Origin of the sequence: Paenisporosarcina sp. HGH0030 (assembly GCF_000411295.1) — a bacterium.
Taxonomy (GTDB): Bacteria; Bacillota; Bacilli; order Bacillales_A; family Planococcaceae; genus Paenisporosarcina.
In genome coordinates this window covers 1,093,316-1,148,216 of record NZ_KE150421.1, presented here as the reverse complement: position 1 = coordinate 1,148,216, position 54,901 = coordinate 1,093,316, and the positions used below count along the sequence as shown (strand labels likewise).

At 38.8% G+C, this 54,901-nt stretch carries 76 protein-coding genes and 1 pseudogene (2 of these 77 cut by a window edge); 71 read left to right on the top strand and 6 right to left on the bottom strand.

All coding sequences use genetic code 11. The features are described from left to right. The 12 genes from HMPREF1210_RS05755 to HMPREF1210_RS05705 all read left to right on the top strand — a co-directional run. Positions 1-550, top strand: the 3' portion of a protein-coding gene (locus tag HMPREF1210_RS05755; RefSeq protein WP_016427683.1) for an MBL fold metallo-hydrolase. 149 nt of this gene lie to the left of the window's left edge; only the last 550 of its 699 coding nucleotides appear in the window; its start codon lies beyond the left edge, outside the window; the stop codon is at positions 548-550. 16 nt (positions 551-566) lie between these two features. Further along, a complete protein-coding gene (locus tag HMPREF1210_RS05750) occupies positions 567-1,481 on the top strand; it encodes a DnaD domain-containing protein (protein WP_016427682.1) in 915 nt (304 codons plus the stop codon). Positions 1,482-1,508: 27 nt separating this feature from the next. Next, the gene (locus HMPREF1210_RS17985) at positions 1,509-1,682 is read left to right on the top strand and encodes a hypothetical protein (RefSeq protein WP_016427681.1); all 174 of its coding nucleotides are present in this window, start codon (positions 1,509-1,511) and stop codon (positions 1,680-1,682) included. Positions 1,683-1,692: 10 nt separating this feature from the next. After that, positions 1,693-2,055: a hypothetical protein gene (locus HMPREF1210_RS05745; RefSeq protein ID WP_016427680.1), complete on the top strand. Its 363-nt coding sequence runs from the start codon at positions 1,693-1,695 to the stop codon at positions 2,053-2,055. Further along, positions 2,055-2,465: a YopX family protein gene (locus HMPREF1210_RS17265; RefSeq protein ID WP_016427679.1), complete on the top strand. Its 411-nt coding sequence runs from the start codon at positions 2,055-2,057 to the stop codon at positions 2,463-2,465. The genes HMPREF1210_RS05745 and HMPREF1210_RS17265 overlap by 1 nt, the downstream gene beginning before the upstream one ends. A gap of 359 nt (positions 2,466-2,824) precedes the next feature. After that, entirely contained in the window at positions 2,825-3,220 is a 396-nt protein-coding gene (locus HMPREF1210_RS05725; RefSeq protein WP_016427676.1) for a hypothetical protein, read from the top strand. A 53-nt stretch (positions 3,221-3,273) separates the two neighbouring features. Next, positions 3,274-3,984 carry a hypothetical protein gene (locus tag HMPREF1210_RS05720; protein ID WP_016427675.1) on the top strand — a complete coding sequence of 237 codons (711 nt, stop codon included), beginning with the start codon at positions 3,274-3,276 and terminating at the stop codon, positions 3,982-3,984. 80 nt (positions 3,985-4,064) lie between these two features. After that, on the top strand, positions 4,065-4,460 hold the full coding sequence (locus tag HMPREF1210_RS05715) for a RusA family crossover junction endodeoxyribonuclease (RefSeq protein ID WP_036659750.1): 396 nt from the start codon (positions 4,065-4,067) through the stop codon (positions 4,458-4,460). Positions 4,461-4,486: 26 nt separating this feature from the next. Beyond that, positions 4,487-4,741 carry a hypothetical protein gene (locus HMPREF1210_RS05710; protein WP_016427673.1) on the top strand — a complete coding sequence of 85 codons (255 nt, stop codon included), beginning with the start codon at positions 4,487-4,489 and terminating at the stop codon, positions 4,739-4,741. A gap of 207 nt (positions 4,742-4,948) precedes the next feature. After that, positions 4,949-5,110, top strand: coding sequence for a hypothetical protein (locus HMPREF1210_RS17980; RefSeq protein ID WP_016427672.1), 162 nt, complete (start codon positions 4,949-4,951; stop codon positions 5,108-5,110). A gap of 23 nt (positions 5,111-5,133) precedes the next feature. After that, positions 5,134-5,271 carry a hypothetical protein gene (locus HMPREF1210_RS17975; protein ID WP_155974205.1) on the top strand — a complete coding sequence of 46 codons (138 nt, stop codon included), beginning with the start codon at positions 5,134-5,136 and terminating at the stop codon, positions 5,269-5,271. An 88-nt stretch (positions 5,272-5,359) separates the two neighbouring features. After that, positions 5,360-6,097 carry a GIY-YIG nuclease family protein gene (locus HMPREF1210_RS05705; protein WP_016427671.1) on the top strand — a complete coding sequence of 246 codons (738 nt, stop codon included), beginning with the start codon at positions 5,360-5,362 and terminating at the stop codon, positions 6,095-6,097. Positions 6,098-6,183: 86 nt separating this feature from the next. Here the strand turns inward: HMPREF1210_RS05705 and HMPREF1210_RS05700 are convergent, their stop codons facing one another. Further along, positions 6,184-6,693, bottom strand: coding sequence for a DUF3231 family protein (locus tag HMPREF1210_RS05700; RefSeq protein WP_016427670.1), 510 nt, complete (start codon positions 6,691-6,693; stop codon positions 6,184-6,186). A gap of 281 nt (positions 6,694-6,974) precedes the next feature. Further along, positions 6,975-7,124, bottom strand: coding sequence for a hypothetical protein (locus HMPREF1210_RS17970; RefSeq protein WP_016427669.1), 150 nt, complete (start codon positions 7,122-7,124; stop codon positions 6,975-6,977). Positions 7,125-7,618: 494 nt separating this feature from the next. On the opposite strand from HMPREF1210_RS17970, the gene HMPREF1210_RS05690 reads away from it, so the two are divergent. The 4 genes from HMPREF1210_RS05690 to HMPREF1210_RS17965 all read left to right on the top strand — a co-directional run bounded on the left by HMPREF1210_RS05690 (position 7,619) and on the right by HMPREF1210_RS17965 (position 9,342). Beyond that, positions 7,619-7,816: an XtrA/YqaO family protein gene (locus tag HMPREF1210_RS05690; protein WP_016427667.1), complete on the top strand. Its 198-nt coding sequence runs from the start codon at positions 7,619-7,621 to the stop codon at positions 7,814-7,816. Continuing rightward, the gene (locus HMPREF1210_RS05685) at positions 7,813-8,496 is read left to right on the top strand and encodes a hypothetical protein (RefSeq protein ID WP_016427666.1); all 684 of its coding nucleotides are present in this window, start codon (positions 7,813-7,815) and stop codon (positions 8,494-8,496) included. The genes HMPREF1210_RS05690 and HMPREF1210_RS05685 overlap by 4 nt, the downstream gene beginning before the upstream one ends. Before the next feature lie 83 nt (positions 8,497-8,579). Beyond that, positions 8,580-9,008, top strand: coding sequence for a sigma-70 family RNA polymerase sigma factor (locus tag HMPREF1210_RS05680; RefSeq protein WP_016427665.1), 429 nt, complete (start codon positions 8,580-8,582; stop codon positions 9,006-9,008). 178 nt (positions 9,009-9,186) lie between these two features. Next, entirely contained in the window at positions 9,187-9,342 is a 156-nt protein-coding gene (locus HMPREF1210_RS17965) for a BC1881 family protein (RefSeq protein ID WP_016427664.1), read from the top strand. Here HMPREF1210_RS17965 and HMPREF1210_RS05670 read toward each other — a convergent pair. After that, the gene (locus HMPREF1210_RS05670; RefSeq protein ID WP_016427663.1) at positions 9,339-9,545 is read right to left on the bottom strand and encodes a KTSC domain-containing protein; all 207 of its coding nucleotides are present in this window, start codon (positions 9,543-9,545) and stop codon (positions 9,339-9,341) included. The two genes, HMPREF1210_RS17965 and HMPREF1210_RS05670, sit on opposite strands and share 4 nt — an antisense overlap. 121 nt (positions 9,546-9,666) lie before the next feature. Between HMPREF1210_RS05670 and HMPREF1210_RS17960 the strand changes: the two genes are divergently transcribed. The 37 genes and pseudogenes from HMPREF1210_RS17960 to HMPREF1210_RS05490 all read left to right on the top strand — a co-directional run bounded on the left by HMPREF1210_RS17960 (position 9,667) and on the right by HMPREF1210_RS05490 (position 35,725). Next, positions 9,667-9,837 (top strand): hypothetical protein, encoded by a 171-nt coding sequence (locus HMPREF1210_RS17960; protein WP_016427662.1) that lies wholly within the window; start codon positions 9,667-9,669, stop codon positions 9,835-9,837. 81 nt (positions 9,838-9,918) lie between these two features. Continuing rightward, positions 9,919-10,710 (top strand): phage terminase small subunit, encoded by a 792-nt coding sequence (terS, locus tag HMPREF1210_RS05665; RefSeq protein ID WP_016427661.1) that lies wholly within the window; start codon positions 9,919-9,921, stop codon positions 10,708-10,710. Beyond that, positions 10,691-11,962 carry a PBSX family phage terminase large subunit gene (locus HMPREF1210_RS05660; RefSeq protein ID WP_016427660.1) on the top strand — a complete coding sequence of 424 codons (1,272 nt, stop codon included), beginning with the start codon at positions 10,691-10,693 and terminating at the stop codon, positions 11,960-11,962. The genes terS and HMPREF1210_RS05660 overlap by 20 nt, the downstream gene beginning before the upstream one ends. Before the next feature lie 9 nt (positions 11,963-11,971). Beyond that, entirely contained in the window at positions 11,972-13,414 is a 1,443-nt protein-coding gene (locus HMPREF1210_RS05655; protein ID WP_016427659.1) for a phage portal protein, read from the top strand. Continuing rightward, the gene (locus HMPREF1210_RS05650; RefSeq protein WP_016427658.1) at positions 13,407-14,414 is read left to right on the top strand and encodes a minor capsid protein; all 1,008 of its coding nucleotides are present in this window, start codon (positions 13,407-13,409) and stop codon (positions 14,412-14,414) included. The genes HMPREF1210_RS05655 and HMPREF1210_RS05650 overlap by 8 nt, the downstream gene beginning before the upstream one ends. Before the next feature lie 227 nt (positions 14,415-14,641). After that, positions 14,642-14,824: a hypothetical protein gene (locus tag HMPREF1210_RS05645; RefSeq protein ID WP_016427657.1), complete on the top strand. Its 183-nt coding sequence runs from the start codon at positions 14,642-14,644 to the stop codon at positions 14,822-14,824. Between the two features lie 361 nt (positions 14,825-15,185). Then, entirely contained in the window at positions 15,186-15,782 is a 597-nt protein-coding gene (locus tag HMPREF1210_RS05640; protein WP_016427656.1) for a phage scaffolding protein, read from the top strand. Between the two features lie 16 nt (positions 15,783-15,798). Next, entirely contained in the window at positions 15,799-16,107 is a 309-nt protein-coding gene (locus HMPREF1210_RS05635) for a hypothetical protein (RefSeq protein WP_016427655.1), read from the top strand. A 31-nt stretch (positions 16,108-16,138) separates the two neighbouring features. Beyond that, entirely contained in the window at positions 16,139-17,161 is a 1,023-nt protein-coding gene (locus HMPREF1210_RS05630; protein WP_016427654.1) for a major capsid protein, read from the top strand. Positions 17,162-17,179: 18 nt separating this feature from the next. Next, the gene (locus HMPREF1210_RS05625) at positions 17,180-17,434 is read left to right on the top strand and encodes a hypothetical protein (RefSeq protein WP_016427653.1); all 255 of its coding nucleotides are present in this window, start codon (positions 17,180-17,182) and stop codon (positions 17,432-17,434) included. 12 nt (positions 17,435-17,446) lie between these two features. After that, positions 17,447-17,797: a hypothetical protein gene (locus HMPREF1210_RS05620; protein WP_016427652.1), complete on the top strand. Its 351-nt coding sequence runs from the start codon at positions 17,447-17,449 to the stop codon at positions 17,795-17,797. Between the two features lies 1 nt (position 17,798). Then, positions 17,799-18,155 (top strand): hypothetical protein, encoded by a 357-nt coding sequence (locus HMPREF1210_RS05615; protein ID WP_016427651.1) that lies wholly within the window; start codon positions 17,799-17,801, stop codon positions 18,153-18,155. Then, on the top strand, positions 18,155-18,553 hold the full coding sequence (locus HMPREF1210_RS05610) for an HK97 gp10 family phage protein (RefSeq protein ID WP_016427650.1): 399 nt from the start codon (positions 18,155-18,157) through the stop codon (positions 18,551-18,553). Before HMPREF1210_RS05615 ends, HMPREF1210_RS05610 begins: the two co-directional genes overlap by 1 nt. Beyond that, complete coding sequence (locus HMPREF1210_RS05605; RefSeq protein ID WP_231391052.1) at positions 18,546-18,953, top strand: DUF6838 family protein; 408 nt, start codon at positions 18,546-18,548, stop codon at positions 18,951-18,953. Before HMPREF1210_RS05610 ends, HMPREF1210_RS05605 begins: the two co-directional genes overlap by 8 nt. Beyond that, positions 18,940-19,158, top strand: coding sequence for a hypothetical protein (locus HMPREF1210_RS05600; RefSeq protein ID WP_016427648.1), 219 nt, complete (start codon positions 18,940-18,942; stop codon positions 19,156-19,158). The genes HMPREF1210_RS05605 and HMPREF1210_RS05600 overlap by 14 nt, the downstream gene beginning before the upstream one ends. A 2-nt stretch (positions 19,159-19,160) precedes the next feature. After that, a complete protein-coding gene (locus HMPREF1210_RS05595; RefSeq protein WP_016427647.1) occupies positions 19,161-20,456 on the top strand; it encodes a phage tail sheath subtilisin-like domain-containing protein in 1,296 nt (431 codons plus the stop codon). 16 nt (positions 20,457-20,472) lie between these two features. After that, entirely contained in the window at positions 20,473-20,937 is a 465-nt protein-coding gene (locus tag HMPREF1210_RS05590) for a phage tail tube protein (protein ID WP_016427646.1), read from the top strand. Positions 20,938-20,953: 16 nt separating this feature from the next. Then, positions 20,954-21,355 (top strand): hypothetical protein, encoded by a 402-nt coding sequence (locus tag HMPREF1210_RS05585; RefSeq protein WP_016427645.1) that lies wholly within the window; start codon positions 20,954-20,956, stop codon positions 21,353-21,355. A 248-nt stretch (positions 21,356-21,603) separates the two neighbouring features. Beyond that, positions 21,604-22,110, top strand: a complete 507-nt coding sequence (locus tag HMPREF1210_RS05580) for a hypothetical protein (RefSeq protein WP_016427644.1) — start codon at positions 21,604-21,606, stop codon at positions 22,108-22,110. 70 nt (positions 22,111-22,180) lie between these two features. Beyond that, complete coding sequence (locus HMPREF1210_RS05575) at positions 22,181-24,337, top strand: tape measure protein (protein ID WP_016427643.1); 2,157 nt, start codon at positions 22,181-22,183, stop codon at positions 24,335-24,337. Beyond that, positions 24,337-25,005: a LysM peptidoglycan-binding domain-containing protein gene (locus HMPREF1210_RS05570; RefSeq protein ID WP_016427642.1), complete on the top strand. Its 669-nt coding sequence runs from the start codon at positions 24,337-24,339 to the stop codon at positions 25,003-25,005. Before HMPREF1210_RS05575 ends, HMPREF1210_RS05570 begins: the two co-directional genes overlap by 1 nt. Positions 25,006-25,015: 10 nt before the next feature. Continuing rightward, the gene (locus HMPREF1210_RS05565) at positions 25,016-25,975 is read left to right on the top strand and encodes a hypothetical protein (RefSeq protein ID WP_016427641.1); all 960 of its coding nucleotides are present in this window, start codon (positions 25,016-25,018) and stop codon (positions 25,973-25,975) included. Further along, positions 25,975-26,295 carry a DUF2577 domain-containing protein gene (locus HMPREF1210_RS05560; RefSeq protein WP_016427640.1) on the top strand — a complete coding sequence of 107 codons (321 nt, stop codon included), beginning with the start codon at positions 25,975-25,977 and terminating at the stop codon, positions 26,293-26,295. Before HMPREF1210_RS05565 ends, HMPREF1210_RS05560 begins: the two co-directional genes overlap by 1 nt. Continuing rightward, complete coding sequence (locus tag HMPREF1210_RS05555) at positions 26,295-26,708, top strand: DUF2634 domain-containing protein (RefSeq protein WP_016427639.1); 414 nt, start codon at positions 26,295-26,297, stop codon at positions 26,706-26,708. Before HMPREF1210_RS05560 ends, HMPREF1210_RS05555 begins: the two co-directional genes overlap by 1 nt. Beyond that, on the top strand, positions 26,701-27,756 hold the full coding sequence (locus HMPREF1210_RS05550; RefSeq protein ID WP_016427638.1) for a baseplate J/gp47 family protein: 1,056 nt from the start codon (positions 26,701-26,703) through the stop codon (positions 27,754-27,756). The genes HMPREF1210_RS05555 and HMPREF1210_RS05550 overlap by 8 nt, the downstream gene beginning before the upstream one ends. Beyond that, complete coding sequence (locus HMPREF1210_RS05545; protein WP_016427637.1) at positions 27,753-28,307, top strand: putative phage tail protein; 555 nt, start codon at positions 27,753-27,755, stop codon at positions 28,305-28,307. Before HMPREF1210_RS05550 ends, HMPREF1210_RS05545 begins: the two co-directional genes overlap by 4 nt. Then, the gene (locus HMPREF1210_RS05540; RefSeq protein ID WP_016427636.1) at positions 28,308-28,808 is read left to right on the top strand and encodes a phage tail protein; all 501 of its coding nucleotides are present in this window, start codon (positions 28,308-28,310) and stop codon (positions 28,806-28,808) included. 11 nt (positions 28,809-28,819) lie between these two features. Beyond that, the gene (locus tag HMPREF1210_RS05535) at positions 28,820-31,189 is read left to right on the top strand and encodes a sialidase family protein (RefSeq protein WP_016427635.1); all 2,370 of its coding nucleotides are present in this window, start codon (positions 28,820-28,822) and stop codon (positions 31,187-31,189) included. Between the two features lie 11 nt (positions 31,190-31,200). Then, on the top strand, positions 31,201-31,608 hold the full coding sequence (locus HMPREF1210_RS05530) for a hypothetical protein (protein ID WP_016427634.1): 408 nt from the start codon (positions 31,201-31,203) through the stop codon (positions 31,606-31,608). A 4-nt stretch (positions 31,609-31,612) separates the two neighbouring features. Next, positions 31,613-31,867: a hypothetical protein gene (locus tag HMPREF1210_RS05525; protein WP_016427633.1), complete on the top strand. Its 255-nt coding sequence runs from the start codon at positions 31,613-31,615 to the stop codon at positions 31,865-31,867. A 146-nt stretch (positions 31,868-32,013) separates the two neighbouring features. Beyond that, on the top strand, positions 32,014-32,583 hold the full coding sequence (locus HMPREF1210_RS05520) for a hypothetical protein (protein WP_016427632.1): 570 nt from the start codon (positions 32,014-32,016) through the stop codon (positions 32,581-32,583). Positions 32,584-32,651: 68 nt separating this feature from the next. Next, on the top strand, positions 32,652-33,140 hold the full coding sequence (locus tag HMPREF1210_RS05515) for a holin family protein (RefSeq protein WP_016427631.1): 489 nt from the start codon (positions 32,652-32,654) through the stop codon (positions 33,138-33,140). 1 nt (position 33,141) lies between these two features. Continuing rightward, a pseudogene (locus HMPREF1210_RS17565) lies at positions 33,142-33,675 on the top strand (N-acetylmuramoyl-L-alanine amidase family protein); the annotation flags it as partial. Between the two features lie 394 nt (positions 33,676-34,069). Beyond that, the gene (locus HMPREF1210_RS05505) at positions 34,070-34,549 is read left to right on the top strand and encodes a hypothetical protein (protein WP_016427629.1); all 480 of its coding nucleotides are present in this window, start codon (positions 34,070-34,072) and stop codon (positions 34,547-34,549) included. Beyond that, positions 34,546-34,914, top strand: a complete 369-nt coding sequence (locus tag HMPREF1210_RS05500) for a hypothetical protein (RefSeq protein WP_016427628.1) — start codon at positions 34,546-34,548, stop codon at positions 34,912-34,914. Before HMPREF1210_RS05505 ends, HMPREF1210_RS05500 begins: the two co-directional genes overlap by 4 nt. Positions 34,915-35,028: 114 nt before the next feature. Beyond that, the gene (locus tag HMPREF1210_RS05495; protein ID WP_147640288.1) at positions 35,029-35,328 is read left to right on the top strand and encodes a hypothetical protein; all 300 of its coding nucleotides are present in this window, start codon (positions 35,029-35,031) and stop codon (positions 35,326-35,328) included. A 142-nt stretch (positions 35,329-35,470) separates the two neighbouring features. After that, positions 35,471-35,725 carry a hypothetical protein gene (locus HMPREF1210_RS05490; RefSeq protein ID WP_231391051.1) on the top strand — a complete coding sequence of 85 codons (255 nt, stop codon included), beginning with the start codon at positions 35,471-35,473 and terminating at the stop codon, positions 35,723-35,725. A 272-nt stretch (positions 35,726-35,997) separates the two neighbouring features. Here HMPREF1210_RS05490 and HMPREF1210_RS17955 read toward each other — a convergent pair whose 3' ends face one another. From HMPREF1210_RS17955 to HMPREF1210_RS05475, 3 genes are read right to left on the bottom strand one after another with little or no spacing between them, the layout of a single operon-like run. Next, positions 35,998-36,156, bottom strand: a complete 159-nt coding sequence (locus HMPREF1210_RS17955) for a hypothetical protein (protein WP_016427624.1) — start codon at positions 36,154-36,156, stop codon at positions 35,998-36,000. A 2-nt stretch (positions 36,157-36,158) separates the two neighbouring features. Next, a complete protein-coding gene (locus tag HMPREF1210_RS05480) occupies positions 36,159-36,563 on the bottom strand; it encodes a hypothetical protein (protein ID WP_016427623.1) in 405 nt (134 codons plus the stop codon). Further along, positions 36,563-37,072 (bottom strand): hypothetical protein, encoded by a 510-nt coding sequence (locus tag HMPREF1210_RS05475; protein WP_016427622.1) that lies wholly within the window; start codon positions 37,070-37,072, stop codon positions 36,563-36,565. Before HMPREF1210_RS05475 ends, HMPREF1210_RS05480 begins: the two co-directional genes overlap by 1 nt. Positions 37,073-37,269: 197 nt before the next feature. On the opposite strand from HMPREF1210_RS05475, the gene HMPREF1210_RS05470 reads away from it, so the two are divergent. From HMPREF1210_RS05470 to HMPREF1210_RS05385, 18 genes are all read left to right on the top strand, one after another. Beyond that, the gene (locus tag HMPREF1210_RS05470) at positions 37,270-38,133 is read left to right on the top strand and encodes a ParM/StbA family protein (RefSeq protein ID WP_016427621.1); all 864 of its coding nucleotides are present in this window, start codon (positions 37,270-37,272) and stop codon (positions 38,131-38,133) included. Then, positions 38,130-38,402, top strand: coding sequence for a hypothetical protein (locus HMPREF1210_RS05465; RefSeq protein ID WP_016427620.1), 273 nt, complete (start codon positions 38,130-38,132; stop codon positions 38,400-38,402). Before HMPREF1210_RS05470 ends, HMPREF1210_RS05465 begins: the two co-directional genes overlap by 4 nt. Continuing rightward, entirely contained in the window at positions 38,399-38,755 is a 357-nt protein-coding gene (locus HMPREF1210_RS05460) for a hypothetical protein (protein WP_016427619.1), read from the top strand. Before HMPREF1210_RS05465 ends, HMPREF1210_RS05460 begins: the two co-directional genes overlap by 4 nt. A gap of 286 nt (positions 38,756-39,041) precedes the next feature. Next, positions 39,042-41,117, top strand: coding sequence for a type I DNA topoisomerase (gene topA, locus HMPREF1210_RS05455; RefSeq protein WP_016427618.1), 2,076 nt, complete (start codon positions 39,042-39,044; stop codon positions 41,115-41,117). Positions 41,118-41,262: 145 nt separating this feature from the next. Further along, positions 41,263-42,570: an FADH(2)-oxidizing methylenetetrahydrofolate--tRNA-(uracil(54)-C(5))-methyltransferase TrmFO gene (gene trmFO / locus HMPREF1210_RS05450; protein ID WP_016427617.1), complete on the top strand. Its 1,308-nt coding sequence runs from the start codon at positions 41,263-41,265 to the stop codon at positions 42,568-42,570. A gap of 166 nt (positions 42,571-42,736) precedes the next feature. After that, entirely contained in the window at positions 42,737-43,630 is an 894-nt protein-coding gene (xerC, locus tag HMPREF1210_RS05445) for a tyrosine recombinase XerC (protein ID WP_016427616.1), read from the top strand. 31 nt (positions 43,631-43,661) lie between these two features. After that, complete coding sequence (gene hslV, locus HMPREF1210_RS05440) at positions 43,662-44,210, top strand: ATP-dependent protease subunit HslV (protein ID WP_016427615.1); 549 nt, start codon at positions 43,662-43,664, stop codon at positions 44,208-44,210. Next, entirely contained in the window at positions 44,207-45,601 is a 1,395-nt protein-coding gene (hslU, locus tag HMPREF1210_RS05435) for an HslU--HslV peptidase ATPase subunit (protein ID WP_016427614.1), read from the top strand. Before hslV ends, hslU begins: the two co-directional genes overlap by 4 nt. 84 nt (positions 45,602-45,685) lie before the next feature. Beyond that, a complete protein-coding gene (gene codY / locus HMPREF1210_RS05430) occupies positions 45,686-46,465 on the top strand; it encodes a GTP-sensing pleiotropic transcriptional regulator CodY (protein WP_016427613.1) in 780 nt (259 codons plus the stop codon). Between the two features lie 391 nt (positions 46,466-46,856). Then, on the top strand, positions 46,857-47,570 hold the full coding sequence (gene rpsB / locus HMPREF1210_RS05425; RefSeq protein WP_016427612.1) for a 30S ribosomal protein S2: 714 nt from the start codon (positions 46,857-46,859) through the stop codon (positions 47,568-47,570). A gap of 96 nt (positions 47,571-47,666) precedes the next feature. Beyond that, complete coding sequence (tsf, locus tag HMPREF1210_RS05420; RefSeq protein ID WP_016427611.1) at positions 47,667-48,551, top strand: translation elongation factor Ts; 885 nt, start codon at positions 47,667-47,669, stop codon at positions 48,549-48,551. A gap of 83 nt (positions 48,552-48,634) precedes the next feature. Continuing rightward, complete coding sequence (gene pyrH, locus HMPREF1210_RS05415; RefSeq protein WP_016427610.1) at positions 48,635-49,360, top strand: UMP kinase; 726 nt, start codon at positions 48,635-48,637, stop codon at positions 49,358-49,360. Then, positions 49,360-49,917, top strand: a complete 558-nt coding sequence (frr, locus tag HMPREF1210_RS05410) for a ribosome recycling factor (protein ID WP_016427609.1) — start codon at positions 49,360-49,362, stop codon at positions 49,915-49,917. Before pyrH ends, frr begins: the two co-directional genes overlap by 1 nt. A 138-nt stretch (positions 49,918-50,055) precedes the next feature. Beyond that, positions 50,056-50,850 (top strand): isoprenyl transferase, encoded by a 795-nt coding sequence (locus HMPREF1210_RS05405; protein ID WP_016427608.1) that lies wholly within the window; start codon positions 50,056-50,058, stop codon positions 50,848-50,850. Beyond that, positions 50,847-51,641: a phosphatidate cytidylyltransferase gene (locus HMPREF1210_RS05400; protein WP_016427607.1), complete on the top strand. Its 795-nt coding sequence runs from the start codon at positions 50,847-50,849 to the stop codon at positions 51,639-51,641. The genes HMPREF1210_RS05405 and HMPREF1210_RS05400 overlap by 4 nt, the downstream gene beginning before the upstream one ends. 15 nt (positions 51,642-51,656) lie before the next feature. Next, entirely contained in the window at positions 51,657-52,805 is a 1,149-nt protein-coding gene (gene dxr / locus HMPREF1210_RS05395) for a 1-deoxy-D-xylulose-5-phosphate reductoisomerase (RefSeq protein ID WP_016427606.1), read from the top strand. Positions 52,806-52,850: 45 nt separating this feature from the next. Further along, complete coding sequence (gene rseP / locus HMPREF1210_RS05390) at positions 52,851-54,110, top strand: RIP metalloprotease RseP (protein ID WP_016427605.1); 1,260 nt, start codon at positions 52,851-52,853, stop codon at positions 54,108-54,110. A gap of 37 nt (positions 54,111-54,147) precedes the next feature. After that, positions 54,148-54,901, top strand: partial view of a proline--tRNA ligase gene (locus HMPREF1210_RS05385; protein ID WP_016427604.1) — the 5' end (the start) only. Its footprint extends 959 nt past the window's final position; 754 of the gene's 1,713 nt are visible here — the first part of the coding sequence; it begins with the start codon at positions 54,148-54,150; its stop codon lies off the right edge, out of view.

The window sequence follows — 54,901 nt, the reverse complement described above, 5'->3', positions numbered from 1 at the left end:
TTTAGTTACTCATGAGCACAAAGATCACTGTTCCGGAATGAGTGAAGTGTTAAAGGCTGGCATTGATTGCTACATGTCACCCGGTACAAAAAGTGCCATCGGAATCACTCATCATCGGATTCACGGTGTAGAGGTAAAGACGCAATTCAAAATCGGCACATGGACCATATTGCCTTTTGATGTGCAGCATGACGTGTCAGAGCCATTCGGCTTTCTTCTTGCAAATACTGCAGGAGACAAGCTACTGTTCGCCACTGACACTTATTACATCAAATACAGATTCCAGGGGCTTACCCATCTCATGCTTGAATGCAATTACTGCACAGATCTTCTTAATAGAAATGTCGCAAACGGACTGCATAAGTCAATGAAGAAGCGAGTGATGAAATCGCATTTCAGTCTGGAAAACGTCATTGATTTCTTAAAAGCAAATGACCTTACCAAACTCCAGGAAATTTGGTTGTTGCATCTGTCAGATTCGAATAGCAATGAGCAACTAATTCGTAATGAAGTCGCAAAAGTCACCGGGAAAATGATTCACATTCCGTGAGAAAGGATTTTGCAAAGTGAGCAAATACAGAAGTGTCCAGGTTAGCTATTGGCAAGATGCTTTTGTTCTGGATCTAACACCCGAAGAGAAGTACTTCTATATCTACTTGATGACCAACAGCAAAGCAAATCAAATCGGAATATACGAGCTGCCAAAAAGGATTATCGAAACGGAAACTGGTTATAACCGTGAAACGGTGGAGAAGTTGCTAAATCGATTTACGGACTATGAAAAAATCATTTACAACGAACCTACAAAAGAAGTAATGCTGCTCAACTGGAGCAAGCACAATTGGAATAACAGTCCGAAGGTAGTCAAACGAGTTGAAGATGAATTGAAGGGAGTCAAGTTTTCCCCTTTTATTGAAAAGTACCGTGAAAGCATTGAAAACACTGAGTTTAATAAAGTATCTATACAGTATCCAAGCAGTATGGATATAAGAGAAAAGAGAAAAGAGAAAAGAGAAAAGGAAAAAGAAAAAGAAAATGAAAAGAAAAACGCATCAACTGGATCCTTCGAAATTCCAATTTCTCCTTTTCGCTTTTACGAACAAAATGGATTTGGAGCATTGACTCCTTATGTAGGTGAAAAAGTAAATGGTTGGATTGATGACTTATCAGAAGAGCTCATTATTCATGCTATGAAAATAGCAATTGAAAATGGTGTTCTGAAGTGGAATTACGTGGAATCCATCTTAAGAGATTGGACGAATCGAAAGATTTCTTCAATCGAGGAAGTAGAAGCGATTAGGTTACAACGGAAACAACAATCATTTCACCATCGCAAACCACTAAAGGAAGAGAAAGTTCCAGAGTGGCTTGATGAACAGAAGAAAGAACGTGCTGGAGAAATTGTTGTAGAAAATACTGTTTCACCAGAAATGGAAGAGCAAAGAAGGCTTCTCCTTGAAAAACTTGGTGTTAAAGAATAACCATAAACCTGAAAAGAAGGTGTTTGAATGAAACCACAAGTTGCTCCAATGTCGCCAGAAGGCATGCGCCAAGCATTTATCCGTGAATTAAAGTCCATGGGCATCGAAGAAGGTCGTAACGGCGAGTCTTTAGACAGTCTGGACTATCATTCGGTATTAAATCTAGTAACCATCGAACGCATTAAACGAGATTACGAGTAGGAGGATCCGTATGAATCGATATAGCGAAAATTACAAGAATACAGGTTCTAAAAGCGTAGCTGAAATCGAACGTAACGCTCACATCATCAACACATTCTCTGTTGCGGCTGTTGGAAGCGACAAGGGGTTTCGCCACCAGTACGCATTTATCGTCTCAAAATCACGCGGTGCAGGCGTGAGACTAACGGTGCGAAAGCAATGCTCAAATGGAAATGAAATTGCTCGTTCTTTAATAGTCGCCAAACAAAACTTAGATACTTTAAGACAGTCTATGCACGACTTGTCCAAACCAGTACAAGCAGCTAAAAAAAGAGTGGACGAGCTTAGTTATATTAATAGCTTGCTAGATTCCTGTTTTAAGGGGTGGCATTGATGCGAGAGATTAAGGTTCGTGGCTACTCAGTTGAAAAGTTGTGCGCTGACAGTCAGTGGGTTGAAGGTTTTGGGGTGATGGACGTTAAGTACACGGATGGAAAAATCGAATATTTCATCATTTCAAACTACGGAGAATTCGAAGTGCATCCAGAGTCTATCGGTCAATTCACAGGATTGCACGACAAGAACGGTTTGGAAATTTATGAAGGGGATATCGTACTTCGAGAGCTAGTCACTATCGGTATCCATATAAATGAAGACTTCATAGGTCAAGTGAAAATGTACGAAGGTCGTTGGTGGATAGACAACGGCAGAGATGCGGTTCCACTGTGGAGTCCATTTGACGAATTAATAGTGTTAGGAAATATTTACGAGCATCCTAACTTGCTAGAAGGCGATGACTCATGACGCTAATCTTCAACCCCTACAAAACGGTAAAGAATGGCGTGATACACAAGCAAGCATTTGGAGTATCGGATGCTAAGTTTCGGAAAATGCGCAGAAATATGATCGATACTGGATTCGAACAAGTGAGTCCAGTTCATACAAACGGAAATCATAAATGGTGCCAAATGAAGTTTGTTGGGAGGAAGAAAACCCATTGAACATCACAACGCTTTACAAAGACGTGGACCGCCAAATTATCACTGTTTGTGGACATTTAAGTGTTGATGAAATTCGCAATTACAAAAGGAATGGGTGGAGAAACGACCGCCCAGGTACAAACAAAAACGGAATACCAATTCAACCAACCAGGAGGAAATCTCATGAAAAAAATCATTGATTTAAATACATTTGCAAACGGTGCTTTAGCGGAAAAAGTAAACATCGAACTTCAAAAAGTTCTTGAAAACATTTCGGATCCAAACACGGACCATAAGAAAGCTCGCAAAGTAACTATCACGATGACTCTCAAAGCAAATGAACGTCGTAACTTGGCAAATGTCCTGGTTGATGCAAAATCTGCCCTTTCACCGTCTGTGGGGGTTGAGTCCGAATTAATTATTGACTTCACTCCTGAAGGTGATATCACTGGCGCAGAACTTAAGAGTGGTATTCCTGGACAAGCCTACATCAGTAATGATGGTGAAGTATTAGACCATCTTGGCAAACCAATACCTGCAGAAGAACCAGTAAATAAAAAAGTAGTCCAATTTAAATAAAATCTATTAATCTATCAAACCCAAAAACTAAAAACCGAAAAGAGGAAATTGAAATGTTAAAAGAATTCGTATCGTACTTATTGGAACTAAAACGTCCTGAAACAATCGAAGCTGCCGGAAAGGTTTACTCAACAAACCAATTGTACCGTTTGGACAAAGAACAAGAAGTTTCTGCAATCAATGTTCGCAGCTTATCAGGTCTAGTGGATTATGTGAAATCAAGCTTCGACCACGAACGCCCAGTGATGATCCATGTGGAATCCCCAACAAAGGTAAACGTTTTCGATGCTTTAAATGATGTGAATGACCGTCGTACTTATGTAAAGGCGGGTGCATTACTACCAAGCATTACTTTTGAGCAGTTTGTTGACCGTGAGAAATTCCAAATCATGCTGCAAGCTTGCTTTGTACCAAATACAGATAAAGAGCAAGTATTGAAAGTGGTCAGTTCCATCATTGAAGAAAATTCAGTACAAACACAAGATGACGGAGTTACACAACGAGTAACCGCGAAGACTGGCGTTGCAACTGTAGGGAATGTGAATGTACCGAATCCAGTCACTTTAAAACCATTCAGAACATTTGCGGAAGTATCACAACCAGAATCAGAGTTCGTTTTACGACTTAAAGATGGTGGCCGTGTTGGTCTTTTTGAAGCGGATGGAGGTGCTTGGGAGTTGAATGCAATGGCGAACATTGCCGAGTACTTAGAGCATGCATTGGCTGATGAAATTATTGCAAAAAGAGTAGTCATCATCGACTAATCATTAGGGGCCTGGTGCCCCTATTTTTATAAAAAATTGCAGATGGGATTGATTTTTTGAAAACAATATTATTTGAAATCATGGGCGAACCCGTCGCGCAAGGTCGCCCACGTGCCGGTAAGACATTCACAGGTAAAACGGTTTTGTATGACCCTTTGAAGTCACGCGACTTTAAACAGTATGTGAAACTGGTTGCCTCTCAAAACGCACCGAAAGAACTAATTAAAGGTCCAATTTATTTATTCATTGATGTGTATAGATCAACGCCTAAAGTTCTTCAGACAAAGCCGAAACAAGCCTTGATTGAAAATGGAGAGTTAAGGCCAACAAGTAAACCTGACGTGGATAATTATGTGAAGGGCGTAAAAGACGGGCTAAACAAAATAATTTGGCAGGACGATAGCCAGGTTGTGGAACTCACAGTAAGAAAATTTTACAGTCTCTCACCACGCGTCGTTGTTTGCATAAAATACTAATCGCAACGGAATCAGGAGTGGAACATATGTCGCTCATAGATGGATCAGTTAAATATGATGACCAGGGCCGAATGAAATACCATCCTAAATACCACACTCGTCATGGTAAAAGATTTACGGAAGATGAACTCATTTATCTTTGCAAGTTCTGGGAGATTGATAACATAAGAGATTTGTCATTAGGATTAGGAAAAACAGAAATGACTCTGGCTTCCAGAATTACTAACTTGAAGAAAAGTGGCAAATACGAAGTCTATAAAGCGATGGAGCTTTCTGACTAAAAAGGACTTGAAAAAGAAAAAAATTGCTTATCTAATTTATAAAGCTGATTGGACCATTCACCAATTGATCTAATTGAAAGTAGCTTGGAAATTGAACGAGAAAAAATAGTCCACTCTCATAATTACATTCGAAATCATAGAGTGACAAGTCTAGACGATCCGTATCAGAACATAAAGTTATACCAGAAGAAGTAGCTAGGTAGCAATATGGCTACCTCCAAAATTACTGTTGAGGTCGAAATCTTAAATGTGAAAAAAGGTGTGCCGACTGTTATTCGTATGGACGGTCATCAATATTCTTTGCAGCATCCAAGCCAGATGAAAATAGGAGTGGAGAAGCCATTAATAATAAACGACTTAACACCTTAGCATTAGTCCTTTATGTGTTAACAATGATGTTCGGTATCGTGTTGGCCATCACGGGATTTGATAATCCATATTTGTTCGTAACGGGATTTGTCTTGTTTGTTGCAAACATGCTTTTATTCTACGTGGCGATTGTAGATCGCGAAAACATGAACCAGAAGTGATCGTATGGAACAACAATATGAAAATGTTCCTGTGGAATTTCAGAGTTATCGGACCGTTGACTAATTATGTGAAGTAAGGAGGCGCTTCATGAATTACTGGTTTTATAGATTAAAAGAGGTTGTTGATTCTCCATATAGCTATAACAATATTGATAATATCGAACAAGATGTCTTTATAGCGAAAGATAGAAATGAAGCAAAGCAGTATCTTAAAGAAAAATATCCCGATTTGCCATTACGTAAGCCGAAAAACGCACTAGCAGGAACGCAGTACTTGTATCTCACTGAAAGTGACGAGTATTGGTATAACAGGCTATACGGTGAAGTGAATGTCCAGTGTTGCTGGTGCAATAATACAACAACTGTTATTGGCGAAAAAAATGTATTGAGAAATCGCAACGGTGATTTTTGTTCAACGGACTGTAAAGAAGCTAGTGAACAAAAAGAGCAACAAGAATGGATAGATAAAGAGGATCATGTATGTATCAAAGAACAAAACGGCATATTAGTAGGCTACATTTACAAAATTACTAATAAACGTACTATGAGTTGCTATGTTGGACAAACAGTTAATGCGCCATTATTTAGATGGTGGCAGCACTTGAAATGTGATAGTAAGTTCGAGCAATCTGACCTATCGGAATTAGTTTTTGAAGTGCTAGAAGTCGTTCATTACGATGCTAAGACAGATGCCATCTATACAAATGCAAAGGATAAATTGAATAATCGGGAAGCCTCTTATATTCGTTTATTTGATGCAGTCGAAGAAGGTTATAACGCAGTGCAACCAAAGGAGCATGAAGCTACGTTATTCGATTTAATCTAACCAACAGTACAACGATACTACGCAGTAGATACATTATCTGTCGTAAGAAAAAAAGAGCAATCATTAGATTGCTCCAAGAATTAATATTATTTATCCGGAAAATCTACATGTAGTGGTGGAGGAACAAGCCAACCTTTTTCTTTGTTTAATCGCAATAGTTTCGCTCCTAATTGTGCTTTGCTCATATGGAACTGACCGTACATTAAAGCAATATCTTCTCTAATGCACTGACCCATTGCTTGACTGCATGCGACTAAACCAGCTGCGCAATCCATTGAGAGTGCAGCACTGATTTCAGGATCGTTAAATCGTGCTCCAATAGGAATATCCTCTAGTCTCGCAACTGGTCGTTCAGGTGGTGCGGGAGGAAGTCCAATACCGTTAATTTTAACTATTTTTTCCAATTGTTTGTTTTCATCTTTCATAACTTGAATTGATTCTTCGATGATTTTTTCTAAATCTTCATCACCTGTGTGATTAATAAATGTTTGATATGCAGCAATTAAGCCGTTGTTTGTAGCTAAATTCGTCCAAATAGCAAACACTTCACCATAATGTAACGGTTCATCTTTTGGGTTTCCACTTAGTATTCCCATAATCGCACTCCCTAACTACTTAAAAATTTTCCATACAGGAACTAAGATGTCCAGAATATAAAAGATTATTCAACTGTATGGAAAATTTAAGTTATATGTACAGTAAAGTTTAATTCGTAGTTCAACCATACGCACCGTTGACACATTATGTGAAACGAAATATTGGAGAAAATTATATAAAAGAAAAATAGAAAATAAAGTGAAGATTGTCAATAAATAAAAGAAAACAGCCAATAAAACGTTGGCTGCTCTTTCTACTAATAATTAAAATTATCTTCAATTTAGTCATTGTCATAACAAGGCTTATTTCCACTGCATCCTGTCCAAGGCCCAAAATTTGTATCACTTAACCCGCCTGCAGATACGCTTGGTGCAACGAAAACTACTGAAAGGCATAAAGCAGATACAAAAAGTTTAATTTTCATTTTCATATTACGATCCCCCTTTCTGAATATTTAATCTATTATAACATTACAAAAATGGTAATAGTAGGGAACAAGGTATGAAAATAACTACTTTATTCGACATAATAGTCAATTGTAATATCGAAGGAGAAAAATGAACTATGACCGAACAGATCAACGAAAAGGTTTCCATCAAGGGTAACTAAAAAGCACCCTTGTGAATCATTTAAAGAATTCATAAAAACCTAAATTCATTGGAATCAACCAAACATAAAAGCCGAATAAACAAATTGGACCTATAAGGAAATTAAATATTCCGCGTGGCAATATCCATTGAAACAGAAGTTTATAAATAAATGCAAAAAGCATGATAGTAACAAAAAGGATAATAAGAGGCCAGATAAATTGCATTTGATTAAAATTTACGCCTTCAAACATATTCGTGTATTCCACGATTTCACCACCTTGTAAAATTTACTAATTAAATAGTACTACAAAATGTATTGTGAGGAGAATTAATAATGAGAATGAAAGATGTAAAAATAGATTCCCAGGGATTTCTAAATATTGATATAATGGAACTACCTGTTAATTGTGTGATTATTGTATCAGAAGGAAAAGCGAAGATCTCTGAGCTACCAGCTTTTGCAGAAACGAAAATTACCACACATCAAGGAAAGGTGACCCGCGTTAAGTGGGATGAGGGGGAAGCGTTTTGAACGATGATAATACACATGAGATTAACTTGATTAAATTAAAGATCCATTTTAAGTACTGTATTTCATTTTTAATTGCTATTTCATGTTTAGTAGGGGGACTAGCACTTTTTAATCAAAAAACCGCAATTACTGGTCTTTCTAATGCAAGTCTTTTACTTTCGATTGTACTTGCTATAATTGCGATTCTGATTACACTTTGGGATGTTTCTGGGCAAAAACAAAATGTGTACGATATGAAAAAAGAAATTGAAAAACTTAAAAAAATTGTTGATAAATCTTCTAGTTTCTCAGAAGAGTTAGAAACAGGTTTAACGAAGATTGAAGGAATGAATAATGAAAATTTAACTTTGTTGAGTTCTTTACATGAATTAATGAAAGGTATTAAACCAGATGACAAACCTGAAGAATTCTATGAAAAAGTTGAAGAATTATTGAAAAATAATTTCTCGCATAATGAAAATCTTAATAACATGAGAAATAGTAAAGAATTTTCGGGAGCCAAAAATGAAATAGTAGCATTTGTTTTAAGTAATTCTGTTCATCAAACTAATGAAATTAAGGATTACTTTAAGATGAAATATCCTAATCATATTATTTTGTATCGCGAAGCCTTAGCCGAGTTATTGTACAAAAAAGAAATAATAGTTGGCGACAATGGTGAATTTGAATATAGATTTTAGTCCAACCTGTAAACAGGAGGACACCAACAGCACATAGCTGTTTTGGTGTCCTCTTTTTTATTTCATAAAAAGGGGATAGGAAAATGAGAGCAATATTAAACTATCTAGACCTTTGCACCGAAATCGAATTGATTGAATTGGATTTAGAAAGAGTCGATGCAGACATGGATTACTGGTTCGGTAAAGGTGGAATCATGTTAGGTAGCGTTGGTGCTCACAATTTTGGTTCTAAAGAAGCTATCGAGCGAATTGAGCACCTTCATAACAAAAAACATGGTATTTTAAAACGTTTGGAACATTACAACGAAATGAAAGAAGATTATGAAAAAACTTTAGACAAACTAACTGGTCTTGATCATAAAATCACGGTCATGCGTTACGTTAAAAACATGAGAACAAAAGAGATTGCGAAGGAACTTAATTACTCGGACGGGTATATTAGAAACATCCTTGCAAAATGTGACAAAATGATGCGCGCACCATTGACACATGATGTGGTACTCTTTAAATAAGGAGTATTCAGTAACGCGTGGGTAGTGGTGTTGGTGGTTATACTAAGTTAGTAAAACAAAATAAGAAATAATAAAACGCTTGGGCAAACGTCTGGGCGTTTTTTCTGTTGGTATTGAGTTGAGTTGTGAATAAAATTTACTAGGGTACACATAATAAAAAGAAAAAGGTGGTATGACTTTGGAAAAATCTACAAAAGATATAACAGATGAATTATTGCAGCGAGAAGGAATAGCTCACCTGAATATTGAACCATACGAGAAAGTAACAATAACAACCGGTCAAGGAGAACAACATTTCACTGGACCGGCAATTATTATTGTAAACCAAGATTAGAGGCGTCTATATCCGTAGACGTCTTTAATATGTTGCGCATGATAACTTCCATGAGAAGATGCATTTAATAAACCAGAATAGACATGAGCAGGAACATTAAAATAGTCATAAGTGCCACTTCGAAATTCAATTCTAAGTGTCTGATCTGATGCATCATATCCAACTCTCACCAAGTTTGAGGAATTGACATATCGCATATCCATTTAAACTTCACCTCCTTTAAGTTTACATTTCGACAAAAATCAGGAAATTCCTTTCATATAGCGTTAGATTAAAGGACTTCCTGAGATTAATGGCGAATATTGTCAGTGGGAGGTGAAATAAGTGAATTATAAAGTAGCAGTAAGTTATGGAACAGAGGGTACATCAACACAAGATGTTCAAAATGTTTCTGAAATCGTATATTTAAATGATGCATATTATTTTTACAATGAATTAGGTGAAGTAATTTTTATTGCACCTCAAAATTCAGTTGTATTTATAAAAAATTATTAAGCTTGGTCACATCCTTCGGGGTGTGGCTTTTTGTTATGTCTTAAAAAGCATTTAGCATGACGGAGGTGGGTGATCAATTAAATGGCAAGAGCAAGAAGTCCAGTCCGTGACAAGGCATTTGAAATTTATAAGCAATCGAATGGTAAGAAATTATTAAAAGATATTGCTGCTGAATTAGATGTCTCTGATACTCAAATACGTAAGTGGAAGAATCAAGACAAATGGGATGAACAAATGAAAGGTAACGTAACTATTGCGAAAGGTAACGTTACTAAACAAAAACGTGGCGCTCCTTCTGGTAATGACAATGCTAAAGGGAACAACGGTAACAGAAAAGCAGCTCCTCCGAAACGAAACTCAAATGCTCTGAAACATGGTTTCTATGCGAGGCACCTCCCAGAAGAGTTTTTGGAAATAATGGATGAAGTGAGACAGGCGGATCCAATTGATTTAATTTGGGATCAGATTGTTATTCAGTTCACTGCCATAATCCGTGCTCAAAAAGTAATGTGGGTTTCTAGTGGCGATGATCATTTAAAAGAAGAGTCAGGAAGTAGCTGGGGTGAAGGAGGAGGCAGCGAGTCGCACAAAGTGTCTTTTGCCTATGAACAGTATTATGCCTATTTAAGCGTTCAGTCCCGGGCTATGGCAGAGCTTCGGAATCTGATTAAACAGTTTGATGAGCAGGCCCATGTTCATGATGAGCGCCGATTGAATCTAGAGCAAATGGAAATTGGCATTGTACGAACAAAAGCAGAAATCACTAAAATAAGTGGTGATGAGGAAGAAGAATACGAGGATGATGGTTTCATAGAAGCGTTAAACGGCAAGGTTGAAGAGATTTGGAGTGGTGATGATGAGCAAGAAACGTAAACCTGCTCCATTCAAATTCAAACCATTCTCTAAGAAGCAACTGAAGGTATTAACGTGGTGGAAACCAAATTCACCTCATAAAGATAAAGATGGTATTATTTGCGACGGGTCAGTACGTGCAGGTAAAACGGTTGTTATGTCACTATCCTACGTTATGTGGGCAATGGAGATGTTCCAAGATGAAAATTTCGGGATGGCCGGTAAAACAATTGGTTCCTTTCGTCGTAACGTAGTGACTCCTCTTAAACGAATGTTAAAGGCGAGAGGTTACACTGTAAAAGATCATCGAGCAGATAACATGTTAACGGTGTCTTTCCAAGGGAAAACCAATCATTTCTATGTGTTTGGCGGAAAAGATGAAGGTTCTCAAGACTTGATTCAAGGGATAACACTTGCTGGTATGTTCTTCGATGAAGTTGCATTAATGCCTGAATCATTTGTTTCTCAAGCTACCGCTCGATGTTCTGTTGAGGGTGCTAAGTTCTGGTATAACTGTAACCCTGCTGGTCCTTATCATTGGTTTAAAGAGAAGTGGTTAGACCAACGAAAAGACAAAAAGATGCTGCACATTCACTTTACGATGGATGATAACCTCTCACTAGATGAGAAGACAAAGAATCGTTACAAACGTATGTATAGCGGTCTGTTTTATCAGCGGTTCATCCTGGGCTTATGGGTTATGGCCGAGGGCATCATCTTCAGTATGTACGAAGAAGCCAGAAATAAAGTTAAAACGACTGAACGGAAATACTCGAAGTACTACGTTTCCTGTGACTATGGTACACAAAACCCGATGGCATTCGGTTTATGGGGATTGCATGACGGCACCTGGTACAAAGTTAAAGAGTATCACCACGATGCTCGCAAAAAGAAAGTGCAAAAAACAGATGATGAATATGCAAAAGATCTTGAGGAATTTGTAAATGGACTGACGAAAGTAATCGTCGTGGATCCATCGGCAAGTTCTTTTATTATTTTGCTAAAGAAACGTGGTTGGGTTGTAAGAAAAGCTAAGAATGATGTATTAGAAGGCATTCGTAACATGGCCACAGCATTGAGTACCGGGTTAATTAAATACAACGACTGCTGCAAAGAGTCGTTACGTGAAATTACATCGTATGTATGGGATGAGAAAGCAATGGAACGTGGAGAAGACAAACCAGTTAAACAGAATGACCATCAAATGGATGCGGATCGTTATTTTGTAAACACAATACTTTATAACGACAATTCTGTTTCAGTATTGAAATGAGGTGAGTAGATGACGGTTGTAGACATTTTCGGAAAGCCCTATTACGAACAGTTAAATGACATCGTAAGAAATATGGTAGATGGTGTTATTTCTGATAATGAGATGCTAGTAAAAGATTTAAAAGACTGGCAAGCAAGCGATGTTCGCAAAGGAATGATCGCCGGGGAAGCTTATTACCTAAACAAAACAGATATCCAAAGAGATAAAGTGCAGGATATTTCTTGGAAATCGAACGTTAAGTTAGAACATGGATTTGCGAAGAAATTAGTAGATCAGAAGATTGGTTACTTATTATCTAAAGAGCCGACGGTTGCTACAGAAAATGAAGCTTATGCAAAAGAGCTAAAAGAAGTTTTTAACCGCAAGTTTTTGAAGAAATTAAAGAACACTGGTAAAGAGGCCATCAACAAAGGTATTGCGTATCTGTATACCTATATCGATGAGGAAGGGCTGCTATCATTCAAGAAGTTTCCTTCCGAACAGATATTGCCGTTTTGGAAAGATGATGAGCATACAGAAATTGCATCTTTCTTGAGAGTGTATCAAGTAACGATATACATGAATGGGAAAAAGGAAGTTCAGGAAAAGGTAGAGTATCACCATGAAAATGGAATTAACTATTTTGTCTTTGATGGTGTGAAACTGATTGCAGACGTGCCAGCAGGTATTGAATCAACTCAACACTTCACAATCGATGATAAACCTTTCTTATGGACACGTATTCCTTTAATTCCGTTTAAGTACAACGAGGAAGAGCAGCCATTAATTGATTCGATCAAGTCATTAGTCGATAACTACAACACTCAAGCATCAACAAATGCCGATTTATTAGCCGACATACCTCAATTCATTTACAAATTAGTGAATTACGGCGGAGTCAGTTTAAGTGAATTCATTAGCGATTTAAATCGTTATAGAGCAGTTAAGCTTGATGAAAATGGTGATGTAGATAAACTACAGGCTACTCCTCAAACTGATGCAACTGAGAAAGAATTAGATCGTGACCGTAAATCGATTTATGAATTTGGTCGTGGTGTTGATACTACAGATTCTGAATTAGGAAACGCTTCTGGTGTAGCTTTACGCTATCGCTATTCTGATTTGGATATGGATTGCAATATTCTAGAGTCAGAATTCCAATCATCAATTGAACATCTCTTGTGGTTTGTGAATCAATATTTACTTATGACTAAAAATGTAGACTTCACAAAAGAATCAGCGGATATCATTTTCAATCGTGACATCATCATCAATGAATCGGAAGTAATCACTGATTGTTCTAATTCAGTTGGTATTCTCGATGATAAAACAATTAGAGAAAACCATCCTTGGTACACAGATGAAGTTGAAAAACGAATTGATAAACAAAAGGCAGAAGAACAAAAAGAAATTGAAGGTTATCAAGATACTTTCAATAAGGTCCCGGCGAAAGATGTGAAGGCTGATGCCTAAGTATTGGGAAGAACGAGCCATACAACGTGAGATTGAATCACAGATCATAGCTGATAAGTATCTTGCTCGAATGGATGATAGTTTGCGCCAAGCTCAACAAGATGTAATTCGTCAAATTGATGCGTTCTATGCTCGTTATTCAACAGACAACCATATTACATTAGCCGAAGCAAGGAAGTACCTTACATCGAAGGAACTGAAAGAATTCAATGAAGTCGACCTTAAACGTTTTCGTGAAATGTCGCTTTCCGGCAACCCTCGTTATGAGAATTTATTAAAGGCAATCAGTTTCCGAGTTCGTATCTCAAGACTTGAAGCACTGAACGCTAAAATAGAAATGACCATGTTAGATCTATATGGTGGCTCAAAAGGGCTGCAGGAATACACATATACAGGATTGGCTGAAGTGTATAAGAGTTCTTATCAACATTTCATGTATGACTTTGCAATGGCTGGTGTACCAGGTACGGTGGACATCTTAACTAATGAAACAATTAAAGAACTCCTTACTTACAATTGGAGTGGAAAAGAGTTCTCCAAGCGTATATGGGGACATCAAGACGATTCAATTGCAAGTGTTCGTAAAGCGCTTGAGAGAAGCTTTGCTTCAGGTCATTCAATTAGTCGAGTAACAAAAGAGATTATGGAAAAGACCGACGTTGTTTATTCACGTGCTGAAGCCTTGGTGAGAACAGAATCTAATTTCTTTCATGGCCTAGCTGCTCAAAACAGTTATGTTGATTCTGATTTAGAGAAATATGAGGTTCTAGCAACACTTGATATGAAAACTTCAAACGTTTGTAGAGAGCAAGATGGTGAGATTTACAACGTTAAAGATTATCGGCCGGGTATTAATGCTAATCCGTTTCATGTGCGTTGTCGTACAACTACCATTCCTTGGTTCGATGAATCAGAGTACATGGAGCAAGAAAAGCGCCAGTCAAAAGATGGTCTAATAGATTCAATAACTTATGAAAAGTGGATCGAACAATACGAGTAGATTGAATACGTTATTCATCGTAGCTTCCCATAATAGCTTATTACGTAAACTAAAAGTTTTTACAGAAATAAGTCGTATCAAGGCTTTCAGCTATTCATGTGATTATGCGAAATGTATAAAAAATGTATGAAGTCAGAAACGTAGTCATAGCGAAAACTTACAAAAAGTAAGCGAACAGGATTTTGTGGGGAAAATGTATACGCTATTCATCGAAAGGAGTGGTACAAGTGGATAAAACAGAGAAGTATTTGAAGTCCATTGACAATTCCCTGAAAGATATTTTGAAAGAGTTAAAACATCAAAGGCTTACTTCGACTACTACCCATGTAACTGTAGATGCAAAAAAAGTACATGACATCGGTAAAGTCATTAAACAATTTGACAAGACGATCACTTCAGGTTTCCTGTAAACAAATTGACTTAAAGGTGGTGATGGACATTGATTCTCTTTCAGTTAGCGATTTTAGCAATTATCTTGAAGATACTTTACAAGTTAAGTAGGTCGAAGACACCGGCTGCATTTTCTAATCAAGAGCATTTCGTAGATTGGAAACCTGTGTTGTATAACCTGCCAAAACGAGCAACTAAAAATTCACACTGGTTTACTCATACATTCATGCGCTCTCGCAGGAAAGGGTAAGGTGGTCCATCATCTTCGAGCTATCGGTTAAATAGCAAATTCGTCATCTTAGCATTTGTGGACGTTAACTATCAAAGCGGTTCGTGGACGTAACCACGTAAAACAATCGTAAACCACTAGGAGGAAGATAAATGAAACGCGAATTTTTAGAAGCTTTAGGTCTTGAGAAAGAAGCCATTGATAAAATCATGGGTGAGCATGGCAAAACGGTTGAAGGGAATAAGCAGAAATTAACCGATGTAACCACTAGCCTGGATGATGTAAAGGCTCAACTAGCTCAACGTGATAAGGACCTGAAAGAATTAAAGAAACAAGCAGAGGGCAGTGCGGATCTTCAAACGAAATTCACTGAGCTTGAAACGAAGTACAATCAAGATAAGCAGGACTTTGAAGCGAAAATCAAAGAAACCCAACTAACTAGTGCTCTTAAATTAGCATTAGCAGGAAAGGTTCATGATGCTGATCTCGTTGCAACGCTTATCGACAAGAACACAATTGAATTAGGCGCAGACGGAAACGTCACAAAAGGACTGGATGAGCAGATTAAAACCCTGCAAGAATCGAAGTCTTTTTTGTTTGTTCCAGAAACACCGGGTGCCAAGATTGCGGGAACTAAACCTGCAGGTGGAAGCAATCCAGGGAATGAACCTCCTGTTAGTGTAGGTGCAAACTTTGCTAAAAGCGCCAATGAACAAAGTAAGCCAGTAGAAACAACAATTTGGAGTTAAGAGAGGAGAAATTTTAATGTATTTCAAAAAAGAAACAGTTACACAAGTCAATTTTTTAGCAAGTGCTAATTTTCAATCGTTCACGACTCAAGTAGAACAAGCTGGGGTAGCAACAGATGCAAATGGTCGTAAAATTGTTAAAGCTGGAACAATCCTGCCTTTAAATGATGCGACTGCAAAAGGTATCTTGCTAACAGATGTAGATGTAACAACTGGGCCACAACCAGGTGCGTTAATCGTAGAGGGTTATATTCTTGAATTACGATTACCGGTTGCACCTGCAGCAGCAGCTAAAACAGCATTAACAAAAATCACATTCCGATAAAATAAAAACCACAGAAAAGAGGAAATGAATTATGCCGAATGTATTAGATCTATTTAAACAAGCTGAGGTATTAAATTACCTTCAAGACCGTCAATACCCAACACTTTTAGGAGCAACACTTTTCCCGGAAGTGAAAAAGCAATCATTAGAATTTGATTTGATTAAAGGTGCGGGACGTACACCAGTAGTTGCTTCTGTACATGCTTTTGATACTGAAGCAGAGATTGGTTCTCGTGAAGCAAGCAAAATGGCTTTAGAGGCTGCATTAATTAAACGTAAAATCCCGGTAACTGAAAAAGAGATCATTGCATTAGAAAATCCACGTAACCAAGCGGAACAAAACTATCTAATGAAAAACGTGTACAACGACATTGACACATTAGTTGCTGGTGTTAACGCTCGTATCGAGCAAATGCGTATGGAGGTTCTTGCTAAAGGAACATTAACGCTAGCTGAGAACGGCTTGAACACAGCTATTGACTATGGGGTGCCTTCAGCAAATAAAGAAGCTCTAGCAGGAACCGATTTATGGACTGATTCTTCTTCGGATCCATTAGATGATTTAATTCGTTGGCAGTCGGCTTTAGCATCTCCAGCTACTCGTGCGTTAACATCGAATGCGGTGCTTAGCTCATTGCTTAAGCATCCGAAAGTGATTTCTGCTTTGTTTGGTACTGGTTCAGGCCGTATTGCATCTCGTGCAGATTTAAATGCATTCATGGCGCAACATGACTTACCACAAATTGCAGTCTATGATGCGAAATTCCGTAAGCAAGCTGCAAACGGTACGTATACACTAAACCGCTACTTCCCTAACAATTCATTCGTTATGTTCGGAGATGGCATTCTTGGTGAAACGTTATTCGGTCCAACTGCTGAAGAAATCCGCTTAACTCGTGACCCATCTATCGATATTTCTAAAGTTGGAAATGTATTAGCAATGGTTTATGAGGAAAACGTTGATCCAGTATCGACTTGGACAAAAGCAGTAGCAACAGCTATTCCATCATTCCCTGCAGCTGACGAAGTATTCCAAGCACAACCAATCGCATAAAGAGGAGGCCAAATCATTATGATAGTAAAAGTTAAAGAGGTCCCAGTTCGTTATAACGGACAGACTTATTCTCCTAACGAAGAATTTGAGATGGATAAAGCACACGTAAACGAAAATATTGTTGAAGTTGTTGAAGATGATGAGGTTAATCCTTTCGAAAAAATGACGAAGGACCAATTAAAAGCAGAGCTTGATAGACTTGAAATTTCCTATGAAGCAGACGCTAAAAAAGAAGTTCTTGTAAAGGCATTATCGGAAGCTCCAACAGAGTAAGGAGGGGCAATCATGGATGTTTTTGAAATCATTAAGGCAAAACTGCCAGCGGATAAACTTCCAGACGACACAGTGTTAGCAATGCATGTTGCAGAGGTGGGACAAAGTATTCTCACCTACTGCAATATTGCTTCAGTTCCTCCAGGTTTAACATTCGTTCATGCGAATATGGTAATTGATCTAATCAATGGCGAAATCAAGAAACAAACTCCAGACGAAGCTCAAATTGTTAAATCAATTAAAGAGGGTGACGTTCAAGTTTCGTTTGGTTCTACAAGTGCATCATTTAGTGAGCTGACAACAGAGCAATTAATCAATGATTATAAAAGCCAGTTGAATAAGTTTCGCCAGATGAGGTGGTAGCATGACTATTCGTGACATGATGGCTAAAGCGATTAAAGCTGTTGAGTATATGTATGATAAGACCGCAGAGATTAAGCGATATGAGCCATACACGAAACCCAGTGGTGCTGATGGTATGCAATGGGTTACAAAGCACATTGACGTACCGTGTCGCACATCTTCCACAACACTCAACACTTCAACTCAAGGTGATGCGAATCTGATTGAGTATGACGTGAAGCTATTTCTTTCACCAGCGTATGACGTGCTTGCAGGTGATGGTTTCATCATTAATGGTACTAAATACGAATCAGCAAAAGAGCCATTTGTTTATGTATCTCACCAGGAAGTGCTTTTAATCCGAAAGGCGTTTGCGTAATGGGTTTTGAATTCAGTGAAATGAAACTCATGAAACAGAATCTTATTGAATTAAACAAAGCTTCACACGAGATACACTTGAAGGTTGCTAAACGTATTGCTCAATTAGCTATTCGTAAAGTGAAAAAAATGTCGCCTGTAGAAACGGGTGACTTACGTAACAACTGGAAGTACCACATTGTTAAAAAGGGCGATACGTACACCATTCTTATATACAACCAATTGGAATACGCTTCATTCGTTGAAAATGGTCATCGTATTGTTCGTTTTGGCAAAACGATTGGTTGGGTAGAAGGAAGGTTCATGTTGAAATTGACGAAAGATGAAATGGATCGTATTGCACCTAACATGTGGAAAAAGGAAGTTGAAAAGGAGATGAGACGAATCTTTGGTGAATAATTTAAAATCTCTCATTATCCAACAGATCAAGTTAGTGTTTGGAAATCTAAAAGTATACGATGAACCAATTCGGCAGGGGTTAATAACTCCTGCTTTTTTGGTACTCATTTTTAATAACGCTCAAGAAAAACTACTGGGTAAACAAGTCGCGCGAACCTACTCAATCAATGTCACCTACTTTCCTCTTTCAGAAGACCGTAGAAGTGAATGTGATTTAGTTCTTGAGACGTTCCAGACTGAGTTTCAACTTATTGCTGACAAGCACCATACTCACCAAATAGAAGGTCAAGTTGTAGATGATGTGTTAGTTATCACATTTACAGTTAAAGCCTTGCTACGTGAAGTTGTAGACGAAACAGCAATGCAATCATTAGGAGGTGTGACCGTTGACCAAAAATAAACAAATCGTTGAGAAAACAGAAGAGGTTGTTGTCAAGTACAGCAAAGAAGCTTTTTTGGATGCTTCTAAAGATTCAAATGAGCGCTTATTACTCAATGTTTTACTAATAGATGGACAGTCATATTCAAAAGAACATGTTGCTACGACATTAAAAGACTGGAAATCAAAGGAATTGAAGGATTTAAAACCGAAGGAGGATAAATAATAATGGCAGGTGGTAATTGGGAAACTCAAAACAAAGTACGTCCAGGTGCGTACATTAACTTCGAAACAAACGATCTAGTTGCCGCAGGTTTGGATTCAGCGGGTCCTGTTGTTATCCCTCTCGCTCTTGATTGGGGCGAAGTTGGTAAATTCATTAAAGTGACATCTAACTCGAAATTCAAAGAGTTGTTTGGTAAAAGTCTAGGGGATATTACACCAATTCGCGAAGCATTTAAAGCTACTGGACAAGTAATTGTTTATAACCTAAATGGTGTAGGTTCAAAGGCAACGGCGACTAGTGGAACATTCGTGACCACAGCAAAACATGGCGGTGTTGATGGTAATAAAATTCGCGTTACTGTAACGGTTGGTTTAGGCGGTACTTCAACAGTTAAGACCTTTTATGATGGTGATCAAGTCGATTCTCAAGTTGTAGCAAACACTTCTGAATTGGTACCTAATGCATTCGTTTCATATACAGGTGCATTACCAGTTGCAGATGCTACTTTAACTCTTGCGGGTGGTACGACTGTAACAGCAACAAATGAATCACATGCGACGGCCGTTTCTGGTTTGGATACACAGGACTTTAAAGTGGTTGCTGTCGGGACTACCGACGATACGATTAAACTTTTGTACGCGTTGAAAGTAAAAGAGTGGCGTGAACAGCAAGGGAAAAATGTAACGTTGGTAACTAACAATTTCAACTCTGCAGATCATGAAGGTGTAAATTCTGTCCTTAATGGTGTGACGCTTGAAGGTAATGAAGTGTTAACTGCAAAAGAGTCACTTTACTTCTATGCAGGTGCTTATGCTAACGCTACTACTAACTCACTAACATATGTTGAATACCCTGGTGCGATTGATTCTGAACGTAAAACGCATGATGAAATTGTTCAAGCTTTGCAAGATGGCCACATCGTTTATACATTCAACAACGGGAGTGTAGTTGTTGAACAGGATATTAATACATTCCGTTCCTTCACTCAAGAAAAGAGCAAGGATTTCCGAAAAAACAAAATTGTGCGTGCCATGGATATTATCTCGAATAATACTCAGCATGTATTTTCCACTTTCTTTATCGGAAAAGTGACAAATGATGCAAATGGACGAGATTTGTTTAAACAACAATTGATGAAAGTTGTTTTAGACCCATTAGTTCAAAGTGCTTCAATCGATTACGTAACTGAAGACATTGCCATTTTCGAAGGTAATGACAAAGATGCCGTAGTAGTTAACATGGGAATCGAGTTTAATGACGCAATGGAAAAACTCTACATGACTGTAGCGTGTAAATAATGGGAGGTGCTTAAAAATGACGAGAATCATGCACACAGAAAACGCAGTAAGCGGTAAAGAAGGTACTCTTTATTTAACAATCAACGGTCTGTCCTTGGAATATGCGGAGATTACAAAGTTCGATGCAAAAATTGAATACACCAAAGCAGATGTAAAACGAGTTGGGGCTCGCATGGACGGTAGCAAGATTGTAGGGGCGAAGGGTACTGGAAGCATGACTGTCTACTACCATCGTCCAGAAATGCGTGCGATGGCTCTTGAATATTTGCGTACCGGGAAATCACCTATGTTTGACGCAATGGTTGTTAATGACGATGTAACAAGTGCTGCAGGAAAGCAGACTACGATTATTAAAAACATCGTCCCGGATAGTGCTACTATTGCACTTCTTGATGGTGAAGCAGACGACGTTTTAAAAGAAGAAATTCCGTTTACGTACGACGACTTCGATTTCTTAAATCAATTCAAAGTAACGAACTAATAGGGGGAACATCAACATGAGCAAATTTAAATCATTTTTAAAAGGTAATGTAAAAGAAATCGAAAATGAATCACTGAAACTTGATCGTTTCGAGGAAGCGATTGTATTGCGTGCGGTACCTTCTGAGGAAGCTGATAAAATCAATGAGCGCTGCTTTAAAAACAAAGCCGGAAGAAAAGGTAAACAGGAGCGCGTTTTTGATGTCACAAAATACAATCGAGAGTTATGCATTGCATCGGTTGTACACCCTGACTTAAACGATAAGGAACTACAGGATTCATATGGAGTATTGGGTTCTGATAACTTATACGGCAAATTGTTTTATGTAGGTGAAGCAAATCAAATCCTCGAAAAAGTTATCGAGATTAGCGGTCTTGATACATCTTTGGATGAGGAAATCGAAGAAGCAAAAAACTAATTGATGGAGAGGATGGTGAACTGGACAGTGAAGCCGTCTACGCTCACTATGCTCTCCACAGGTTCAATAAGTTTCCACAAGAATTTGCGGATCTCCCTCGAAAAGAAAAAGCATTCGTCATTGCGAGTATTAAAGTCCAATTGGAAAAAGAAAAAGCAGAAGCCGCTAAAATTCCTAGACGATAATATAGTATATAACCACCATTGTTACCGTATAATGTGTGTATGGTAACAATTGGAGGGAAATATATGAAAGCAATAGTTAGTTTAATTGATGGTTTGCCATTGAAAGACCTGAATGCTCAAATAGAATTGACGTTTGATGACCAAAATTTCATTATTGTTGAAAAAGGATTCAGCGGTTTCAAAAAAATTGCCGCTTCAACCTTTACAATTCCGCTTACTAACATTATTGATACTTTACAGACAACAGAAGAGGAATTTGTAGAAAAAAGCAAGAGTGTAATTGGTCGCGGCGCTGCTGGTGGATTGTTATTTGGACCAGCGGGATTGATTCTTGGTGGTTTATCCGGTATTGGGAATAAGAAGTCTACTAAAAAATCACATTTATATGTGGTGTCATATGTATCTTCAGATATGCAATTAAAAAACATAACATTCTCAATGCCTTCTTTGATGACCGGTGTAACCAAAAAGTTCGATGATCAACTTCACAAAAAATTGAAAGCGACAACTCCAAACGATCTTGTGTTTGACTACAGAAACCAAGAACCACAAAAAGAATTCAATTTATAAATTATACGATAAATCAAAAGAACGCCTTTTATGGTGTTCTTTTTTTGTATAAAAAAAGGTGGTGAGAGATATGTCGGGAGTACAAACCTCTCTGGCGCTTCAAGATAAACTAACAGGCCCTTTAATGAAAATGATGCGAGCTATGGATCAAACCGTCAGAGTAATGGAGAAAATGGATAGTTCAGCTAGTAACTTAGATACAAAGGGACTGGCTCAAGCGCGAAAATCAATTAATTCAGCTTCGGCTGATATGGCCCGTTTTCAATCAGCTACGAGTTCAGCAGGACAGAATGGTGTAAATTCGCTCAGTAATAATTTGGCTAATCTTTCAGGCCCCGCCTACCATGCGACAGGTTCAGTAAAAACCTTTTTCGCGAGTTTTGCCGGGGCCGCAGCAGCTTATATTTCGCTCCAAAGCTTAACTGAAGGGTTTAAGAAATTCATAGGAACTGCGGATGAAGCTGTTTCAACTAAGGCTCGTTTAGATCTCATGAATGATGGTTTACAAACAACAAAGCAATTGCAGGATATGATTTTCCAATCAGCTCAGCGTTCTCGAGGCGTCTATCAGTTAACAGCGGATTCTGTATCGAAATTGGGCATGCAAGCCTCTGCCGCTTTTTCATCAAATCAGGACTTAATCAATTTCAGCGAACAAATTAACAAGACGTTTGTAATTGCTGGTACTTCCGCGGAAGGTGTTAGCTCTGTAATGCTTCAATTAACCCAAGCGATGGCAGCAGGTAAGCTTCAGGGCGAAGAATTGAATGCTGTTCTCGATAATGCGCAGCCAATCGTCCAAAATATTGCAGATTACATGAAGGTTCCTGTAGGTAGTATTAAGAAGATGGCTTCAGAAGGAAAGATTACTGCTGCAGTAATCAAAAATGCGATGTTTGCAGCAGCAGATGAAACAAACAAAAAATTCGAATCCATGCCATTAACATTTGGACAGGCGATGAATTCAATGTCAAACAAAACAAAAGTTGCTTTTGAACCTTTGTTTGTTCGTTTCAATGACTTTGTAAATTCGGATACATTCACTACTCTTTCAGGTCAAGTTATGAGCTTCGTCACATTGAGCGTGGCGGGGTTAATGATTTTGCTTGACTTCATGGGCTACATTTACACTGCGTTTAATGCAGTGGCAGAATATTGGCCAGTAATAGCAGCAGGTTTAGCTATATTAATTGCCGTCTATTTCCCTGTGATTATTGGTTATTTTAACTTCATGTTAATAAAACTTTGGTTGATGCTCGAACCCATTCTTGCACAAGCAGCTGCATGGGCAATTGCTTATTGGCCAATCACATTAGTAATCCTTGCCGTAATTGCTTTAATCGGGATTCTCATGTACTTCGGTGTGACCACAGAACAAATTCTCGGTTTTGTAGGAGGTCTATTCTACGCGCTGGGAGCGGTAATTTGGAACATCATCGCAATAACATGGAATGCAATTGCAACATTTGCTGAGTTTTTGGTGAATGTATTTATAGATCCAACGTATGCAGTCCAAAAATTATTCTATGATTTAGCCATGTCTGTGATTAATCACATGGTCGCAATAGGAGGTTCGTTTGATAATGTGGCAAATGCATTAGGACAGGCATTTGTGAATGGGGCAAACATTGCAATCAGTGCCATTAACGGGATTTCAGCAGCGTTGAATCTCATTCCAGGTGTTGAAATAGGAAAAATCGGCAAGTTGAGTGCCGGAGCGAGTAGTGTAGTATCTAATGGTCTTAAATCACTGGCAGGTAATTTAAAAGCTCCAATTAGCAGTAAAGATGTAGTTAGTATTTCGCGCATGGATTTAAAGAGCCTACCAGGAGCTTATAAAGCTGGGCAAACTGCAGGGTCTAATTTAAAGATGCCTAGTTTTTCTACACCCAAGTCATCAGATAATACAGCTATGCCAAATTTAAAAGCAATTCCGAGCAACCTATTAGGGGCTGACGGCGGGGCAAAAGGAAAGAATCCGACTGGCGGTAAATTGGACTCTATTGGAAAAATTGATGATGATATTAGTATTTCCGATGAAGATTTGAAGCTTTTGAAAGAGTTGGCGGATATTCGTTCTATTCAGAACTTCGTAACACTCCAACCTTCAGTTACTTTTGGCGATATGAACATTCGTGAAGAAGCTGATATCGACAAGCTTCTTAGTAAGATAAACGAAAGTCTTACAAACAGTATGAATGAATCGGTAGAGGGGGCTTATGCATAATGGCGCATGGTATTTATTTCAGTGCCAACAATGATCAGGAAGGCTTCCGACTACCGATTAATCCTGAAAAGGTTGGTGGTTCAATTTCAGGTGATGGTGAAAAGTTTTCAATATCCAAGGCCGGAAAAATTAATGTTCCAAAAGATGTTCAGCTTGAAAGTTTCGAATTAGTATCTTACTTTCCATCTGATGACTCTCAATATTCATCATCCGCTTATCGCGATCCGCAATACTATATCGACACGATAAAAAGATGGCAACTGAATAAAATGCCTGTTAGGTACATTTATGTAGATGGCTCATTTTCAATTAATGAATTAGTGACAATTGAAAAATTCGACTATGACGAGACTGGTGGAAGTGCTGATGTGAATTTCACACTGTCACTTTTAAAATATGTCTCCTTTTCTCCACAAAAGATGAAAGTTGTGAAAAAGTCTGCAACATCTAAAACACAGGTTATAAATAAAACAACACCGGCAAGACAGAATACTAAACCGCAGCCGAAAACGTACTCTCTTGTTAAAGGGGATAGTCTTTGGAAGGTTGCTCAAAAGTTTCTTGGTAATGGCTCTCGATTCCGAGAAATAGCCAATTTAAATGGAATCAAAGATAGTCAGTTTAGGTCGTTACCGATTGGTTTGAAACTTAAACTCCCACCGAAATGAGGAGTGATCAATGGAAGTATTAATTGATAATCGCAATGGTACGGTTTGGGATATGCCTGTATCTTCTGTTGAATGGAAAACGGCGCGTATTGGTAAAGTTGGGGCTCTAAATGTAGACCTAATATTAACTGAACCATTAAAGCATCCTGTAAATAGTGGTGACGTAATCCGTGTTATGGATGGAAAAGAAAAAGTTTTTTATGGTTACGTGTTTGAAGTTAGCTTCAAAAAAGAAGGCGCAGTGAGCGTTAAAGCATATGACCAATTAAAGTACCTAATGTATAACGACACTTTTGTATTCCCATCGACTACTGCTACAACTGCTATTAAAAAAATTGCGTCTGATGCCAAATTAAAAATCGGAATACTAGAAGATACAGGTTATAAAGTACCTGGAATAATTGAGGATGATAAAAAAGCATTAGATGTCGCTACAAAGTTTCTCGATTCAACATTGATTGCAACCAATCGAAACTTTGTTTTGTTTGATAATTTTGGTGCTTTAGATTTACGAAACATCAATAATATGAAAATTGCAGCAGACGACTTCTTTATCGGAGAGGGTAGTCTGCTTTTTGATTTTAATTATAAAAAATCAATTGATGAAGAAACATATAACCGAGTGAAACTTGTACATGACAACAAGAAAACAGGTAAACGTGAAGTGTATATCGCACAAGACAGTGCGAACATTGCGAAATGGGGTAGATTGCAAGTGTTTCAGAAGGTCGATGAGAACATGACTGAAGCGCAAATCAAAGACCTCTTAGATCGCTTTATAAAGCTTCGCAATCGTGAAACCAAATCATTAAGTGTAGATTGTTTGGGACATTGGAAAGTTCGTGCTGGTAGCTTTATTCTAATTTACATTGAAAAATTAGGGATTAAAGAGTATTTCTTGGTAAATGAATGTTCGCATAAATGGAGTGCCGGAGTCCACACGATGTCTTTAGAAGTGAAGGTGATTTAGTGAATATTGATGTTATAAAAAGAATAGCCTTGAATGCATTTAATGCTAGTAATCCAGTTAACGTGTTAATTGGTACGGTTTCAAAAGACAATCCAATAGAAATAGAGATTCATCAGAAGCTAAAGCTTACAAAAGAATTCTTGATAATGACGGAACGAGTAACAAAATATGAGGTTGATTTAGAGCATGATCATGGTGGTTCTTCAGCACTTTCAGCGAAAACACCAGTTCGAACCGGTTTAAAAAAAGGTGACAAAGTGGTATTACTTCGCGTTCAAGGTGGCCATCAATTTGTAGTCTTAGATAAGGTGGTGGAATAATGGTTCTTCCTTTAGGAGAGTTTTCAATTAACGAAGAAGTTGAAGTGTTAGATGAATCTTCCTTACCCACTAGAACTTACAAGATTGATTTGATCAAAGGCAGAATTACAGGATTCATTGATGGAAGACAAGCCATTGAACAATCTATATTAGTGTCATTAAGCACAGATCGTTTTGCTCATTTAATTTACTCTGAAGATTTTGGATTTGAAAACATGATAGGTCGTGAAAGGCTTTTCGTAGCTGGTGAACTTCCAAGGAGAATTAAAGAGACGGTGCTTCAAGATGAACGGATAACAGATATTGAGAATTTCGTTTTGGAGTTTGATGGAGATAACGCAACCGTATCATTTACAGCTATCACGATTTATGGAGATGTTGAAGTACTGAAAGGAGGCATTACGATTGTTTGAGGAAAGAACATTTGAAGCCATTAGAGATGAAATACTCGAACTTATTCCAGACACGCTGGATAAGAGAGAAGGGTCGGTCATTTATTCGGCTACGGTTTACATCGCTCCAAAAATGGCAGAGCTCTATTCGTACCTAGACGTATTCATGAATCTTACCTTTGCTGATACAGCGGTAGGCGAAAATCTAACAAGACGTGCCGCAGAGTTTGGTGTCTACCGAAAGATTGCCACGTCTGCAGTCCGTTTTGCAATTATTGAAGATGCAACAGGAGCACGTTTAGATATACCAATAGGTACCAGATTCACTATTAATAATTTGATATTCACCTCAACTGCACGAACTTCTGTAGGATATTATCAACTTTTGGCAGAACAGACAGGAACGGAAAGTAATAACGTTATGGGAGAGCTTCTTCCTTTAGAGCCGATAGAGAACTTAGGTTCAGTCACTCTGGCGGGGGTACAGACTACAGCGATTGATACCGAATCAGATGAAAGCTTACGAAATCGACTTACTATCCGTGTACAGAAACAAGCGACAAGCGGCAACGCTTTCCATTATGAACAATGGGCCCTATCTGTTCCAGGTGTAGGCGCTGCAAAAGTCGTTCCTTTGTGGAATGGACCGAACACAGTAAAGGTTATTTTATTAGGCGAAGAACGCACACCTGTTGACGGTTCTGTTGTAACGGCAGCAAGGGATTTAATCGAGAGTGAAAGACCGATTGGAGCCGAGGTGACTGTTACCTCAGCAACAACAAAACTCATCAATGTTTCCGCTACATTGACACTGGCTCCTGGCGCAACGTTAGGGGACGTAATAGCTCAGTTTACTGAAGGGCTTGAAGAGTATTTAAAATCAGTAGCCTTTGTCACAAACGAAGTGACCGGAGCACCTGAACTAATCCGTTATACACGGATAGCGAATATTCTTTTAGATCTTCCACCAATCATTGATTTCGCAAACCTTCTGGTCAATGGTAGTACAGCCAATATTCAACCTACCTTTGAAGAAGTGGGAGTAGCAGGCGTGGTGAGTTTCACATGAAGACTGTAGAAGAGGTTAAAGAGGAGCTTTGGAAAGAGCTCCCTTCATTCTATAAGCAGATTGAAGATTTTGTGCAGCTGGTGCATGCGGATACGGTGGTCATGACAGACATTGAAAATTCGGTTGATGGCGTGCTCGAACAGTTCTTTCTAGACACCGCCACTTGGGGTCTAGAAAGATGGGAAAAAACTTTCGGTATTTTCGTAGATTCCACAAAGCCTATCGATCAACGTCGTTCTGTATTGAAATCAAAGGTAAGGGGAACTGGTGTCACAACTGCAACCCTTGTAAAGAATGTCGCGGAGTCCTGGTATAACGGGGACATTGAGGTCACAGATGGGCCAGGTGTAGTTGGAATCCGTTTTAATTCAAATTTAGGTATTCCTTCAAATCTTACTGATGTGCAGAACGCTTTACGAGAGATCATTCCTGCTCACCTGGTCATTGAATACTTCTTTAAATATCTCCTAATTCAGGACATAAACAACGTCATGACACTCGCTGAGGTAGAAACATTAACACTCAATAAATTCGCAGGAGGTGCAGTATAGATGCCAGAAAACACAACTAATCTTGATTTGTATCTAAAGAATCCCTTAATGGATGGCGCGGATACATTCAATATAGAAACGATGTTGAACGAAAACTTTCGAAAGATTGACGAAAACGTTGCTCTTATAGATCCATTAACAGGTAAATTGTTACCTGGACAAGAAAATGCTCAATCACCTTCTGACGCTTCCACAACAGTAAAAGGGATTGTGATGTTGGAAGACTCCACATCAAGTTCATCGGTCGCGAAGGCAGCAACGGCAAAAAGCGTGAAAGCCGCATATGATTTAGCTAATGGCAAATCAAGCTTCAGCGGTAGTTACACAGATTTAACAAACAAGCCTACGATTCCATCAAACGCGAGTCAGCTGTCAATTACCGATGCTGGAAACTACTATACGTCACCCAACACAGAAGGTGCGTTGCAAGAAATTGGATTAGCATTCAACGGTGCTAGAGGTAATTTAGTTTCAAGCGTTAACACGATTTTAGGAGCTTAGGAGGTGAATAAATGCCAACAGTTTTAGATGCAACGGTGGTTGCTAGAGCAGATGATACGAGTGAAAATGGAGGACGTAAACTCGTTCGGTTGAGTAATGGGTGGCTGATAAACGCAGTATGGCAAAGTGGCACGGGGATTCATTTTTACAAATCACAAAATAACGGTTCAACGTGGTCACGACTTTGTTATATATCCCTAAGCCAAGCGAATGCTCAATGGTCGCTTACAAGCGTAGGAACGAAAATTCATGTAATTTTTACATTTGCAGCTGCTACCGCGGTTTATACCAAAACGATTGAAGCGACTACGCAAACCGATGTTGATATATCGTCACCTAATATTACGATAGATATTGCGCAGACGGCGTTTAGTGGAATTTCGATTGAAAAGAACGAAGCAGGCACAGAACTACACGCAACATGGGCGAGTAAAAACGCAACCTACGCCAACTCATTCAACATCAGATACGCAAAAGGAACGATTGCCACAGACGGTAGCGTTGCGTGGGGTGTAGTTGAACAAAGAACTTTCGATAATTCCACTTCGATTAATTCATCCAATCCGAGTGTTGTAGTAAAGGATGGTTTACCAATTATTACACTCCAGAAAGTCTATACTTCTGGAAGTGTTATCAGTTGTGACAGGTATACAGGAAGTGCATGGATTTCGGAAACTATTATATACCAATTATCTGAATCCTATATCCAATCCAACCCATCAGCGATATTCGTACCGCAATCCATCAACGGATTATCGAATGGTCTTATTGCCGATGTGTGGGATGGATTCGATGCAACTCATCCGACAACAAAATATATCCGTTTCAGTAAATCATTTGATGGCGGTGTTTCGTGGTCAGCGATGCAGAAACTTGTTCCTGGTATCAACGGGTCATTGACCACAAATAAATCGGGTAAATTGTTCATTACTTACGATGATGCAGGTACTACGAAACGCATCGAATCAACGAATAATGGTGATACATGGGGTTTGCCAATTACGGTAGGTACAGGGACGAATCCGTCCTCCTTATTCGATTTAACGATGAATATGTCAGTGCCGTTGACAATCCGAAAAGGTGCTACAAGCGTATTATTTAGCGGAACATGGACGGTCACGACAATTTCCGTACCGCAAGGCTCAATCGGTCAGAAAACGACACCATCAAACATACTCGCCTACGCAATCACGACAGACGGTGCGATGTCCACAATTACCGAAAAAGTGAACGGTGTTACAATCGGCACGAAAACCGCAACGAGTGGTCAGAGTTTAACCGCAGGATTGACGCAAGCGCAATGGGATGATGTGAAGCATGGGAAATACAATATTGTGAATTTGATAGGTAGCTTAAGCGCGTTTTCTACGTTAGCGGAGTTTAATCAGAATTTCACAGTTTCCAATTTGCCTACAAAAAATTTCCTATCTAAAGGATTAGTGGAACTTACGGCCAATAATGCATCCGGTATATATGTAACGCCAAAATCTGCCATCAAGGAGTTAGCAGAAACATATTTCATATCCATTGTAGACGTAAAAGCGAAAAACACACCCGCAGGATTAGAAATGGCGCAGTCTTATGGCGGTGTATCATCATCGAAAAAAATAACCGCGAAAACAGGTGGTTATAGCGTTGCTAATGTTGGTACAACGATACCAATTATTAGCGCATTAAAAGTAGTGGGTACGCCTACGACTGGATTATACAGTTCCCAATTGGCGTATCAAGGAGCCGCAGGAGATAAATTAGAAGTAAGTGGTTTCAGAACATACAAGATTTCAAAAGCAGAATATGACGGTTTTACAACAGGCGTAACGTTATCCGTTGCGCAGGACATAGCCGCTAAATATCCGTATGTAGAAAGTATATCTGAGAATACCTTGACTATAGAAATGGGTAGCGAAGTATTCACTTACACATTCGAAAAACGACTTGCAACCGATGCTGACGTATTGAGTGCCGTGAAAGCGACACAGGACGTGCAGACAACGTATATACCTGCGGTTAAGAGTAAGTTAGGTACGGCTATTCGTGCTAAAGGTGGGGCGGTGAATGATGCAGATACGTTTGAGGTTATGGCGAGTGCAGTTTCTACGTTGCCTGTTAAACAGGTAGCTGGTGGAACAGTGTCTCTAGTTTCGGGAGTTAATACAATTTCTGGTCTACCTTTTAAGCCTAGAAATGTTCATGCTCATTCATCCGTTGGGGTTTACGGTACAGGTCTCCATTCAAGAATTACAGTGAATGGTTTTGAGGTTGCTATGAAAGATGTGCTACTAACTAACTCAAACTTTCCTACTATTACAGGGTTTACCGCCAACGGATTCACTGTACAAGCTTTTAGTACGGGAACAATGATTTGGGATGCAGAAGAATAGGAGGTAATACGTTGAACTTACCAAGAAAACTTTACTTTGATAAATTAACAGGTCAAGTGATTTTGCATATCTTACCTGTACAAAATGCTTTTGGTATTAGAGAAACAACGGTTGAAGAAGATGTTTTAATTCATAAAGCACTTTCCGAACGTAACCGTGACACATTCGACGTTCTCGAATTACCATTCGGATCGTTTGCACAGGATTTTGCTGAGTGTACAGGTTATCGTGTGAATGTGGTTACGAAGGAATTGGAGTTTAGTTATCCAGATCCGACTGATCCAGGAAATGAAATTGTTCCGGAAAAACCGTTTAGTGTGAAAATTTCGGAATTAGAAGCAGAAAACGAGATTTTAAAGGCAAGGGATGCAGGAATGCAAGATGATATAAATTTCATATTTGAGACATTGGGGGCATAAGAAAATGGCAGAGACACTAAGACAACGATTAGTACGAGGGTATTCATATTCGATTTACATCGATGGCATGAGAACTTTTGAGGCAACAAATGAAAGTTATCATGTAGAAATTAAAACGTATGCAGCAACTAATTTTACAGAGGCTCAAATTATTAATGCGTTAGCGAAGGGCTGGATTACCGAAACGGAATCCGCAGAAACGCTATCAATCAAGTATCCTAATGGAATACCGGTACAGGAAGAGGCACCTTCAGAATAGTAAGGTGTATTCTTTATGGATTGAAGAAATTCAGGATCATTAAACGAAACATCAATAACACCCATTGAGGTGTATTTTTTATGTCTTCGAAAAAGGATTCCTTCCTCTTTTGTCGAATATTGGATGAAAAGAGGAGTGGAATTCTTATGGATTTAGAAGAATTAATAAAACAAAATGATGTAAAAGATTTCAGTCAATCTAGACAGAGATTTATGGATGAAACAAATCATCAAGACTTACTTGTAATTGTACTACGTGCACATATTTACATTGAACAAGAACTATATCTACTAATAAATAAGTGTATGAAATACCCAGAAAAATTAAATGTCCGATATCTTTCAGATAAATTGAAACTTGCTTATTCATTGGGATTAATTGAACAAGGATTATTTTCCTCCATCATGAAATTAAATGATTTTCGGAACAAATATGCACATCAACTTGATTTCAATTTCACAGAGAAAGAATTAAATGAGATTGTATCACCTCTATCCAAAGAGGAAAAAACTGAATTAGAAAAAGATTACGCATTTTACGGTCTTGGAACAAGTGACGACTTTATAACAAAAGTAAGAATAACATTATCGTTTATATATTTATCTATAAAGTTAAACAATCTGACATTACATTTGAGAATGGAAGAATTACTAATTGAACATAAGTCAATTGAAACTGATAGACGTATAACGATAATAAAATCTCAACAAATATAATAACTTTAAATAGAACGTCCATCCGGGCGTTCTTTTTGTTTATTCAAAAACGAAGGGATGATTGAGAAATGAGTACTTTATTATTGAACGCTGGAGGATTCAGTTTGGAACATTTGGATGTTGTGCGATTTTACTTATTCGGTGACGTGAAGTTCCTTCACTTATTGGCATTACTTATGTTTGTTGACATTTTGACCGGAATTGCAAAAGCCATAAAAAACGGCAACTTGTGGAGTCGGAAAAGTTTGTTTGGATATGCTCGCAAGATATTAGTCTTCGGAGTAATAATCCTTGCAAATGTAATTGATCAAATACTTGGTATGGGCGGCGCAGTTACTTATGCGACCGTCATTTTTTATATCGCGAATGAGGGATTGTCGATTTTAGAAAACTTAGCACAATTAGATGTGCTGGTTCCTACAAATCTTGCTGAAAAACTAAAAGTAATAGACTCGAGTCCAAGCATCCCTACAAGGCTACAGAAACAAATCGGAGAAGAACTAATCGGGACGAAAGTAGACGTGGAACTAAAGGAAACAGAATTGGAGGAAAAATAAAATGACATTCCTTATGAAATTCCCAATTACACGAAAATATTTACCGAATAAATCCCGCAGACGTCCAGGTTTAAAAAACCTGGGCGTTTTCTTTATCGTAGATCACGACTCCGGAAATCCAGGATCCTCAGCTCGCGGTAATGTTGGATGGATGGATAGTACGGCTAATTCAGTGCCGTTGTTGCAGGTCTCCTCAGCCCATACATTTATCGATGATATTGAAATCATAGAGTGTGTACCCCTGGACGAGATCGCTTACCATGTATTATTCGGTACGAAAGTAGACAATACGCTATATGGCCATGACGCAAACCGTGCAGCCGCCGGTGTCGAGCTTTGCTATGGCGGAAAAATTAATAACATAAAAGCTTACGAGAAGTACGTGTGGTACAACGCATATCTTTGCTACACATATTATCTGAATCCACGAAAACATATTACTGCACATTACATTTTGGATCCTGGCCGAAAGATTGATCCCAAAAAAGGATTGGCTGCTGTTGGAAAGGACCTACAGTCGTTTATTCAGGATGTAGAAAAAGAGTTGCAAGCGTGCACTCAAGATGTCAAAGGTGTATCCAAACCAATTGAAAAAGAAGAGGAGGAAATCACAGTGACAAAGATACTGAAGTTTTCTACGAATGAAGGAAAGAATGCAATTCTTCGTGTGCTTAAACGATTCGAACAGAAGAATCCTGCTCTCGCTAAAACATGGCGTGAAAAAGTCGAATCCGGAACATTTACTGAAGCAGACTCTCATGAAGTGTTGTGGGTGGCAATCGATCGTGGATACATTACTGGGAAAACTGAATGAGAAAAACCAAGGCCCTACTCTTAATGGAGTGGGGCTTATATATATATTTGAAGGAGTTTAATAATATGAGGTATAATGACAATAATTAAAAAATATTTATTAAGGGTGATGAAAAATGAGTGATGTAAATTTTCTGCCGGGAATATCAAATTTTTCAGTATACAGCCCCAACTCAAAGGAAACTGGATACATAGAATACAATCCACATGGTAAAACTGATATCCATGTGGAATTTACGTTAACTGGGTTAAATCAGCTTAAAAGCTCTTTTTACAGTTTCCCAAAAGACTTTTATATTTATGTAAATCTTTTCAAACATCTTGGAGGGATTAGTTCCGAAGTTGTATCAACTGCTTTTTTTCATTGCAGTGAAGATTTACAAAGTAAGGATTCCTTTAACTTCCTATGTCCCTTAGCTATCGATGCTGAATCAGATTATATAGGTGATTTCATTGAAGATTATTACTTCCTTGAAATAGCCTTTTCAGAAAATGAAGTGGAAGATGGTAGTGACTTAAACTTCTTATACAATCATGATCACAATAAGCTGATTAAAACAAAATTAGCTTTTAAGAAGTTGGATATAAAGTTATGAGCGAATCAAGCTCTAATGTAATAGAACTTACTGCTTCAAATAAATTTAAAGGACATAAGATTGAAGATACTTGGAGTATGAGTAATGAAAGAGGTGACCAAATGGAAATCAATCCAAAAGAGTATATAGACGGAAAAATTGACACGCTCGAAAAAACAATGGAAATCCGTTTAGAATCTCAGGAAAAACTTCTTTCTGAAAAAATTGATCACCTTCACACGAAGATTGAGAAAACAATTGGTGACAAATTCTCTGATTACGAAAATAAAATTAATGCTGCAAGGAAAGAAGATCGAAAATTTTATGTAACTACTGCTCTTGCACTCGCAGGGGTCATAGTTGCCGTCATAGCTATTTGGAATTAACTACTCAAGCACCTCTAACCAGGTGCTTTTTTGATTGTGTGATTTTCCTAATTAAAGAGGTTTTTGGAAATGTATGTCGAATCATATACTTATCAACTATTAGGAGTGGTAATTATGATTCGCAATTTTAATGGAAATACTCGTCAGCAAAAAGAGTTTTTTGATGAAAACTTAGGGAAATTAGGAGACATAAAACGCGTAACACATAAAAGAGACGGTCAAAGTGTAGAATATGAAACTATTATAGAAGGCACAGAGGAGACTATGTTATTAAGTGGAGGGTTTTCCTCTGGTTATGGTGGTGAAGGTCCTAATGGACTAGTTTACGCTTTAACTAAAATGGGTGTTTCTAATGAAGAGGCCAGAAAGTATGCGATCGAAAGTTCGGATGTTAGCTTTGTTATAGAATTCTAGTAGTCTGCACCTTTAAACAGGTGCTTTTTTATTTGCCCAAATGTCGAAACTTGACGAAAGAAAAACCTCCAAAAATAACCAATTTTCTAGTATAGTAAGTTTAAAAAGGTATTAAACAAACATTATGATTTCAAATGAGTTAATGAACGAACATCAAGTCCAGCGAGTGTGGTCCTGTCTAAAACGAGAGAAGTCCATTGTCATCGGCTATGTACGAGCCTATCTCGCTGAATGTGCCAATGAAAATTGGCTTGCCGTGATTACAGATTCATCATGGGAAGAAACCGAAGTACTCGTATTAAAGACTAGGATAACTGCAGTAAAACGAATAAGAGAGCGAGGATTTCTTACTCGAATGAGAAGGATCTATCCTCAGAAAGGAGAACAGAATGATTAATATTTCTTTGGAACCAATCCAGGAAATGCTTACACAATTTATAATGATTGTAGTGATTTTTTCAATGGCTGGTATTGTAATTAAAAAATTGACTAATTCTTTTATTGGGCTGTTATTAGTATTATCTGTACTTTTCATTGGTATCGAATTAAATCCTTCAACATATATGAACGTTTTACTCTCAGTACTTCAAATAACACCCTGAAAAATTAGGACAAGTCTCACTCTTCAACAGGTGGGGCTTTTTTATTTGCACAAAAAAAGAGAAAGGCTTATGCCTTCCCCTCCATTTCTTCTATTTGTCGTTCCGTCTCAATCATGCCTTTTATTATCATATTGACCACGTTTGCCGATCGTAATTCTGATTCATTTTCTAACCATCGTTGCGTTTGGTCGAGTTGGCTTTTTAGGTAGTCAATGTGTTCTTCCACACCTATACCTCCATTTCAAATTTACCCGGTTTGTATTTCGGTATGTCTTTATCGGTAGTATATCCATTCCAGCCGTTGTCATGCCTTTCCCCATATTTAAACTCGAAGTATTCCCCGTCAGGTCGAATCTGCAATTTTCGGCATTTGTTTATTAGTCGTTGCATGAAAGTGGAATCAAATAATTTATCGGTCATATCATCCGCGCAGGCAAGACCGTATCCCGTGGCCGCCATTCCCAAACCTAACGTATCGCCAAGTAAAAAACGATGTTCGGGTAACGCTTCATCGAACGGCTCATCAATATCCCGTTTGGAATCGTCATACACACTCTTAAATCCTATCGTAGCGACCGCTGCACAATAAGAGATTGCCAGGACTGGGAAAACCACCCCAATACTAATACTCATTATCTAAACCCCCAAATTTGTCTTAAATAAAGCTTTACTTTGTTTCTTTGTTGATCGTTTAAATGACGTAGTTCCGAATGAATGAATTGCTCCATGAATTCTCGATGGAAGAGAGTACGTTTGATTAATACGGTTGCTGTGGTGGTAGGAGGGAGGTCAAGTGAAAATGCGAGTAAACTAAGAGCGTCAAAAGCTTCTTGTTTAAATTTAATAGTTACTTTCCCTGTCTCTCCCTTAAATATCAGCTTCAATCGAGGACGTTCCAGGTAACCACTGGTGATATGGTTTTTAAATCGATATTCCCGTCTAAACCACTGGCGGATATCTTCTATAATGTACTCGGATGTTGTGGCCATTTCACAAAGTCGTTCAGCTACATCCTTCACTGGCAGTTCGCACAGATACGAAAACGTGTAAAGTTGGTTTTTTAATTCGACCGACATCGTTGGTTTCACATCCACTTTCTTGTCTGATCTCACCTTTCTCACTGTCCCCTTCCCTCTTTCCATACTCAACCTCCATTTTTGTGTGTTTTCTGTGGGAATAATTCCTACGGGTAATTAAATTCCTAAAGATAAATCAGTATACGCGGTGGGGGAGAGGGTTAGAACCCCGCGGAAAAAGTTCCCTACATTTGTCATAAACAACACGTCAGATTTATAGAATAGTAGGGCAAATGTAGGGAAAAACGAAAGGATGGGTTCAAATGAGAAGATTAGTATTGGGGTTCGATGCGGGTAATCATAAAGGGAAAGTGGTGGGACCGTTCGGAACTGATGAATTTAAGACGAATATCTGCGACTGGTTTGAACGTGATGTAGAGGAACAGTTTGGATCTGACGATATGGAGTTTGAAATCGATGGACGGAGAGGCTATGCTGGATCCATTGCGGAATACGAAGATGATTTTGGGAACGGCACGATGTACGGCGATAGCAAAGCCCATGAAGATACTAAAATCCGCGTTCTACTGGGAATTAATCGTTACCTGAATCGCTATTGTCCACACTTTGAAAACGTGGCTATTGTGACAGGCCAACCAATTAAACGCCATAAACCCGCTGAGAAGAATGCCATATGCGACATGCTCGAAGGTACTCATACGATAACGGTAAATGGGACTCACCGGAAGATTACGATTGATAAAGTCGGGGTGGCTCCAGAAGGTAGCGGAGCATTTTGGAGCAATCCAACAATGGGTACTGTCCGTATCATTGATATTGGCAGTGGAACCGTGAATGCTGCCACAATTATGGATAAAAAACATATCAACAATGCCAGCGATACATTTAATTTCGGTATGGAAACTGTGAAGAATAAAGAGGATTTGGCTTCAATTGCTCGAGGAATCATCCGAAACACGACCAAATTGAAATGGCATAAAAATGACAAAGTTTATATCTGCGGAGGAATTTCGGAAGGAATTGCGCCTTACTTGAGCGAACATTATACAAACGCAGAAATTTTAGTGCCTGGCATGAATCGAGGTGATGGTTTTGCCAAACTTCATCCCGTCTATGCCAATGCGGTTGGATTTTATGAACTAGCGAAAGGAGCATATAGTGGATGAGTAGCACCAGGATGAACAAGACTGTCAGTTTTAACTTAACGGACGAACTGGATATCAAGATGCTGGAACATGCAGAAAAGTTGAATCCAATTTCAAATAAGAAACGTAATTTCAGCAAATATGTGAAGAAGCTAATCGAAGAAGATATTAGACGTGAGAAATTTGAAGGCTCTGGAGGCACATTCAATTTTGAAAAAACATCTAAGGAGTCTCCTGTTGATGACCGACCCGATGCATATACAATGGAAGCAATGGGGTCATTCTTATGACGGCCATAATACCAGCTGAGAGTTTACCGCAATTTGAAAACATGATTTATTTGCCAATGGTGCTCATTATTCTGGAACGGGATAGAGAAGTTTTTGAAAAAGGGGCATTCAAATTAGGACGGCCGTATATTGCAGTAGTCGAAAAGGCAATCAAGGCAGTGCGAAATGATTTAAAGGAAACGAAACAGTATTTACGTGAGAACAAAATGAAACTTCTGCGTGTAGGGCGTGATGAAACGACCACCGAGTATACGTTTTTTTATGGGGGATACGAGCAAAATAGGCGGTACCTTAATGTTCGTTTGCGTAATCGAACAGAGGAACTTCTTGAAGTTTATTTAATGCAGGATTAAAACTAAAGCCCCTCCACAGTTTGTGTGGAAGGGCGTTTTTTATTTTGTATTTAACCGTCACCGAGTGACCAAATAGTGACCAACATAATGAATTTAGATATAGTTCCTTCTATTGTAATAAAGCAAGAAAAAGTAAAGAAGGTGTCAAAGTTCGCTAAATTAATCATTTTGAATTTTTTTGTACCCCAATAAAGTCACGCTTGCATTATAGTAAAATCTGTTATACATTTTGCAACAGGTATTTCTTTTATTGATTTATTAGGAACCTCTATGAGGAGGCACATACATGTCGGATTTTTTAGTGATTGTGGAATCGCCAGCCAAAGCGAAAACGATTGAACGTTATCTTGGCAAAAAGTACAAAGTAAAAGCATCACTTGGTCATGTTCGTGATTTGCCACGTAGTCAAATGGGTGTAGACGTAGAAAATGAATACACACCAAAGTACATCACGATTCGTGGTAAAGGCCCAGTTATGCAGGATCTGAAATCAGCAGCCAAAAAAGCGAAGAAAATTTATCTCGCGGCTGACCCCGATCGCGAAGGCGAAGCAATTGCTTGGCATCTAGCGAATTCATTGAACATTGATATTGAATCAGATTGTCGCGTCGTTTTTAATGAAATTACAAAAGACGCAATTAAAGAATCGTTTAAAAACCCCCGTCCCATTGATATGGACTTGGTAGATGCACAACAAGCCCGTCGTATTTTGGATAGGTTGGTTGGTTATAACATCAGTCCGATTCTATGGAAGAAAGTCAAAAAAGGTCTATCTGCAGGTCGCGTGCAATCCGTTGCGTTAAGACTAATCATTGACCGTGAGAATGAGATTAAGAATTTCCAGCCTGAAGAATACTGGTCAATCGAAGGTAGCTTTGAAAAAGGCAAAAAATCATTTGACGCGATGTACTTCGGCAATGGAAATGAAAAGGTCAAGTTGACAAACGAAGGCCAAGTAAAAGAAATCTTGAAACAACTTAAAGGCGACAAGTTCGAAGTCACGAGCGTTGTTAAAAAAGAACGTAAACGTAACCCAGCGCCATCGTTTACTACATCATCCCTTCAACAGGAAGCGGCACGCAAGTTAAACTTCCGAGCACGAAAAACAATGATGCTTGCTCAACAGCTATATGAAGGTTTGAATGTTGGAAAAGAAGGTACTGTCGGTTTGATTACGTATATGCGTACAGATTCTACCCGAATTTCCGATACAGCGAAGAAAGATGCACACAGTTTTATAGAAGGGGAATATGGCAAGGAATATGTCACCACTTCAACAGGACCGACTAAACAATCGAGCAAATCTCAGGATGCCCATGAAGCGATTCGTCCTACGAGCGTATTGAGATCTCCTGATCAGCTGAAATCAATTCTTTCAAAAGATTTATTCCGTCTCTACAAGTTGATTTGGGAACGTTTCTTGGCGAGCCAGATGTCTTCAGCAGTATTAGATACTGTGACGGTTGATTTAACAAATGAAAATGTTGTATTCCGTGCGAATGGTTCACAAGTGAAATTCCCTGGTTTCATGAAATTATATGTAGAAGGCAACGATGATCAAGTAGAAGAAAAAGATCGTATATTACCGGAAATGGAAAAAGGCGATTTTGTGAAGAAGCTTGAAATTGAGCCGAAGCAACATTTCACACAACCACCACCACGTTATTCGGAGGCCCGACTTGTTAAAACGCTTGAAGAGCTTGGGATAGGCCGTCCTTCGACATATGCACCTACGCTTGATACAATACAAAAGCGCGGATATGTATCACTCGATGCAAAGCGTTTTGTGCCAACTGAACTTGGTGGCATTGTCCATCAGCTCGTGTTGGAGTTTTTCCCGGACATTATTGACATCGAGTTTACTGCCCAGATGGAAAAAGATTTGGACAGTGTCGAAGAAGGACAGGAAAAATGGGTTCACATCATTGATAAGTTCTACAGAGACTTTGAAAAGCATGTAACACACGCAGACAAAGAGATGGAGAAAGTCGTAATCAAGGATGAGCCGGCAGGAGAAAATTGCGAAAAATGTGAATCTCCAATGGTCTTTAAATTAGGCAGATATGGAAAATTCATGGCATGTAGCAACTTCCCGGATTGCCGTAATACAAAAGCAATCGTTAAAAATATCGGAGTGACGTGTCCAAGCTGTAAGGAAGGCGAAGTCGTTGAACGTAAAAGTAAATCGAAACGTATTTTTTATGGATGCGATCGCTATCCAACTTGTGAATTCGTTTCATGGGACAAGCCAATCAGCCGCCCATGTCCGAAATGTAGCGAATTGCTAGTAGAGAAAAAACTGAAAAAAGGTATTCAAATCCAGTGTACTTCTTGTGATTACAAGGAAGATACACAAGCATAAAAAAGATAAGCAACAAGTGTCAGTCCAGTTGGTCCTTAGTGGGCTAACTGGACTGATGTTTGGAGCTGTACATAGAAAAAAAGAAATAAAAATCTGTGAAAGTTTCTATTTTTCTCAGATTGTATAGAAAAGGTTGGTGTAGGAATTGACAATCGTCAATGTAATTGGAGCAGGTCTTGCAGGAAGTGAAGCTGCGTGGCAAATCGCCAAAAGAGGTGTACGGGTTCGATTGTACGAAATGCGCCCGGTTAAACAAACAGCTGCTCATCACACGGATAAATTCGCAGAGTTAGTATGTTCAAATTCTTTACGTGCGAACACATTAACTAATGCTGTCGGCGTCATTAAAGAAGAAATGAGAATGCTGGACTCCGTTATAATGGGTGCTGCAGATCAATGTGCTGTCCCTGCGGGCGGCGCTCTTGCGGTAGATCGTCATGAATTTGCGGGGTATGTAACAGAAAAAGTGAAAAATCATCCTCTTGTTGAAGTCATCAATGAGGAAGTAACTGAAATTCCTGAAGGCATTACCATTATTGCTACAGGACCATTAACTTCTCAGGCTTTGGCTGAAAAGATACAACAACTGACTGGTCAGGATTATTTATACTTTTATGATGCAGCTGCCCCAATAGTTGAAAAAGACAGTATTAACATGGACAAGGTTTATGTGAAATCCCGTTATGATAAAGGGGAAGCAGCATACATCAATTGTCCGATGACGGAAGAAGAGTTTGACCGTTTTTATGAAGCTCTGATTTCTGCTGAAGTAGTGCCTTTGAAAGAATTCGAAAAAGAAATTTATTTCGAAGGTTGTATGCCGTTCGAAGTGATGGCTGAACGTGGGAAAAAGACTTTATTATTCGGTCCAATGAAGCCAGTTGGACTGGAAGATCCGAAAACTGGTAAGGTTCCTTTTGCCGTTGTACAGTTGAGACAAGATGATGCAGCAGGCACTTTGTACAACATTGTCGGATTTCAGACACATTTAAAATGGGGTCCACAAAAACAAGTTTTGCAGTTAATTCCAGGTTTGGAAGATGTGGAAATCGTCCGCTACGGAGTGATGCACCGTAATACGTTCATCAATTCACCAAGAGTTTTGAAACCTACATATCAACTAAAGACAAATGATCAATTGTTCTTTGCGGGACAAATGACAGGTGTTGAAGGATATGTTGAATCAGCCGGAAGTGGCTTGATAGCAGGGATAAACGCTGCAAGATTAGCTTTGGGGGAAGAATTGCTTGTGTTCCCTGAAGCTACCGCACTAGGCAGTATGGCTCGCTATATTACAGAAGCTGATCCGAAAAACTTCCAACCGATGAACGTCAACTTTGGTTTATTCCCTGCTTTGCCGCAACGGTACAAAACGAAAGAAAAGCGTGGAGAGAAGCAAGCTGAACGTGCACTCGGCACAATTCAAAATTTTATGAATTCATATTCGATTTAATTGCTGAAAGCCTCTAATTATTGTTATAATTTAGAGGCTTTTTACTTTGTCATATTTATAAATTCGTATACAATTCATTTTTCACGTGTTTTGCCATCCAGCTGCTCCGGCTGTTTCAAGACGGGACGGTTCCTGGCGCTTTAACTATTTGGAGGTGCAGACACCTATGACTCCGTTAGAAGCTTTGTCTCAATTTAAAAGCTATATCCAGCTTGAAAAGAACTATTCAGAACACACTGTTCGAGAATACGAATCAGACTTACTGTACTTTTTTGATTTTTTACAATCAGAAGGTATTACAAGCTTACATGATGTCGAATATATTCACGCTAGACTGTATGTGACAAAACTGTACGATGAATCACTTTCACGTACTTCGATTTCCAGAAAAATATCTGCGATCCGTTCTTTCTTCAAGTTTGGCAACCGGGAATTCGGTTTAAAAGAAGATGCATTTCGCTCGTTATATCATCCCAAAAAAGAGGAACGACTTCCTCATTTTTTTTATGAAGAAGAGTTACAACAACTATTCCAGGCAACTGAAGGCGAAGAACCCATGGTGCTTCGTAATCGGGCAATCCTTGAAATGTTGTATGCAACCGGAATTCGGGTAAGCGAGTTAACATCTTTGGAAGAACGCGATATTGATAAGCGTCTCGGCATCATGAGAGTAATGGGTAAAGGCAGAAAAGAGAGATATGTACCGTTTGGTCAGTTTGCTCAAGATGCGTTGGAACTCTATATGGACGAAGCGCGTCCTAAATTAATGAAACAAGCTAAACACAATTTTGTATTTACAAATATGCGTGGTCAGCCTTTGACTCCGCGTGGTGTTAGATATATACTGAGCGACTTAGTGGAAAAAGCAGCATTGCATACTAAAATCTATCCGCATATGTTGCGGCATACATTTGCAACACATTTACTGAACAATGGAGCCGACTTGCGTACTGTCCAAGAATTACTTGGGCATAGTCATTTGTCTTCGACACAAGTTTATACACACGTAACGAAAGAACATTTGCGAAGAACTTATATGAATGCACATCCTAGAGCATAATGAAGGATGAGCTAAACGAGAGGTGAACTTCATGGGAGAAATACATGCAACCACGATTTTTGCGATTCAGCATAAAGGAAAATCTGCAATGTCTGGCGATGGTCAAGTTACTTTAGGAAATCAAGTTGTCATGAAGCATACAGCAAAAAAAGTAAGACGCTTATACAACGGTCGAGTGCTTGCAGGTTTTGCTGGATCAGTGGCAGACGCTTTTACGTTATTTGAAATGTTTGAAGCGAAATTGATGGAATACGATGGCAACTTACAAAGAGCTGCAGTCGAACTTGCCCAACAATGGAGAGGCGACAAAATGTTACGAAGACTTGAAGCGATGTTGCTCGTGATGAATAAAGAAACACTTTTATTGGTTTCAGGTACTGGTGAAGTAATTGAACCCGATGATGGCATTTTAGCAATCGGTTCTGGTGGGAATTTTGCATTGGCAGCAGGACGTGCACTGAAACAATATGCTGGTGAAACATTGAATGCCACCGAAATTGCCAAAGCAGCACTTACAACTGCAGCTGATATTTGTGTATTTACCAATCATCAAATTATTGTGGAGGCGTTAAGTGAATGATTAAACAACAGTTAACACCAAAACAAATAACCGAGCACTTAGACCGTTTTATTGTCGGACAAAAAGAAGCTAAAAAATCAGTAGCTGTAGCGTTGCGAAATCGCTATCGTAGAAGTTTGTTGTCTGATGAGATGAAAAATGAAGTTATACCGAAAAATATACTGATGATTGGTCCTACTGGTGTCGGTAAAACGGAAATTGCGAGAAGAATAGCTAAACTTACGAACGCACCGTTTATCAAAGTAGAAGCCACCAAGTTTACAGAAGTTGGCTATGTTGGCCGTGACGTGGAATCAATGGTTCGTGATTTAACAGAAGCGGCTGTACGTATAGTCAAAGAAGAAATGACTGAAGGCGTAAAAGCACAAGCTGAGCGATTGGCGAATGATGCCATCGTCCGTCTTCTCGTACCATCCTTGAAAAAGAAACATAATACGCAAAATCCATTTGAAATGTTATTTGGTCAAAAAGCAGAACAGGAAGAACCTGCAAATGACGATACAGACATTCGTTTAAAACGCTCCCAAATTGCCGAAGACTTAAGAGACGGGAAATTGGAAGATGAATGGGTAAACGTAGAAGTTACAGAACAGGCTCCTTCCATGTTTGATGCCTTCCAAGGCTCTGGGATGGAAAGTATGGGGCAGAATATGCAAGATGCATTATCTAACCTGATGCCGAAGAAAAAGAAAAAGCGCCGCTTGCAAGTGAAAGATGCACGACGAGTCTTAACTCTAGAAGAAGCTCACAAGCTTATCGACTCAGAGGAAGTAGCTCAAAAATCCATCGAACGTGCCGAGCAAACGGGAATCATTTTTATTGATGAAATCGATAAGATTGCGAGCAAGGGGGGCAACGGTTCATCTGCGGATGTTTCGCGTGAAGGTGTACAACGTGATATATTACCGATTGTAGAAGGATCGACCGTTCAGACGAAGTATGGTGCAGTCAAAACTGACTACATGCTTTTCGTAGCTGCTGGAGCATTTCACACAGCAAAGCCTTCGGATTTAATACCGGAACTACAAGGACGCTTCCCCGTCCGTGTGGAACTTGAAAAATTATCAAAAGATGATTTTGTTCGTATTTTGAAAGAACCAGATCATTCATTGATACGCCAGTACAAATCTTTGCTGGAAACTGAAGGGGTAACGCTTGAATTTACTGACAGTGCAATTGAGCGAATTGCTGAAATTGCAACAGAAGTGAATCAAGAGTCCGATAATATAGGTGCACGTCGATTGCATACGATTTTGGAGAAGTTACTTGAAGAGCTTTCTTATGAGGCTTCTGACATTGCTCCCGCGCATATCGACATAACTCCTGCATATGTCGACCAAAAACTTGGAAATATCGTAAAAAACAAAGATTTGTCACAATTTATTTTGTAATGTAAGTTATATCTATTCCCAAAACAATTAAAAACCTTTAGAATATTTAATAAATAGCAGTACCCAATATAGGAGGCCACATTAATGAATTTATTAGGAAAAACAAGAAAAATTAACTCGATGCTTCAAGCGTCTGCTGGGAAGCCAGTAAACTTTAAAGAAATGGCAACAACTCTTAGCAATGTAATCGAATGTAACGTGTTTATCGTTAGCCGTAAAGGAAAGCTCCTAGGATTCGACATCAATCAACAAATTGAGAACGAGCGCATGATCAAAATGATGGAAGAGCGTCAATTCCCTGAAGAATATACGAAAAACCTTTTTAACGTAAATGAAACATCTTCTAACTTGGATGTGTACAGCGAACATACAGTTTTCCCTGTTGAGAATCGTGAGTTATTCAAAGAAGGTTTAACTACAATCGTTCCAATCATCGGTGGTGGGGAACGTCTTGGAACATTAATTCTTGGACGTTTGAAAGCTGAATTCCATGATGATGATTTAATTCTTGGTGAATACGGTGCAACTGTTGTTGGGATGGAAATCCTACGTGAAAAATCAGAACAAATTGAAGTAGAAGCTCGCAGCAAAGCAGTCGTACAAATGGCGATTAACTCTTTGTCATACAGTGAATTAGAAGCTATTGAACATATTTTCGAAGAACTTGACGGAAATGAAGGTTTGCTTGTAGCATCAAAAATTGCTGACCGCGTCGGTATTACTCGTTCTGTAATCGTTAATGCTTTACGTAAATTGGAAAGTGCTGGTGTTATCGAATCTCGTTCTTTAGGAATGAAAGGAACATACATCAAAGTATTGAACGATAAATTCTTGAACGAATTAGCTCAATTAAAATTAAAATAAGTAAAACCAAACGACCACAAAGGCTCAGCCTTTGTGGTCGTTTTTTCTAGCTTTAAAGGTGAGTAGAAGTTTAGTTGGAATAATTGAAGGCTTAGATGGAAAATATGAAAGTTTAATTGGGAAAATAGCAACCTTAGTTGGAAAACGATAAAATCGAGCCTACGTCAGACTCTAACTGTATTCAAAAAAACTGCGATTAGTAAGCCGAACTATTATTGTTTGTAGATTTTTGTTAGAAACACTTGCGAGGTTAGTCTAGATATGGTATATTATCAAATGGTGTTATCACACACGCATTTGGATAGTGACAAGTGGTCCTTAACAAAGTTAAGGTCTTGAGCTCTAGTTGAAGAATGCGGAGGAAAAAAACCATATCAGGAGGAAACAAAACATGTCAGTAATTTCTATGAAACAATTACTTGAAGCTGGTGTACACTTTGGTCACCAAACTCGCCGTTGGAACCCGAAAATGAAGAAATACATTTTTGTGGAACGTAACGGAATCTACATCATCGATCTACAAAAAACGGTTAAGAAGTTAGAAGAAGCATATGACTTCATGCGCCAAGTTGGAGCAGACGGTGGTAAAGTTCTTTTCGTTGGTACGAAAAAACAAGCACAAGAAGCTATCAAAGAAGAAGCAGAACGCTCAGGTATGTACTATGTTAACCAACGTTGGTTAGGTGGTACATTAACAAACTTCGGTACGATCCAAAAACGTGTAAACCGTTTGAAAGCGATCGAAAAAATGGAAGAAGACGGTACTTTCACTGTGCTTCCTAAAAAAGAAGTTGTTCAACTTAAAAAAGAACACGAACGTCTTGTTAAATTCTTAGGCGGTATTCGCGACATGAAAGGTGTACCGGACGTAATGTTCGTAGTAGACCCTCGTAAAGAGCGTATTGCTGTTGCAGAAGCTATTAAATTAAACATCCCTCTAGTTGGAATCGTTGATACAAACTGTGACCCAGATGAAATCGACTATGTAATTCCTGCAAACGACGATGCTATTCGTGCCGTTAAATTATTAACTGGTAAAATGGCTGATGCGTTACTTGAGTCAAAACAAGGTGAAGATCTAACTCCAGCTGAAGCTGCTGAGTAATCCCCACGTATGTTACAGGTGATAAGTGGCTAAACCCCTTATCACCTTTTTTTGAGAAATAACACAGAGTTGATACTTGAATAGGAGGAAACAACAATGGCAGTTACAGCACAAATGGTTAAAGAATTACGCGAAAAAACAGGCGCAGGTATGATGGACTGTAAAAAAGCGTTAGTAGAAGTAAACGGAGATATCGATGCAGCAGTAGACTTTTTACGTGAAAAAGGTCTTTCTAGCGCAGCTAAAAAAGCTGATCGTATCGCTGCAGAAGGTACTACTTACATTTTAGAGCAAGGTAATGACGCTGTTCTTCTTGAAGTTAATGCTGAAACAGATTTCGTTGCTAAAAACGAAGGTTTCCAAACATTAGTTAAAGAATTGGCTGAGCACTTGCTTGCTACTAAACCAGAAACAGTTGAAGTAGCAAATGCTTCTACAATGTCTAACGGTTTAACTGTTGCAGATCACATTTCAAATGCGATTGCAAAAATCGGTGAAAAAATTACATTACGTCGTTTTGTTGTTCGCACAAAAACAGACAACGATGCTTTTGGTCCTTACCTACACATGGGTGGCCGCATTGGCGTACTTGTAACTCTTGAAGGATCTACTGATGCTCAAGCAGCTAAAGATGTTGCAATGCACGTTGCAGCTTTAAACCCAACTTATATTTCTCGTGACGAAGTGTCTGAAGAAGAAGTTGACCGCGAGCGTAAAATCTTGACTGAGCAAGCTCTAAACGAAGGCAAACCAGAAAACATCGTAGCTAAAATGGTTGAAGGCCGCCTTGGTAAATATTTCGAAGACGTTTGTTTGCTTGACCAATCATTCGTTAAAAATTCAGATCAAAAAGTTCGTGAGTTCGTGAAATCTACGGGCGGTACTGTTACTGAATTCGTACGTTACGCTGTTGGTGAAGGAATCGAAAAACGCCAAGATAACTTTGCTGAAGAAGTTATGAGCCAAGTTAACAAAGGTTAATACTAAACGAATATATTATTACTCCGGGGAGCACGATTTTGTGTTCCCTATTTTTCGAGAAAAAAGTGTAATGGAGGCTACCCATGAGCGAGACTAAATACAATCGAGTCGTGTTAAAATTAAGCGGAGAAGCTTTAGCAGGAGAACAAGGTTTTGGACTTTCTCCTCAAATCATTAAATCCGTAGCTGATCAAGTGAAAGAAGTTGTAGAGTTAGGTGTTGAAGTTGCTGTTGTAGTTGGCGGCGGAAATATCTGGCGCGGTAAAGTAGGTAGTGAAATGGGTATGGACCGTGCAACTGCGGACTATATGGGCATGTTAGCTACTGTTATGAATTCTTTAGCACTGCAAGATTCACTTGAAAAATCAGGCATTGAAACACGCGTTCAATCATCAATTGAAATGCGTCAAGTAGCTGAACCTTATATTCGTAGAAAAGCAATCCGCCATTTAGAGAAGAAAAGAGTCGTTATTTTTGCTGCTGGAACAGGGAATCCTTACTTCTCTACTGATACGACAGCTGCGCTGCGTGCTGCAGAAATTGAGGCAGATGTTATTTTAATGGGCAAAAACAATGTGGATGGCGTCTACTCAGCTGATCCAAAAACAAATAGCGATGCCATTAAGTATGACACTCTTTCATTCCTCGATGTCATTCAACAAGGCTTGCAAGTAATGGATTCGACTGCTTCAACACTATGTATGGACAATGATATCCCTCTCATAGTATTCTCAATTATGGAGAATGGAAATATTAAACGTGCCGTTTTAGGTGAAACAATTGGTACGATCGTTAGGAGGAATACGTAATGTCAAAACAAGTGATTGATCAAACAAAAGAAAGAATGACAAAAGCGATTCAAGCTTTAAGTCGTGAACTTTCAACAATTCGTGCGGGTCGTGCGAGTGCTTCTTTATTGGATAAAATCTTTGTTGATTATTATGGTGCACCGACGCCAATCAACCAGATTGCCGGAATCGCGACACCTGAAGCACGTTTACTGACAATTCAACCTTATGACAAGACTGCTCTTGGTGACATCGAAAAAGCAATTCAAAAATCAGATTTAGGGATTTCCCCATCAAATGATGGTACATTAATCCGTATTGCTATACCAGCTTTGACAGAAGAACGTCGTAAAGACTTAGTGAAATTAGTCAAAAAAGAAGCAGAAGAAGCAAAAGTCGGCATTCGTAACATCCGCCGTGATGCGAATGATGAATTGAAAAAATTAGAGAAGAAAAGCGAAATCACAGAAGACGATTTGCGCGGATTTTCTGAAAATGTTCAAAAACTAACTGATGATTATATTGTTCAAATTGACCAAGTTGCCAAAGATAAAGAGAAAGAAATTTTGGAAGTTTAAGTTTTTGAACTTTTTTTCGATTAAGACGTTCCTATTTCATAGGACGTCTTTTTTTATGGGAAAGAAGTAAATTCCATCGATTTTTGATATGATAGGAAAGACGACATTCCGATAAGCGAGTAAAGTGGAGGATTCAGCATGTTACATAAACTCATTCGGAGAAAACCCGAACGACAAAATCAATCGCTGGCGGAGCGTATTTCGCATTCTAAAAAAGAACAAATACCTGAACACATTGCGATTATTATGGATGGCAATGGGAGATGGGCGAAGAAACGGGCTCTTCCACGAGTAGCCGGTCATCATGAAGGTATGAAAACGGTTCGGAAAATTACTCGACTTGCCAATGATTTAGGTGTAGGCGTATTAACCGTATATGCATTTTCGACTGAGAATTGGAAACGACCAAAACTTGAAGTTGATTTTATTATGCGATTACCCGAAGAGTTTTTAGGTACTTATCTACCCGAGCTGATCGAACAAAATGTGCGTGTGGTCATGATGGGTGAAAGTGAAACATTACCTCGACATACACATAATGCTGTTCGCAAAGCAATGGAAGCAACTAAAGATAATACGGGACTAATATTGAACTTTGCTTTGAATTATGGAAGTCGTGCAGAGATTGCACAAGCGATGCAAAAAATTGCACAACTCGTTGAAGAGGGTTCGCTTAGCTATAGCGACGTAACGGAAGATTTAATTTCACAGCATTTAATGACCTGTGAGTTACCCGAACCTGATTTACTTATCCGCACAAGCGGAGAGGTTCGTCTCAGCAACTTTATGCTTTGGCAATTGGCCTATACAGAGTTCTGGTTTACGGATACGCTGTGGCCAGATTTTGACGAAAGCTGCTTGCTCGACGCAGTGGATAGTTACCAAAACCGAAATCGCCGTTATGGAGGATTGAAGGGAGAAGAAACAAATTGAAACAACGCATCATCACTGCAGTAATTGGAGCTGCATTATTCATTCCGATTGTTTGGCTAGGAGGTCTTCCTTTTACACTTCTCGTTTACGCTATGGCGGCAATCGGATTATTTGAATTATTACGTATGAAAGGTCATACCATTTTTTCAGTTCATGGAGCAATCGCTCTTCTTGCATTATTTGTTTTTCTAACGCCTAATCAATGGTCGATACCATTAATGGAAACAACGGGGTATACCAAAATAGATTTAGCACTTATTGCTGTACTTTTATTACTTATCTACACCGTTGTCGTGAAGAATCGCTACACATTTGAAGATGCTGCATTTTCTATTATGGGCGTATTATATATTGGAATCGGATTTTTCTATTTCATTGAAACGCGTATGGATGGCATTGAATATGTCATTTATGCCTTGCTGGTTATTTGGACAACCGATTCAGGAGCTTATTTTACTGGGAAAAAATTTGGTAAAAAGAAATTGTGGCCTGATATTTCTCCTAATAAAACCATTGAAGGATTTATCGGAGGAATCTTGACGGCTATTATTTTTGCTTTACTTTTCCAATGGATTTACCCAATCAGTTCGTCCTATACGATTCTGGTCATTGTGACGATACTAGCTTCCATTTTTGGTCAAATGGGCGATTTGGTTGAATCGGCACTTAAGCGCCACTACAACGTTAAGGATTCAGGTGATATCTTACCTGGACACGGAGGAATTTTAGACAGATTCGATAGCTTATTATTTGTGTTACCACTTTTACATTTCTTGCATTTTGCTGGTTAAGGGGATTTGACGTTTATGACAAAGCTGATTAGTTTATTGGGAGCAACAGGCTCTATCGGTATTCAAACGATTGACATCATAAGAGAACATCCACATCAATTTAAACTAGTGGCTTTTTCTGCTGGACGCAATCTTGAAAAGACTAGAGAAATAATTCGTGAATTTAATCCTACACTTGTATCTGTTCAAGAAGAAGTTGATGCAATTTCACTTAAGAAGGAATTTCCGAGCATTGAACTTGCATATGGTAGCAATGGATTGATCGACGTTGCGACTCACCCAGATGCGTCCATTTTAGTAAATGCTGTTTTGGGTAGTGTTGGTCTTGAAGCGACGTTAGAGGCAATAAAACAACGAAAGACAATTGCTCTCGCAAACAAAGAAACGCTGGTTACAGCGGGGCATTTGGTGATGACTGCGGCAGAGAAATACAAAGCAACTATTTTACCGGTTGATAGCGAGCATTCAGCTCTTTTCCAATCGATGAATGGTGAAAAGAGAAGCCAAGTAAGCAGGTTGATTTTAACGGCATCCGGAGGTAGCTTCCGTGACCGTACGCGGAAAGAATTGGAGAACGTAACAGTACAGGATGCGTTGAGTCATCCTAACTGGTCCATGGGCGCAAAAATTACGATTGATTCTGCAACAATGATGAACAAAGGTTTAGAAGTGATTGAAGCACAAGTGCTTTTCGACATGCCTTATGATGATATTGAAGTTGTCTTGCATAGGGAGAGTATCATTCATTCAATGGTGGAATTCCATGACACAAGTGTAATGGCACAACTTGGGACACCAGATATGCGTGTTCCCATTCAATATGCTCTTTCTTATCCGGACAGGCTTCCAAGAAAAAGTGCAAAACGTTTAAATCTTGTTGAAATAGGCAAACTTCATTTTGAAGAAATGAATATGGAACGTTTTCATGCATTAAAACTTGCATACGATGCAGGTCGGGCGGGTGGTACAATGACCACAGTTTTGAATGCTGCAAATGAAGCAGCCGTTGCCTTGTTTTTAAATGGAGAGATTCGATTCCTCCAAATAGAAGAATGCATTGAACGAGTTATGGACAAACATACGCTTATTAGTACTCCGGATTTGGAAACGATATTGCATGTGGATGCAATTACGAGAAAAGATGTTCGAAACATGATAAAATGATGAAAGAATGATGACGGCGAAATGCTGTAAAAAAGGTGGGACTTTATGGAGACAACCATTGCTTTTATCCTGATATTTGGTTCACTAGTATTTTTTCATGAACTAGGTCACTTTATTTTTGCCAAACGTGCCGGAATCATGGTACGTGAATTTGCAATTGGCTTTGGTCCAAAAATACTTGGAATCACAAAAGGGGAAACTCTTTATACCATTCGTCTTCTGCCTCTTGGTGGATATGTGCGAATGGCTGGAGAAGATATGGATTCGGTTGAATTACAGCCAGGATTCCGTGTCGGACTCATGTTAAACTCAAAAGAAGAAGTTCGTAAAATCGTCCTCAATCATAATAAACAACAACAAGACATGTTGTTTTTGGAAACTGAACGTTCCGATTTGGAAAAAGAACTCTGGATTGAAGGATACGATGAAGATGAACGTTTAGTACGATATAATGTTTCACGCAAAGCCGTAATCGTAGAGAATGGCAAAGAAACATTAATAGCACCTTATGATCGCCAATTTGGTTCGAAATCACTTGGCAAGCGTGCTATGACCATTTTTGCTGGTCCTTTATTTAACTTTATTTTATCTTTCTTCATCTTCTTGGCAATTGGCTTGTTGCAAGGGGTTCCGACTTACGAGCCTGTTATTTCGGGAGTCTCTGATGATAGCCCTGCCCTTGCAGCCGGTATGCAGGACGGAGATTTAGTTACTAAAATTGATGGTCAGCCCATTAATAAATGGCAAGATCTCGCTGCAAAGGTACAAGCTAGTGCAGGAGAAGAATTAACGTTTGAATACGTACGAGATGGTGAAACCATTTCTTCAACTATCACACCAAAAACCGTAGAAAAAGACGGCGAAAAGTATGGACAAATTGGAGTTATATATGAAAGTCCAGTTGAAAAAAATCCTTTGAAAGCATTAGCTTTCGGTGCTGATCAAACCATCACTTGGATTGCGAAAATTTTTGAACTCCTTGGCATGTTGGTAACTGGACAGTTTACAATTGATGCTTTGTCAGGACCAGTAGGAATTTATAAAGCAACCGAAGCAGTGGCACAATATGGTGTTTTCAATCTAATGAATTGGGCAGCTATTCTAAGCATTAACTTAGGTATCATGAATTTACTACCACTTCCGGCATTGGATGGTGGACGATTATTATTCTTCTTATTTGAAGCGATTCGAGGGAAACCATTGGACCGACAAAAAGAAGGAATGATCCATTTTGTCGGCATAATGTTATTGATGGTGCTGATGGTTGTTGTTACATGGAATGATATACAAAGATTTTTCTTTTAAAATTTAATCTACGGATGGTATGAGGAGCTTTTAACTTATGAAACAAAGTCTTACATTCATCCCTACACTTCGTGAAACTCCAGCTGATGCCGACGTTAAGTCGCATCAGCTGCTACTTCGTGCAGGGTTTATTCGTCAAAATACAAGTGGCATTTATTCTTTCTTACCTCTTGGAAAACGCGTTCTTCAAAAAGTAGAGAGCATTGTTCGGGAAGAAATGGATGCTATCAATGGTGTTGAAGTATTAATGCCTGCGATGCAACAAGCTGAACTATGGCAAGAAACTGGACGTTGGTATTCATATGGTCCGGAATTAATGCGTTTAAAAGATCGACACAATCGTGATTTCGCTTTGGGGGCAACACATGAAGAAGTCATTACTTCTTTGCTTCGTGACGAAATCAAGTCATATAAAAAATTACCTTTAACTCTTTACCAGATTCAAACGAAATTCCGTGACGAAAAACGCCCTCGTTTTGGCTTGCTTCGTGGCCGTGAGTTTCTTATGAAAGATGCTTACTCTTTCCATGCTACACGTGAGAGTTTAGATCAGACTTATGAAGACATGGTCAAAGCTTATTCAAATATTTTCTCTAGATTAGGATTGAATTTCCGTGCGGTTATTGCGGATTCAGGAGCAATCGGTGGAAAAGATACGCATGAATTCATGGTCCTTTCTGAAATCGGGGAAGATACGATTGCATATTCTGACGCATCTGACTTTGCTGCTAATATTGAAATGGCTGAAGTTAAAGTTTCATATGCAGCATCAACAGAAGAGCTAAAAGAGG

Coding starts and splice junctions, on each gene's coding strand:
- HMPREF1210_RS05585 (WP_016427645.1), top strand. CDS start 20,954: ATGAGCAAATTTAAATCATTTTTAAAAGGTAATGTAAAAGAAATCGAA.
- HMPREF1210_RS05690 (WP_016427667.1), top strand. CDS start 7,619: ATGAGAATGAAAGATGTAAAAATAGATTCCCAGGGATTTCTAAATATT.
- HMPREF1210_RS05625 (WP_016427653.1), top strand. CDS start 17,180: ATGATAGTAAAAGTTAAAGAGGTCCCAGTTCGTTATAACGGACAGACT.
- HMPREF1210_RS05680 (WP_016427665.1), top strand. CDS start 8,580: ATGAGAGCAATATTAAACTATCTAGACCTTTGCACCGAAATCGAATTG.
- HMPREF1210_RS05405 (WP_016427608.1), top strand. CDS start 50,056: ATGTTACATAAACTCATTCGGAGAAAACCCGAACGACAAAATCAATCG.
- HMPREF1210_RS05580 (WP_016427644.1), top strand. CDS start 21,604: ATGAAAGCAATAGTTAGTTTAATTGATGGTTTGCCATTGAAAGACCTG.
- HMPREF1210_RS05495 (WP_147640288.1), top strand. CDS start 35,029: ATGATTCGCAATTTTAATGGAAATACTCGTCAGCAAAAAGAGTTTTTT.
- HMPREF1210_RS05505 (WP_016427629.1), top strand. CDS start 34,070: ATGAGTGATGTAAATTTTCTGCCGGGAATATCAAATTTTTCAGTATAC.
- HMPREF1210_RS05720 (WP_016427675.1), top strand. CDS start 3,274: ATGTTAAAAGAATTCGTATCGTACTTATTGGAACTAAAACGTCCTGAA.
- HMPREF1210_RS05470 (WP_016427621.1), top strand. CDS start 37,270: ATGAGAAGATTAGTATTGGGGTTCGATGCGGGTAATCATAAAGGGAAA.
- HMPREF1210_RS17980 (WP_016427672.1), top strand. CDS start 4,949: ATGGCTACCTCCAAAATTACTGTTGAGGTCGAAATCTTAAATGTGAAA.
- HMPREF1210_RS05640 (WP_016427656.1), top strand. CDS start 15,186: ATGAAACGCGAATTTTTAGAAGCTTTAGGTCTTGAGAAAGAAGCCATT.
- xerC (WP_016427616.1), top strand. CDS start 42,737: ATGACTCCGTTAGAAGCTTTGTCTCAATTTAAAAGCTATATCCAGCTT.
- HMPREF1210_RS05635 (WP_016427655.1), top strand. CDS start 15,799: ATGTATTTCAAAAAAGAAACAGTTACACAAGTCAATTTTTTAGCAAGT.
- HMPREF1210_RS17970 (WP_016427669.1), bottom strand. CDS start 7,124: ATGAAAATGAAAATTAAACTTTTTGTATCTGCTTTATGCCTTTCAGTA.
- HMPREF1210_RS17985 (WP_016427681.1), top strand. CDS start 1,509: ATGAAACCACAAGTTGCTCCAATGTCGCCAGAAGGCATGCGCCAAGCA.
- pyrH (WP_016427610.1), top strand. CDS start 48,635: ATGAGCGAGACTAAATACAATCGAGTCGTGTTAAAATTAAGCGGAGAA.
- HMPREF1210_RS05715 (WP_036659750.1), top strand. CDS start 4,065: ATGGGCGAACCCGTCGCGCAAGGTCGCCCACGTGCCGGTAAGACATTC.
- HMPREF1210_RS05465 (WP_016427620.1), top strand. CDS start 38,130: ATGAGTAGCACCAGGATGAACAAGACTGTCAGTTTTAACTTAACGGAC.
- HMPREF1210_RS05610 (WP_016427650.1), top strand. CDS start 18,155: ATGGGTTTTGAATTCAGTGAAATGAAACTCATGAAACAGAATCTTATT.
- terS (WP_016427661.1), top strand. CDS start 9,919: ATGGCAAGAGCAAGAAGTCCAGTCCGTGACAAGGCATTTGAAATTTAT.
- hslU (WP_016427614.1), top strand. CDS start 44,207: ATGATTAAACAACAGTTAACACCAAAACAAATAACCGAGCACTTAGAC.
- HMPREF1210_RS05520 (WP_016427632.1), top strand. CDS start 32,014: ATGGATTTAGAAGAATTAATAAAACAAAATGATGTAAAAGATTTCAGT.
- HMPREF1210_RS05540 (WP_016427636.1), top strand. CDS start 28,308: ATGCCAGAAAACACAACTAATCTTGATTTGTATCTAAAGAATCCCTTA.
- HMPREF1210_RS05490 (WP_231391051.1), top strand. CDS start 35,471: ATGAACGAACATCAAGTCCAGCGAGTGTGGTCCTGTCTAAAACGAGAG.
- HMPREF1210_RS05480 (WP_016427623.1), bottom strand. CDS start 36,563: ATGAGTATTAGTATTGGGGTGGTTTTCCCAGTCCTGGCAATCTCTTAT.
- HMPREF1210_RS05615 (WP_016427651.1), top strand. CDS start 17,799: ATGACTATTCGTGACATGATGGCTAAAGCGATTAAAGCTGTTGAGTAT.
- HMPREF1210_RS05650 (WP_016427658.1), top strand. CDS start 13,407: ATGCCTAAGTATTGGGAAGAACGAGCCATACAACGTGAGATTGAATCA.
- HMPREF1210_RS05500 (WP_016427628.1), top strand. CDS start 34,546: ATGAGCGAATCAAGCTCTAATGTAATAGAACTTACTGCTTCAAATAAA.
- HMPREF1210_RS05475 (WP_016427622.1), bottom strand. CDS start 37,072: ATGGAAAGAGGGAAGGGGACAGTGAGAAAGGTGAGATCAGACAAGAAA.
- HMPREF1210_RS05705 (WP_016427671.1), top strand. CDS start 5,360: ATGAATTACTGGTTTTATAGATTAAAAGAGGTTGTTGATTCTCCATAT.
- HMPREF1210_RS05710 (WP_016427673.1), top strand. CDS start 4,487: ATGTCGCTCATAGATGGATCAGTTAAATATGATGACCAGGGCCGAATG.
- HMPREF1210_RS05660 (WP_016427660.1), top strand. CDS start 10,691: ATGATGAGCAAGAAACGTAAACCTGCTCCATTCAAATTCAAACCATTC.
- HMPREF1210_RS05700 (WP_016427670.1), bottom strand. CDS start 6,693: ATGGGAATACTAAGTGGAAACCCAAAAGATGAACCGTTACATTATGGT.
- HMPREF1210_RS05620 (WP_016427652.1), top strand. CDS start 17,447: ATGGATGTTTTTGAAATCATTAAGGCAAAACTGCCAGCGGATAAACTT.
- HMPREF1210_RS05570 (WP_016427642.1), top strand. CDS start 24,337: ATGGCGCATGGTATTTATTTCAGTGCCAACAATGATCAGGAAGGCTTC.
- rseP (WP_016427605.1), top strand. CDS start 52,851: ATGGAGACAACCATTGCTTTTATCCTGATATTTGGTTCACTAGTATTT.
- HMPREF1210_RS17265 (WP_016427679.1), top strand. CDS start 2,055: ATGCGAGAGATTAAGGTTCGTGGCTACTCAGTTGAAAAGTTGTGCGCT.
- hslV (WP_016427615.1), top strand. CDS start 43,662: ATGGGAGAAATACATGCAACCACGATTTTTGCGATTCAGCATAAAGGA.
- codY (WP_016427613.1), top strand. CDS start 45,686: ATGAATTTATTAGGAAAAACAAGAAAAATTAACTCGATGCTTCAAGCG.
- HMPREF1210_RS05595 (WP_016427647.1), top strand. CDS start 19,161: ATGGCAGGTGGTAATTGGGAAACTCAAAACAAAGTACGTCCAGGTGCG.
- HMPREF1210_RS05525 (WP_016427633.1), top strand. CDS start 31,613: ATGGCAGAGACACTAAGACAACGATTAGTACGAGGGTATTCATATTCG.
- topA (WP_016427618.1), top strand. CDS start 39,042: ATGTCGGATTTTTTAGTGATTGTGGAATCGCCAGCCAAAGCGAAAACG.
- HMPREF1210_RS05725 (WP_016427676.1), top strand. CDS start 2,825: ATGAAAAAAATCATTGATTTAAATACATTTGCAAACGGTGCTTTAGCG.
- HMPREF1210_RS05745 (WP_016427680.1), top strand. CDS start 1,693: ATGAATCGATATAGCGAAAATTACAAGAATACAGGTTCTAAAAGCGTA.
- HMPREF1210_RS17975 (WP_155974205.1), top strand. CDS start 5,134: ATGATGTTCGGTATCGTGTTGGCCATCACGGGATTTGATAATCCATAT.
- HMPREF1210_RS05460 (WP_016427619.1), top strand. CDS start 38,399: ATGACGGCCATAATACCAGCTGAGAGTTTACCGCAATTTGAAAACATG.
- HMPREF1210_RS05565 (WP_016427641.1), top strand. CDS start 25,016: ATGGAAGTATTAATTGATAATCGCAATGGTACGGTTTGGGATATGCCT.
- frr (WP_016427609.1), top strand. CDS start 49,360: ATGTCAAAACAAGTGATTGATCAAACAAAAGAAAGAATGACAAAAGCG.
- HMPREF1210_RS05545 (WP_016427637.1), top strand. CDS start 27,753: ATGAAGACTGTAGAAGAGGTTAAAGAGGAGCTTTGGAAAGAGCTCCCT.
- dxr (WP_016427606.1), top strand. CDS start 51,657: ATGACAAAGCTGATTAGTTTATTGGGAGCAACAGGCTCTATCGGTATT.
- HMPREF1210_RS05555 (WP_016427639.1), top strand. CDS start 26,295: ATGGTTCTTCCTTTAGGAGAGTTTTCAATTAACGAAGAAGTTGAAGTG.
- HMPREF1210_RS05630 (WP_016427654.1), top strand. CDS start 16,139: ATGCCGAATGTATTAGATCTATTTAAACAAGCTGAGGTATTAAATTAC.
- HMPREF1210_RS05515 (WP_016427631.1), top strand. CDS start 32,652: ATGAGTACTTTATTATTGAACGCTGGAGGATTCAGTTTGGAACATTTG.
- HMPREF1210_RS05535 (WP_016427635.1), top strand. CDS start 28,820: ATGCCAACAGTTTTAGATGCAACGGTGGTTGCTAGAGCAGATGATACG.
- HMPREF1210_RS05575 (WP_016427643.1), top strand. CDS start 22,181: ATGTCGGGAGTACAAACCTCTCTGGCGCTTCAAGATAAACTAACAGGC.
- HMPREF1210_RS05590 (WP_016427646.1), top strand. CDS start 20,473: ATGACGAGAATCATGCACACAGAAAACGCAGTAAGCGGTAAAGAAGGT.
- tsf (WP_016427611.1), top strand. CDS start 47,667: ATGGCAGTTACAGCACAAATGGTTAAAGAATTACGCGAAAAAACAGGC.
- HMPREF1210_RS05655 (WP_016427659.1), top strand. CDS start 11,972: ATGACGGTTGTAGACATTTTCGGAAAGCCCTATTACGAACAGTTAAAT.
- HMPREF1210_RS05670 (WP_016427663.1), bottom strand. CDS start 9,545: ATGGATATGCGATATGTCAATTCCTCAAACTTGGTGAGAGTTGGATAT.
- rpsB (WP_016427612.1), top strand. CDS start 46,857: ATGTCAGTAATTTCTATGAAACAATTACTTGAAGCTGGTGTACACTTT.